Origin of the sequence: Brevundimonas sp. NIBR11, assembly GCF_027912535.1 — a bacterium.
GTDB lineage: Bacteria > Pseudomonadota > Alphaproteobacteria > Caulobacterales > Caulobacteraceae > Brevundimonas.
Window position 1 is genome coordinate 2,044,055 of the sequence record NZ_CP115465.1, and the last position, 57,671, is coordinate 2,101,725.

A 57,671-nucleotide genomic window follows, 5' to 3' on the forward strand; every position below is an offset into this window, starting at 1 on the left:
TACTGGGCGCCGCGCCTGTCCAAGATCACCATGATCGGGGCGCATATCTTCTATCGCTGGAACGGGGCCTGGGGCCTGCCGGCCGCCTTCCGCGGCGTCTACGCGGGGGCCGAACCCGTCGTGCCCAAGATGGCGGGCCTGTCGACCATCGCGTTCCAGACGCCGGTCGAGGTGTTCGACGCTTTCGACGCGCCTGCTCTCGAGACTGAGAGTGGCCCCCTGCCCCAGGCCGCCAGACTGGCGCCGACGGTGTCGCTGGTTGATGGGGAACCGGCCGCCGCCGCTCCGGAGACGCTGCAGGGCGCCGAAACCACGGCTCAGACGCCGACCGCCCCGCTGACGCGTCCTGTGGTGTTGCAACGCGACGCGCCGATCATGGCCGATCCGCTGGCCAGTCCCACCGCCCCGCCTGTCCGGCAGCGGCAACGCATCGCGGCGCCCTCGGGATGGTAGCCTTCGTGCTTCGGATCGCGCGAGAGCGCAGCGACGGGAGGGCGACGTGACCCTCATCAGCGGCGGCCTGATGCCGGACTACGGCGATCATTCCGTGACTGACGGCTCAGTGGGCCGTCCGCGCCCTCAGGCTCTGGCGGGACAGCGAAAACGCATCCTGGTCATCGGCAAATACTATCCCCCTTTCCAAGGCGGGATCGAACACGTCACCCAACTCTATGTCGACCGACTGTCGCAGACCCACGACGTCCGCACGATGGTCAACGCCCATGACCGAACGAGCGGCGAGGAGCGGTTGGGTCGCGCCAGGCTGACACGACTGCGGACCTGGTTTTCGGCCTTCTCCCAGCCGATCGCGCCCTCGCTGATGTGGAAGCTCCGTCTGTCGGACTACGACATGGTTCAATTCCACGCGCCCAACCCGTTCGCAGGGCTGGTGCTGTGGCTGCATCTGGCCTGCAGCCGGTTCCGCGGCGTGCTCGTGATCGTGCACCACATGGAGATTCACGGGCGCGGACTGATCCGCGCCTGTGTGCAGCCCATATACCTGGCTTTGGTCAGGCGCGCGGCGTGGGTCGCGGTATCGTCCCGCAAGAATTTCGCGCTGTCCCGAGACCTGCCGGCCGACGCTCCGATCGTGACTTTGCCGTTCTGCGTCCGCGCGGACGAATACTCGATCAGCGCTTCCACCAGGGCCGAGACCCTGGCCTGGCGACGTGCGCGGTATGGCAAGGCGCCGCTGGTCGGATTCGTGGGCCGGCATGCACGGTACAAGGGGCTGGACGTGCTGGTGCGGGCGCTGGCCGAAATGCCGAACGTTCGCGCGGTCATCGCAGGCGACGGGCCGACGCGGGCCGAGACCATGACGCTGGCGAACGCGCTCGGCGTCGCGGACCGGATCGACTTCCCTGGCGCGCTGAACCACGCCGACAAGCTGCGATTGCTGTCGGCCATCGACGTTTTCGCCTTCCCTTCGACCGAGAACACAGAAGCCTTCGGCGTCAGCCAGCTGGAGGCCATGCAGGTCGGCGCCGTGGTCGTGGCCAGCGACCTGCCTACCGGGGTCACGGACATCTCCATCGACGAGGAGACCGCCCTAGTCGCCCGCCCCGGAGACCCCGAGGACCTGGCCCGCCAGCTCACGCGCGTCCTGACGGACCGTGACCTGGCGAACCGGCTGAGGACGAATGCTGCCGCCCATGTCGAGCGCACCTTCTCCGAGCCGGCGGTCCTGACGGAACTGGATCGGCTGACGCGCGTGGCGCTGCAGTCGCCGACCGGCCAGCCGCAGGCACGCGTGCGATGAAGGTCGTCGGCCTGAAATCCGCCTGGAAAAGGCTTCGTGACTTCGCGGCGTCCCGGTCGGGCAAGGGTCTGTCCGCCGCCACCCTGTATCAGGCGGCGACCTATCTGCTGCCGCTGATCACCTTCCCCTACCTGGCCCGTGTGCTGGGCGTGGAAGGGTTCGGTCTCGTCGGTCTGGCCACCGCCGTCGTCGGCTACGCCCTGCTCGTCACCGAGTGGGCGTTCGGCCTGACCGCGACCCAGGCCGTCGCCCAGAGCCAGGGGGACGCGGCGGCGGTCAACCGCATCATCTGGTCGACCCTGCTGGCGAAGACCTGTCTCGGCCTGGTCTGCGGCGCCGCGATCGGCATCGGCGCCCTGTTCGCCCCTGCCGACCTGAGGCCTGTCTTGTGGGCCTCAATCGTGACTCTTGTCGGGATGATCATCAGCGTCGACTGGGCGCTCCGTGGAGTGCACGCCACAACCAGTTTCGCCGCGACGTCCATCATCGGCCGGGCCGCTGCAGTGCCCTTGATCTTCATCCTGGTCCGCGATCGGGGGGACGCCGCCATGGCCGTATTCAGCCTGGGCGTGGGCGGTCTGATCACCGGAGCCCTCGGCATCTGGCGGGGCGTTCGAATGGGTCTGATCGGCAGGCCCGAGACGGGCGTGGGCGACGCCTGGCGGGCCATCAGAGGGGGCGCCCACGTCTTCGGCTCGATGGCCATGACCAGCCTCTACACCAACACCGTCACCGCCGGGTTGGGTCTCTTCGCGGGCACGGCCCAGGTTGGGCTATTCGCTGCGGCGGACCGGGTGAGGAAGCCGTTCGCCACCCTGCTGTCGCCGATCAATCTGGTCTTTTTCCCCCGAATGGGAGAGCTGGCGGCATCGGATCCGCCGGCGGCGGAGCGGATGGCGCGACGGCTTCTGATGATTCAGGGCGGGGCAGCATTGCTGCTCACCCTGGCGCTGATCGCGTCCGCGCCCCTGGTGGTGCGCATTCTGCTGGGCGACGCCTTCGACCCGGTGGTTCCCGTGCTGCAGATCCAGGCCGGGCTGATCTTCCTGACCGGGCTCAGCAATGTTCTGGGGCTGATGATCATGCTGCCGTTCGGGATGAAGCGGGCGTTCACCCTGTGCATCCTTTCCGGGGCCATCGTCGGCCTGACGGCTCTGTTCCCCCTGGCCCATTCGCATGGGGCGCTCGGCGCCTCGATCGCAGCCTGTCTGGCGGAGTTCAGCGTCACGGCGACCATGGTGTTCGCCCTGCGACGGCGATTCTCCTGGGTAAGACTGGGGCGCGTCCGGTATGCGTGAAATCCTGATCGTCGGCGCCGGTTTCGCGGGCGCGGTCTGCGCCGAACGCCTCGCGGCGCGTGGCGAACGGGCGCGGGTTATCGACCGGCGGCCGCACATCGCCGGCAATGCCTATGACGAACATGACGCGCACGGCGTGTTGGTCCATCGCTACGGGCCGCACATCTTCCACACCAACGCCAAACGCATCTTCGAATATCTGAGCCGTTTCACGGACTGGCGCTTCTATGAGCATCGGGTCCTGGCCGAAGCGCGCGGACAGCAGCTTCCGATCCCGATCAATCGCACGACGCTGAACAGCCTTTACGGTCTCGAACTCGACGAAGCAGGGGCCGCGGCCTTCATCGAACAGGCGCGCACCCCGCGCGAAAAGATCGCGACCAGCGAGGACGTCGTCCTCAACAGCGTCGGGCCCGAGCTCTGCGACCTGTTCTTCCGCGGCTACACGAAGAAGCAGTGGGGCCTGGACCTGTCGGAGCTTTCGGCGGGCGTGGCCGCGCGCATCCCGACCCGCACCAACGACGACGATCGCTATTTCACCGATGCGTTCCAGTTCATGCCGTCCCATGGGTACACGGCGATGTTCGCGCGAATGCTGGACCACCCCAATATCACGGTGGAGCTGGGCGTGGACTTCCACGACATCGACCGTTCGAGCTTCGACCACATCGTCTATACCGGACCGATCGACGCCTATTTCGACCACCGCTTCGGCCCCCTGCCCTATCGCAGCCTGCGGTTCGAGCACGAGCATCTGCCGGACGTGGATCAGGCCCAGCCGGTCGGGACCGTCAACTATCCGAACGACCACGCCTACACCCGCATCACTGAGTTCAAGCATCTGAGCGGGCAGACGATGTCTGGGACCTCGATCGTTCGCGAGTATCCGACGGCGGAGGGCGATCCCTACTATCCGATCCCCCGGCCCGAGAACGAGGCCCTGTTCAAGCGATACCGCGAACTGGCCGACGGAGAGCCGAACGTGACGTTCGTCGGCCGTCTGGCCCAGTACCGCTACTACAACATGGACCAGGTCGTGGGGGCCGCGCTGTCCGCTGTGGAGGGCATGCCGTGAAAGTCGCGATCTACGAACGATACAGGCTGCGACAAGGCGCCAGCGGTCCGCCCGGCTATCTCTGGTACCTACGCTGCGGCCTCGAGACCCTCGGCGACGACTCGATCGTGTTTCTGGAAGGCGACACGGCGACGGCGCCGAACCGCCCCCCGCCCTCGCGGTTAATGCAGCGGCTTCGCGACGTCAGCCCAGGCCTGTGGAGGCTGGCCAAGTCCTATGGCCCCTCGGAACTGAGACGCCAGGTCATCGACGCCACCAGGAACGTCGCCGAGCTCCGTCTGCCCGATTGGGCCGAAGTCGAACTGCGGGACGGCGATTTCGACCTCATTCACTGCCACTGCGTGGAGGACGCCGTCCGGGCGCACAACTCGCTCGAATGCCTGGGATTGCGAGACCGGACACGCATCATCACCACGGTCCATTCGCCCGAGCCGCCCTATCTGGAAAGCCTGGCGGGCTTCCACGGGCATGGCCTTCACCGATCGCTGGAACGGACCGCCGAGCGAGGGCTAAAGACCATCGACGACACGGCCGTGCGGGTGTCCGACGGCTTCATCTTCCCGGCGGCGGAGGCGATCGAGCATTTCGCCTCGTGGTCCGCCCTGACCAAAGCGCTCTCCGAGAAACCGCTTCGGTACGTGCTGACGGGCATCACCGAGTCGGCCCAAACGCCGTCCACATATCCGTTGCCCGCCGGCAGGCTCAAGCTGATGTTCGCCGGACGGCACAACGAGGTGAAGGGCTACGACCTTCTCAGCTCGGCGGCGCCGCTGCTGGAACGGCATGATGCGGTGATGGTCGTCGCCGGGGCCGCCGGCCCGCTGCCGACACCCGAGCATCCGCGATGGTGCGAGTTGGGGTGGATCTCCAATGCCCGCAGCGTGATGAGCCGGTGCGACGCCTTCGTGCTGCCGAACAAGGCCACCTATTTCGACCTCGTCGCCCTGGAGGTCCTCGCCGCCGGAAGGATGTTGATCGCGAGCCGGACGGGCGGCAACAAGGTTCTGGAGCGGCTGTCCGACGGCGTCCTGTTGTTCGATCCCACCGAGGCCGGTCTGAGGGGCGCGCTGGAGGAGGTCGCCGCCCTGGACGCGAACGAACTCGCCCGACGCGGGGCATCGAACCGCGCGGCCTTCGACCGGCATTTCACCGCGACCAGGTTCGCCGAGAAATACCTCGTGGCCATCCGGTCGCTCGCTGCGGGCGCCAGCGGCGCCGTGGACGAGCCTTCGGATCGGAACGTCTCCCTTTGCGCATAGTCCTGACATCCGGTCACAAGGCCGACTGGGATGCGGGGGCGTCGAGCGTCTATCTGAACCTGCATCAGCAGCTCGGTTCACTGAACCACGACACGTCGATCCATCACTACGACCGCTACGGAGCGTCGGGAGCGGTGGGTCGGCTCGCCGGTCTGGTCGATCCCTTGCTGCTCGATCGGGTGCTGTACGACGAAGTCAAACAGGCTGACGTTGTCGATGTGACGGGCGGCCTGGGCTGGAAACTGTTCGACCGGCTCGGTCGGGAGGCCGGCGGCCGCGCCCCGCTTCGCGTCTGTCATCTCCACGGGCTGGAGTTCAAGGACGACCAGGCGCGAATGATGGAAGAAGCCTCCCAGCTCCTGAAAACGCCGCTCCTTTACAGGCTCTTCGGCCGACATCTGCGGAACTGGCATGAGTTTCGGGCGATCAGGAACGCCGATCTGGTCATCTGCCACAGTTCGAGGGAAGCCGACGCCATTCAGGTGGCGGGGCTGAAGGGCGAAAACCAGATCGCCGTCGTTCCCCTGGGCGTCGATTCCGGCCCCGTGAAACCGCGAGACTTCACCGTGGCCGCGATCCGCATCCTGTGGTGGGGCTCTTGGACCGAGCGAAAGGGTCGGGCCTATCTGCCGCGCACGCTCGAACTGATCGCCCGGGAGGTTCCCGAGGTGACCCTGACGATCGGCGGCTGCAGCTCGGAGAAAGCCAGCATCCTCCGTGCGTTCGGTCCGGCGATGGCCAGTCGCGTTGAAGTCCTGCCGTTCGTGTCGCGGGCGCAGCAAAGCGACATCATGGACGAGCACGACGTCTTCCTGTTCCCGTCGATTTCAGAGGGGTTCGGCCTAGCGCTGCTGGAGGCGATGTCGCGTGGGATGCCTTGCGTCACGACCTACACCGGAATGTACGACTGGCTGGAACACGGCCGGAACTGCTGCGTGGTCCCGATGCAGGCGCCCTCCGCGACGGCTCGCCAGATCGTGACCCTTCTCCGGAGCCCGGCGTTGAGGTCGGCCCTGTCCGCCGAGGCGATCGAGACGGCCCACGCATTGACCTGGCGAAACTTCGCCGAAGGGGTGGCGCAGGCCTACGCGCTTCATCTGGAACGACGGACCGGGCGATGCTGATCTCGGTCCTGGTCCCCACCTACCGGCGTCCGGACGATCTGGCGCGCTGTCTCGCCGGTCTGGAAAGGCAGACCCGGCGCGCGGACGAAGTGGTCGTCGTCCATCGCGAGGACGATCTCGAAACCCGCACCGTCCTCAGCCGGTTCGCAAAGACCCTGCCCGTCGTCGCGGCGGCGGTGAGTGGTCCGGGCGCTGTCAGGGCCTACAACCTCGGCCTGGACACGGCGGCGGGGGACCTCGTCGCGATCACCGACGATGATGCGATCCCGCACACGGACTGGCTGGCGCGGATCGAGACGCATTTCGCGGCCAATGAAACACTCGGCGCCGTGGGCGGCCGGGATGTCGTGCACGAGGACGGCGTCGCCATCGCCGCGAGCCGATCCGTCGTCGGGCGCATACAGTGGTTCGGTCGGGTGATCGGCAACCACCATCTGGGGCGCGACGGACCGCGACCTGTGCATGTGCTCAAGGGCGTGAACATGAGTTTCCGGCGCGCCGCCATAACGGGCCGCCGGTTCGATGCCCGACTGAGAGGCGCCGGCGCGCAGGTCCATCTCGAGATCGGCCTCTGCACCGCTGTTCTCAAAGCCGGATGGGGCGTCGTCTACGATCCGGAGGTGCGGGTGGATCATTTTCCCGCTCGGCGGCACGACGACGATCAGAGAACGGGCTTCTCCGCCGGAGCGCAGGTCGACGCCGTCCACAACGAGACTTTGGCCCTGCTCGACTATCTGCCGTGGGCGCGCAGAGGTCTGTTCGTCCTGTGGGCGACGATCGTCGGCACGCGGCAGTCGCCCGGGGCGGCGCTAGCGCTGCTGACGGCGAACCGGCGAGAGGGGCGAGACCGCTTCGCCGCCACGATGAAGGGACGAGCGCAAGGGATCGGGACATGGTTGCGCACACGCTGAGGCGCGCAGACAGACCCGTGGGGCCCGGCCTCTTGTCGCGGCCGGAGACGCTGGTCCAGTGGGCGTTCGTCATCGTCACGGCGGGCCTGCTCGCGATCGGCGGCGGCGGGTTTCTGACGCTGGCCTTCACTCCGCTGGCGCTGGCGGCAGGCGGCTATCTGTATGTGAAGGCGCCGACGCGGGACTATCTGTCTTTCAGTCTGTGGCTTTGGATGCTGACGCCGATGGTGCGCCGCATCGCCGACTGGCAAAGCTCGTACCACGTCATAAGCCTGGCCATGCTGGCTCCCCTCGTGGTGACCGGCCTCTCCCTGATAACCGTCGCGCGGATGGGACGATCGCTGGTCCGGGGACCGATGTCCGGGTTCACGCTGATGATCGCCGTCTGCCTGTATGGGGCGATCCTGGGATTGCTGCAGGGACACGGTCTGGCGGTGGTCTACGCCCTGCTCAACTGGCTGGCCCCCTTGGCCGCCGGGCTGCACATCCTGGCCCATCGACGTGACGTAGGCGGCATGACCCGCGCGGTCTTCACCACCATGGCCTGGGGCGCGCTGATCATGGGCGTCTACGGCGTGCTGCAGTATCTGGCGCCACGTCCCTGGGACATCCTGTGGATGATCAACTCCGCGATGACCAGTATCGGCAGGCCTGTGGCCGGGCAGATGCGCGTCTTCAGCACCATGAACTCGCCCGGGCCGTTCTCCGTTCTGCTATCGGCGGGGCTTCTGATCCTTTTGTCGCCGATGGTCGCGCGCCTCCGCTGGTTTGCGGCGGCGCCCGCGCTCGCGGCCTTCGCCATGACCCTGGTTCGCTCGGCTTGGGGCGGCCTGGCCGTCGGACTGGGCGTGCTCTTCATCCTCGGACAGGGGCTGGATCGGTTTCGCTACATGATTGTAGCGATGGCGGTGACGCTGCTGACCCTGCCTCTGCTGACCATTGGCCCCATCGCCGAAAGCGTGCAGACGCGACTGGAGACGGTGACGCGCATCGAGCAGGACGCCAGCTTCCGGGCGCGCTCGGAGTTCTACGGGTCGATGGGCGCCGACGTCCTGACCCTGACCGTCGGGAACGGACTGGGATCGACGGGGCTGGCGACCCGCCTGACCACCCGGCAGGGAGAGATCGGCACCAACGGGACGTTCGACAGCGGTCTGCTGGACATGCTGTTCACCTTCGGTTGGGCAGCCGTTCCGGGCTTCATCGCCATCGGGATGATCCTGGTCGCAGTCATTCGGGTGGGCGGCCGCAACAACGCATCCCAGATCTGTTCGGCCATCATGATCTCGACCGTGGCCCAGATGGTGTTTTCAAACACCCTGACCGGCCCGACGGGCCTTGTCGCCCTGTCCCTTGCGGCTCTGGCGGTCGCTCAGTCGGCCGCCGGAGCTCAGGCGAACGGATTGCCGGCGCGACGGCGCACGCCATGAGGATCGTGATCGTCACCCACTGTTTCAAGGCTAGCGATGGTCAGGGACGCGTCAACGCCGAGGTGGCGCGCGCCGCCGCCCTCGCCGGCCACCAGGTCCATCTGATCGCTGATGAAGTCGCGCCGGACCTGGTCGAGGCGCCGGGAATCACCTGGACGCGTGCGACGCACGGTCCGTTGCCGACCGCCCTGCTGAAGTACGCCTGGTTCTGGGCCTCGTCCGGACTCGCCTTGCGCAAGGTGAGGAAGGGGGCGGACGTCGTGGTCGTCAACGGCTCGGTCACCGCGGGACGCAGCGACCTCAATGCCGTTCACTTCGTGCACGGGGGATGGCGGGCGTCGCGGCATTACCGGACCGCCGGCGGCCTCAAGGGTCTCTACCAGACGCTTCTCGGCCGGTTGAACATCATCAGCGAGCGGAGGGCGTTCGACCGATCCCGTCTGCTGACCGCGGTTTCACCGGCCGTGGCCGAGGAAATCCGGCGGGTCCGTCCGTCTGCTTCGATCGAGATCATCCCCAACGGGGTGGATTGCCAGGAATTCCATCCGCGCGACGCCGGCGAGGTTCGGCCGAAGGAGGCTGTGATCCTGTTCGCGGGCGACATCCGAACCTCACGCAAGAACCTGGACACCGTCCTGCAGGCGCTCACCCGCCTTCCCGGCGCTCGACTTCACGTCGCCGGCGACACCACCGGCAGCCCCTATCCTGAAATGGCTCGGTCGCTGGGCCTGCAGGACAGGGTTCGATTCCTGGGTCAACGCGGCGACATGGCAGACGTCATGCGCGACGCTGACCTGTTCGTCTTTCCCTCGCGTTACGAACCGTTCGGCCTGGTCATTCTAGAAGCCTTGGCGACGGGCCTGCCAGTGGTGACCACCGTGGCGGCCGGCGCGGCAGAACTGGTCCGCGATGCGGACGGCGTCGTTCTGCAAGATCCGGACGACGTCGAAGCACTCGCCCGCGAAACGGGGGTGCTGCTGGCCGATGCCGCACGGATGGCGCGGGCAGGCCTAGCGGGACGACGGATCGCCGTCGAGCACAGCTGGGACCGGATGGCCCGTCGCTACATCGACGCTTTCGAACGCCTCGCCCCGACGACGAGCACGGCATCATGAAGACCCTCCACCTCGGCCTCGAGTGGTTTCCGGAGCGGGCGGGCGGACTGCCGCGCTATTTCCACGATGTGATGCGCGCCGCCCCGCCCCATTTCGGGTTCGAAGGATTGGTGCTCGGCTCGGAGCGGATCGCCGAAGAGACCGGCGGGCGGGTCGAAGCGTTCGCCCGCTCCGAGGACGGCTTCCCGACCAAGATGTCAGGCCTGCGCCGCACGATGCGACGGCGGCTGGCGGCGACCGATCCCGATGTCGTGGTGTCGCACTTCGCCCTGTTCGCCCTGCCCGTGCTGGACATGATCAACCGGCCCCACGTCGTTCATTTTCAAGGACCCTGGGCGGCCGAAAGCGCGGTGGAAGGTCAGGACAGCCTGCGGGTGAGGATCAAGCGGATGGTGGAGACGGCCGTCTACCGCCGCGCCGGGAGCGCCATCGTCCTGTCGGAGGCCTTCGCTACGATCCTGACGCGCGACTACGGCGTCGCCCCGGAGCGCATTCAGGTGATCCCGGGCGGTGTGGACGTTGTCCGGTTCGACGTCCCACAGACACGATCGCAGGCGCGCGACCATCTGCGCTGGCCAAATGACAGGCCGATCCTGCTGGCTGTGCGGCGGCTGGTGCGCCGCATGGGCCTGGATGTGCTGATCGAAGCCATGGCCGCCGTGGTGCGGATGCATCCGGATGCGCTGCTGCTGATCGCGGGACGCGGCCCCATGGCCAAGGACCTGCAGACGCTGATCGATGAGAGGGGGCTGGGCGACCATGTCCGGCTTCTGGGCTTCGTGCCGGACGATGATCTGCCCATCGCCTACCGGGCGGCGGATCTCAGCGTCGTTCCGACCCAGGCGCTGGAGGGGTTCGGACTGATCGCCGTGGAGTCCCTCGCCGCCGGAACGCCGGCCGCCGTCACGCCCGTCGGCGGATTGCCCGAGATCGTGGGGCCGCTCTCGCCCGATCTGGTATTCGAAAACGCGTCAGCCGCAGGCATCGCCGACGGTATTCTGCGACTGCTTCAACCCGGCGGCGCGCCAACGGCGTCGGCCTGTCGCGCGCACGCCGCAGGCTTCGACTGGGGCGTGATCATACAGCGCCTGGCCGTCGCCTACGGAGCCTCGAGATGAGCAAGCAGCATCGGGTGATGTTCCTGCTCAGGCGGCTCGACCTCAACGACGGGGTGAGTTCGCATCTGGATACCTTATGCGGGGAACTGGCCAGCCGGGGGCACGCCGCGATGATCCTGTCGGGGCCAGTTTCGGGTCAGGAGACGATGGCCGAGCGTTTGGAGCGCCTGCGGTCGGCGACCGAGCGGATCGACGCCGTTAACTCTCATGGTCTGTTTCGCTCGCTGCTGCCCGCTGGGCTGAAAGCCGCGCGAGCGTTCAAGCCGACCGTGATCCACGCCCACGGACTGTCGGCTTCGGCGCTTGGGCGCGTCCTGTCCTGGATCAGCGGCGCGCCGCTGGTCACGACCAGCCATGTCCTGATCGACCAACCGAGGCGAAGCCAGCGGGTCAAGGCCGGGTTGCTGGCGAGGATGATGCCAAGCGACCGGATGATCGCGATATCGTCAGCCCTGCAATCCTATTTCGCCGACACCCTCGGGGTCCGCTCCTCGAGAATCGACCTGATCCCGAACGGCATCCGCAGCGACGACTACACGATTCCGACGCCATCCCAGCGCAGCGCTGCACGCGAAGCTTTCGGCCTGACGGCCGAGGCTCTGGTCTGCGTGCTGCCCGGCCGTCTCGACAGGACCAAGGGCCATCACATCGCCGTCGAGGCCATCCGCCGTCTGGGCAAGGAACGACCCGTCGTCTGCCTTTTCCCCGGCTCCGGCGACGGGGCGGACGAGATCATCCGCCATGCTCTTGTCACTGACAGGGACCGCGAGCGCTTTCGCTTCCTTGGCCAACTCCCCAACCTGCGCGCGGTTTTCCAGGCGGCGGACGTCTTGCTTCTGCCTAGCCACAACGAGGGCTTTGCGCTGGTCGTCGTCGAAGCGATGCTGTCCGGCTGCGTGCCGGTTCGCACCCCTTCCGCAGGGGCGTCCGATCAGATCGAGGATGGGGTCGGGGGCTTCATCGTGCCTTTCGCCGACCCGACGGCATTGGCGGATCGCATCGAGCGACTGTTCGATCCGGACCTTCGACATCGTTTGGCGGACGCGGCCCACGCCAGGGCGCGCAGAGAGTTCACCGCCGATGTCATGACCGTCCGCACGCTTCGGACCTACGACATGGCCATCGTGGCGGGAGCCGGGAGATGACCCGCGCGCTGCCCTCCATCCTGATCGTCGATCAGTCCGCAGAGATCGGCGGGGCCGAGCTGTCGATGCTGGACTTCGCGACCCGCTACGACGGCCCGCTGGAGATCTGCGTTCTGGCCGAGGGGCCGTTTGCGGCGCTCGCCAGGGAACGCGGCGTAGCGGTCAGCGTCATCCCGCTCGGCAAGGTGTCGGAGATCAGACGGGGCGACAGCGGCTTCAGCCTGATGCGCGTCGCGTCGGGGCTGTGGTCCACGGGGCGGCGACTGGGAGAACGAGCCCGAAGTTTCGATCTCGTCATCGGCAATACACTGAAGGCCTTCGTCATCGCCGCCCTGGCGCGACCGCTGCATCGCCGGCCGGTGGTGTTTCATCTGCACGATCTGCTGACGGCCGAACATTTCAGCCTGCCGCTGCGGATTGGCGTCGTCCTGCTGGCCCGCCTGGCGGCCTGGCGGGCCATCATGAACTCCGAAGCCACCGCCGCCTCATTCGTGAAGACCGGCGGGCGGCGCGAGCAAGTTCGCGTGGTCTACAATGGCATCGACCCGACGCCCTTCGAGGTCGTCGATAGGTCGGCGGCGAGAGCCGCGCTGATCGCCGAGACCAGCCTGTGCGCGGAACGGCCGATCGTCGGCGTCTTCAGTCGCCTGGCCGAATGGAAGGGCCAGCACGTTCTGCTGGAGGCCTTGGCGCGCCTGTCGGACGTTCAGGCCGTTATCGTCGGCGGCCCTCTGTTCGGCGAAGATGCCTACGAGGCGCGGTTGCGCAGGTTGATCTCCGATTTCGGCCTGGACGGTCGCGTGCGCATGACCGGGTTTCGCAAGGACGTGCCCTCGCTCATGTGCGCCGTCGACGTCGTGCTGCATACCTCGACTTCCGCGGAGCCATTCGGCCGGGTGATCGTCGAGGGGCAACTGGCGCGCAAACCCGTCATCGCGACGCGAGCGGGCGGAGCTGTCGAACTGATCCGTGACGGGGAAACGGGGATTCTGGTCACGCCGGGCGACTCGGCCGCCCTGGCCGAGGCGATCGGCGGCCTTGTCGATCGACCGGATCACGCACGTGCGATGGCCGAGGCGGGGTACGGCTATGCGACCGGTCACTTCCTGATCGACCGCCACGTGGCGAATATGCGGCTCGCCCTCGATATCGACGCAGTCGATCCGACGCAGGAACCCATGCAATGAGCGATTGCGTCCTGGTCACCGGCGGCGCCGGCTATGTCGGATCCCACGTCTGCTTGGCCCTGGCCAAGGCGGGGTTCACGCCCGTCGTCTATGACGACCTGAGCAATGGCCACGCCGAGTTCGTACAGTGGGGACCGCTCGAACAGGGCGACATTCGTGACGGCGCCAGGCTGGACGCCGTGATCGCCGAACACAGGCCCGTGGCCGTCCTGCATTTCGCCGCCCTCATCGAGGTCGGTGAATCCCTCAGAGAGCCTGGCCGGTTCTTCGACAACAATGTGGGGGGGGCCATCACACTCATCGAGGCGGCTCGGCGCGGCGGGATCGGCGTGATGGTCTTTTCGTCGACCTGCGCGATCTTCGGCAATCCCGTGAGCCTGCCCATGGCGGAAGGGCACCCTCGCGCACCCCTCAGTCCGTACGCCAGGTCCAAGCTCCAAATCGAGGAGGCTCTCGCGGACTACGACCGCTACGTCGGCTTCCGCTCGGTGTGCCTGCGCTATTTCAACGCGGCAGGCGCCGACGAGCAGGGGCGGATCGGCGAGCGACACGAGCCGGAGTCTCACGCCATTCCGCTGGCGATCCAGACGGCGCTGGGCCTGCGGCAAGGCTTCAAGGTGTTCGGCGCCGACTACGAGACGCGCGACGGCACGGCGGTGCGCGACTACGTCCACGTCGCCGACCTGGCTGACGCCCACCTGCGGGCGCTGAAGTATCTGCTGGCCGGCGGGGAAACGAATGCCTTCAACCTGGGCACAGGAACCGGCACGACGGTAAGCGAACTGATCGAGGCCATTCAGCGCGGGGCCGATCAGCCGTTCCCGGTCGAGATCGTCGGCCGACGGCAAGGCGACCCCACCTGTCTGGTCGCCGACAGCAGCCGGGCGCGCGAGACCCTCGGATGGCGGCCCACGCGCACTCTGGACGACATCGTTCGGACGGCCTGGCGATGGCACAGGGCAGAGATGGACCGCGGCCGGCGGGGTTCGGCCCAAGGATAGGGGCGCGGCGGGCCCGGACCCGCCGCGCCTTCAGACTAGCTGAACAGGCCGAGCAGGATCGAGGTCGACTGGTTGGCGATCGACAGAGCCTGCGCACGCCCAGCTGTTGCTTCGTCTGCAACGACTGGAGGCGGGCGCTTTCCTTCGCCAGATCCGCGTCAACCAGGTTGCCCACACCGTTTTGCAGGGCGTCGGAGAGCTTGCCGACGAAGGCGCGGTGCGTGTCCAGCGACTTGGCGCCGGTGCCCGGGCGAGCCAGGGCCGACGACACGTTGTCGATAGAGGCGTTGACGGCGGCCAGAGCGGTCGTCGCCAGGGTCGAGGTGCCGATGGTCATCGCAGCCGTGACGGTCACGTTCGCGCCGCCGAGAGCCAGGTTTTGAGCCTTGACGTCGATGGTGGTGCCCGAAGTGTTCGACAGCGCCTTGTCGGTCGCGGCCAGGGCCTTTTCCTTCAGTTGAACGAGCAGGTCCGAAACGGACTCACCAGCGGCCAGACCGACGTCGATGGCGGAAGATCCACGATCCAGGCTGTCCTTGGCGGCGTTCATGGCCGGGATTTCCGAACGCTGACCCTGGGCGATAGCCCAGATGGCGCCGTTGTCCTTGGACGAGTGCACCTTCTTGCCGGTGTTGATGCGCGCTGGACGGTGGCCAGCTCGGCGTTGGTGTTTTGCAGGTTCTGCAGGGCGACCAGAGCGCCCGAAGATCACGAAGTCGAGCTAACATTCGCCGAACAAAAGTAGGTCCGGCCGCGAAGCCTGGTCGATGAGGAAAGGGGAGCCTGTGGCGGACAGAGAGGGATTCGAACCCTCGGTAGGCTTTCACCTACACACGCTTTCCAAGCGTGCGCGATCGACCACTCCGCCACCTGTCCGTTGAACCACGAGGGCCTAACGCCCGGGAGGTCGCCCGGGGAGGCGAGGCTGATAGAACAGCGCGGCGCTTCCGGCAAGCGCCGCGCTGGTCAAATCGATCCGTGCTTCCCATATGGTCGCCATGTTCATTCTTTCACGGATCGCTGCGATGCTGAGCCAGAAGACCACCCTGCCGACCGCCGAAACCGCCCTGCCCGGCCGGTCCACGCCTCTGCCGACCGACGAGGTCCATTTCGTCAACGGGCGGCCGCTGAAAGGGCCGCATCCGGAAGGGTTCGAGACGGCCCTCTTCGGCATGGGCTGCTTCTGGGGCGTGGAGCGCAAATTCTGGCGACTGCCGGGCGTCTGGGTCACGGCGGTGGGCTACTCGGGCGGGATCACGCCCAACCCGACCTATGAGGAGACCTGCACCGGACTGACCGGTCAGACCGAGGTGGTCCAGGTCGTCTTCAACCCGGCCGAGATTTCCTATGCCGAACTGCTGAAGACCTTCTGGGAGGGGCATGATCCGACCCAGGGCATGCGCCAGGGAAACGACGTCGGTTCGACCTATCGTTCGGCCATCTACTATCTGAACGACGAACAGCGGGCCGAGGCGGAGGCGTCGCGCGACGCCTATCAGGGCGCCCTGACCAAGGCGGGGCGCGGACAGATCACGACCGAGATCACACCGGCCGGCCCCTTCTACTTCGCCGAGGGCTATCATCAGGGCTATCTGGCCAAGAACCCGGACGGCTACTGCGGCATCGGCGGCACGGGGGTGGTCTGTCCGATCGGAGTCGGCGTCGAGGCGTGACGATATGGACCGGGCAGGAATAGGCAGGGCCTGTCTGGCCTTGCCCGGAGCCACGCTGGATCATCCCTTCGGCGACCATCACGACGCCTATCGCGTCGGCGGAAAGATGTTCGTGATGGTCGGCCAGGAAGGCGGGGTGTCGTTCAAGGTTTCCGACATCGCCTATGCGATCCTGACCGAGACCGGCAAGGCGCGACCGGCGCCCTATCTGGCGCGGGCCAAATGGGTGAACCTGCCGGACCCTGACGCCTGGGATGATGACGAGTTGGCCGAGCATTTTGCGATCGGCCATCGCATTGTCGCGGCGAAACTGACGAAGAAGGTCCGGGCTGAACTCGGCCTCTGACGCGCGGTCTCAGGCAGCGGGCGGGCGGCGCACGAAGGCGTCGTAGACGTGTGTCGTCTCGGCGAAGGTGACGCGGGCAGGCTGGCCCGCGAACGGTTGATGCGAGAACCAGGGTTCGGTCAGAGACGCCGCGATGGGATCGCCGATTTTGTCGACGTTCCAGCCGAGCAACAGCTTTCCGCCGGGCCTGAGGATGCGCGACAGGGCCTGCAGGGCCTTGCGTTGCTGATCCGGCGCATCGACGCCGAAACCCAGCACGCCGTTGCAGACGATGGCGTCGAATATCTGGTCTGCGAACAGGGTGTCGGCCTCGCAGATGTCGCCGGTGCGGTGGCGTCCCTCCACCCCCCAGCGCGCGGCGGCGGGATCGATGTCGGTGGTCCAGACCTCGCCGCCTTGCGCTTCCAGGACCGGATAGTCGTCGGCGGTGTAGGCCCGGCACCCGACCCACAGGATTTTGCCGCCTTCGGTCGCGAAGGCGGGGATGTAGGCTTCGGCGAGCAGCTTGCGGTCCGGCAGGTCACGGATTTTTTGCGACCGGCGGCTCTTGAGCGCCTGCACGCCCGCGTCGCCCGCGAACAGTCTGGTCAGAAACGTGCGTGCGCCCACTCGACTACCTCTCGCCTCGAATACAAATTCGGGCCGGTTGGGCGTAATGCCCAACCGGCCCGTCGAGGATCATCGCCGTGAGACGGCGCCGATCCATTCGGCAAGGGTTCAGGAGGCCCCGCCGAAATGTGAACGCCTCAGGCCCCCGTGAGGGTCTCCTGAGACCGTGAAGCCGGCCATGCCCAACGCAATCGCGGCGCAGGCAGTGCCGCGATCCTCTGGATGAGCGAGCTGGAGCGCGCAGTCGGCGCGACCCGCTGCGCCACCAGCCTTTCGCGCAGAGCGTCCAGTTGGGCAGCGCGTACGGCCGGGCTGTGGTTGGCCATGACGAATGCCTGGCCCGCGCGGGCCATGTCGACGCGACGGACGGGATCCAGGATCAGTCCGGTGATCGCCTCGATCAGCGCCGGAGCCTGTGGGTTCTCGACGTAGACGGCGTGGGGGCCGCTGGCTTCGCGCAAGCCGCCCCGGCCTGACGAAATCAGGGCCGCGCCCGCTGCGTGAGCTTCCAGAGCCGACAGGCCGAGGGCCTCGGCGACGAACGACGGCGTGACCGCGATGGCGGCGCGACGGGTCTTGGCCTTGACCTGGGCCAATGACGCGGACTTGTGGATCGCGACCCGGTCGCCGAACCGCTCGAGCGGCTTCAGACGGGGTTCGGCCCAGTCGGCATGACGGTCGAAGTCGCCCAGCATCAGGGCGGCCTGCCAGTCCGGGAACCGATCCAGAACGACTTCCAGCGCCTGGCACAGGGGCTCCAGCCCCTTCTCGGCCATGGCGCGGCCTGAGAAGACGATCAGGTTGTCGCGGTCGGTCGGGTCGGCGGTCCAGCCCTCGACGTCGATCGGGTTGCAGATGGCCGAGGCGCGATCGGCGAAGCGGGGGTAATCGGCGGCGAATTCCGCACGGGCCGCCTCGCTGACGAAGACCAGGCGGTCGAACGCGGCCAGACGGGCGCCGTATCGCATGCGGTCGACGAGGCCGCGGGCGGGCTTGATGCGGGTATGGCGATAGAGGACGTGGACCCGGCCCGGCAGACGACGCGCCAGGGCGGCCGAGGATTCCAGTTGCTGGTGATATTCGACGTAGTCGGGATTGAGCGATTCGATCGTGCGGGCGACGGCGTCGGCGCGGCGCGACTTTCCCAGGCCTTCGGGCACGGCGACGAGGTCCGGCAGGGCGGGGTCGGACGCTCCGGCGTCGCAGATGACGTGGGTATGCGGCTTCAGGCGGCTGGGGGCCAGGAGGGCGCCGGCGACGGTTTCCATCGAGTTGGGCTTGGCGCGGCTCATCTGGGAGCCTCTGGGCATGACGACGGCGACGCGCATTCTCAGGCTCTCCGTCCGGCGAGTTGTGCTGGGGTGGCGGACATCGACCGGCGGCGGGCGCGGGGTCCGTTCAGGCCCAGAAGGCGGCGGACCTTGTACTGGGTGCGGACCCAGCCTTCGGCGGCTGAGCGGCGGATGCTCTTCACGTCGATGAAGGTCGCGTCCCCGTAGCCCGACAGGGTGTGAAGGCCGTCCCCATAGCCCTCGAGAAGGCCAGAGGCGTCGAACCGGCGGACCACGGACGCCTGGAAGGCATCGGGGGTCAGGGTCTCGATGCGAAGGAGGTTGATGGCCGCCCCGTAGGTCTCGGCGCAGTCCTGAAGCGGCAGATGCAGGACGCCGTCGACCTCGAACGCCGTCCCGCCCGGGCGCGAGGCGTGGAAACCCGAACGCACCGGATTGTCGCCATGCGGTGTCCACGGACCGGTGAGGACGTCGGCCGAGGCCACATGCAGTTCGCGCATGGCGCGGTCGGACGGGCCCGGCAGGGCGTAGAACATCCACCACTTACCGCCGTGACGGGCGACCGTCGCATCAATGGCCGGAACGTCGAGGATGCGGTGCGCGGGCTCCCAATGATCGGGGAAGCGGACGCACCGATACAGGGTCAGGCCGCCGGACTTGTAGCCTTCCGGCAGCATGTAGAGCTCGCCGCCGTCCTCGACCAGCGCCGGGTAGGACAGGTGGTACGGCTCGGCCAGGGCGACGCCTTGGCCCACCAGGACATTGGCCGGATCATACTGAAAATAGCGGATTTCGCCTCGCCGGCTGCGGTAGTCGAAATGCTCCGCGAAGATGGTGAGCAGGCCGTTGCGCTCGATGCCGAAAGGGTCGGCGACATAGGCGAAAGCGCCTTGATCCGGCAGCCAGGTCACGTCGTCGGGAGCGATGGCCGACGCGTGGACGCGGGTCAGCGAACGCCTGACAAACCCGGAACGCCACAGATCGTACATCGAGGTCCCCCACCGGCCGCCGTCGCGGCCTCACAAGGAAGACGGCGCCGGGGGCGGGGCGCCTCAAGAAAAAATGCGCTCAATCTTCGAGTTGCGACGCGTTTGCGAAGCGACGCGCCGCTTGCCTCATCAAATTCAGCACTGCATTACATTCCAGCGGCCCTCGGGAGGCCGGATACGGAGGGTTTCGGACCTTTGACCGCACCGCCGTCGCCCGCACTGCTGACGACCTATTTCGAGCAGAGAGACGCCTTGCGCCGCTTCTTCCAGGCGCGTCTGGGGGGCTCCGCCGATGTCGAGGACCTGTTGCAGGATCTGTATCTCAAGGTCGCGAGCCTTGAAGCCACCGCCGAGGTGCGCGAGCCGCGAGCCTATCTGTACCGTCTCGCGTCGAACCTGATGATGGATCGCTGGCGTTCGGTACGCCGCTCGGCGGCGCGGGACGCGGCCTGGCGAGATGTCGCCCATGTGCTCGGCTCAGCCGAAGACATCGATGACGCCCCGTCGGCCGAGGCCGTCATGGCAAGCAAGCAGAGGCTGGGACGGCTGCTGACGGCTCTGGACAATTTGCCGGACCGGACCCGCTCCATCTTCCGGTTGCACAAATTCTACGAACGCAGCTACGCCGAGATCGCGGAAAGCCTCAGCGTCTCCAAGAGCACCGTCGAGAAGCACATGATGAGCGCGTTGAAGGTCCTCGCGGCCAAGGTGGGCGTATGAAAGCGTGGCTTTACGAAATTCCTGCGACCTTTGGTGGAGGCGCGGGCACGGCGGCGCCGTCTAAGGATCAGACGCCCGTGTCGGCGACTAGAACTCGGCTGACCTACGCATGACGACCACCATCCACCACGATCAGGCGCTGAACTGGTTCGTCCGGCTCAGCGACGCCGACGCCCCCGAGGCCGCCTGGCTGGATTTCCAGGCCTGGCTGGAGGCCGATCCGGACCACAGCAAGGCCTATGACCTGATCGAACAGGTGTGGGTCGCCCTGGACGACGACGCACCGGCTAATGTGGTGGCGCCGATCGCCGCGAACGACGCCGGGCCCGCGCCGCGCGGCCAGTGGATCAACCGTGCGTGGCTCGCGCCGATGATGGCGACGGCGGCCGCCGCAGTCATGGTGGTCGGTCTGTGGCCGGAAATCAGCGGCGAAGGACGTTTCACGACCTACAGCACCGACGACGCGCCGCGCGAGATCGTGCTCTCGGACGGGTCGCGACTGTCGATCAACCGCCATTCCGACCTGCGCGTCCGCATCGGGGCGCGCGACCGCGAGGTCACGATGGCCGGTGGCGAGGTCGCCTTCGATGTGACCCATGACGCGAGCCGACCCTTCGTGGTCAAGGCCGACGACCACGAAGTCCGGGTCCTCGGAACGGCCTTCAATCTGCTGGATCACGGCGATCGCTTTTCCGTTGGCGTCACGCGGGGACTGGTCGCGGTGTCCGGCCGGGCCATGCCCCAGACAGTGCGCTTGAGCGTCGGTGATCAGATCGTTCATGACGGCGCTGCCGCGCCCGTCGTCTCGCATGTCGATCCGGAACAGGCCTCTGCCTGGCGGGACGGTGTCCTTGTCTATCGGGACACCGACATCGGAACGATCGCAGACGACCTGTCGCGTTATCTCAACAAGCCGGTTAGTGTGTCGGAGTCAGCCCGGGCGCTCCGGTTCACCGGCGCGCTTCGTATCGGCGACGAGGCCACGATGTTGAGACAGTTGCAGGATTTCGTTCCGATCAGGGCAACCCGAGAGAACGACGGGATTCGCCTGACGGCGCGTGGCGCCGGCTAGGCTTTTCCGTCGCCGACCGGCGACCCCATGGCTGATACTGACGCTGCTGCTCGCGGTCGGGCTCGCGCATACGCCCGTGTGGGCGCAAACCCGCGCGTCCGAAACCTATAGCCTGAACCTGCCGCCCCAGCGGGCCGACGAGGCCCTGCTGACGCTGGCGCTGCAGACCCGCCGATCGCTCGGTGGAGATGTTCGCGCCTGCCGGGGAACCACGCCCGCCCTGAGAGGATCTATGTCGCTCGGTGTCGCGCTGAACCGACTGTTGGCCGGGAGCGGCTGCGCCGGCGTCGTCCGGGGCGACGGAGCGATCCTGATCCGAACCGCGCGGCCAGCATCGTCAGCGCCCCCTCCCCTGCGGCCGAGATCCGCGCCCTTGCCGGCGGAGACGGCGGTGGACGTGCTGGTCTCCACCGAACTCAGCGACATCGTCGTCACGGCCGAGCGGCGCCCCGAAACGCCCGAAGAGGTCGCCGCCGCCCTGACGGCCATCGCGGGACTGCAGATCGAACGGGGCGGCGTCTCCGACATGATCGGCGTGGCCTCGCTGACGGCCGGCATGACGGTCACCAACCTGGGATCCGGTCGGAACAAGATCCTGCTGCGCGGCATGTCGGACGGCGCCTTCACGGGCCTGACCCAGTCGACGGTGGCCTTGTATCTGAATCAGATCCCCATCACCTACAGCGCGCCCGACCCGGACCTGAAGCTGGTCGACATCGATCGCGTCGAAGTGCTGCGTGGCCCCCAGGGGACGCTATACGGCACGGGCCCGATTGGCGGCGTGATCCGGACCATGACGCGTCGGCCTGACCCGGACGCCTTTTACGGCGAACTGTCCCTGACGCAGTCGGACACCCATTCCGGCGGGCGGAACAGCGATTACTCCGCCATGCTGAACGCGCCCTTGCTCGACGGCCAGGCTGCGATTCGCGCCGTGGCCTACGAGGAAGAATTTTCGGGTTACATCAACGACGTCGCGCTGAACCTTCCGCAGGTGAACGAGGGCGGCCGGAGCGGTGGCCGGGTGGCCTTCGCCGCCCGCCTGGGTCCCAACTGGAACTTCGGCGCAGGGGCTGTACACCAGACGATCAATACCGAAGACACCCACTATGTGATCCGGGGGCTCGGCCGGTTCCGACGCGCCAATCTGGTTCGCGAGCCTCATCGAAACCAATTCGACGCCGCCTATGTAACGGTCGACGGCCAGGAAGACTGGGGGCGGCTGGACGCTTCGATCGGTCTGGTCCAGCACGACTTCCAGAGCCGTTTCGACGCCTCGTCCGCCCTCTACCGCTTCGGCGCCCTGGCCCTGATCGGGGCCATGGACGAAGACAAGTCGATCGAACTTCTGACTGGCGAGGTGACGCTGGCCTCGCCCCGCGATGGACGGTTCCGCTGGCTGGCGGGCGGCTTCATCTCGACCAGCGACACGCGGACCAATACCACGGTATCCGCCCTGCGCCCGATTCCCGGGGTCGCCTACGCCGAGATGCGATCGGACCGCCTGCATGAAGTGGCCGTCTTCGGCGAGATCAGCCAAGACCTGACGTCCCGGCTCAGCCTGACCGTGGGGGCGCGCTACTACGACACCCGTTACAGCGTCGGATCGCAGGTGGACCAGGCCGCATTCCAGCGACGCTTCAGCGGCGAAGGCCGGACGAACGGCTTCTCACCCAAGATCGCCGTGGCCTATCGTCTCAACGACGACTGGAACCTTTACGCCCAGGCCGCGCAGGGCCAGCGCGCCGGCGGGTTCAACACGGCGGGGCCGGCAGGTCAGGCCTTCTCCAACGCCATCGGCGTGCCGGGCCGTGAATACGGCGCCGACACCCTGTGGAATTTCGAAGGGGGGGCGAAGGGTTTCCTTTGGGACGGAAGGCTGCGGGCCCGCATCGCGGTTTTCATGGCCCGCTGGAACAATATTCAGAGCGACCAGTACCTGCCCAGCGGGCTGGCCTATGCGGTCAATGTGGGCGATGGAGCCAATGCGGGTCTGGAGGTCGAAACGACCTGGCGACCGCTGTCAGGACTGGAAATCCGCACCAACGCCCTGCTGGCCGACCCGCAGATCACGAGACCGAGCGCAGTGTTCAATTCGCGCGGCGACGCCGGGCTTCCGGGCGTTCCGGCGATATCGGCCAATATCGTGGCCGCCTACAGCCGGCCCCTGTGGCGCGATCTCGAGTTCCAGGCGGACGGCCACCTGGCCTATGTCGGCGCTTCGCGGCTGACGTTCGATGCGGAGCGTCGATCGCGCATGGGCGACTATCTTACCGGACGTGTTTCCGTCGGGGTCGACGGCGGATGGTGGTCCGCGACCGCCTTTGTGGACAACCCGCTCGATACCGAAGCCAACACCTTTGCGTTCGGCGATCCCTTCCGTCTGCCGGAAGGGCTGGCCATGACGCCGCTGCGCCCCCGCACCATCGGCCTGACCCTGGCCTGGCGTCCTTAGGCGCCAGAGCATTGGACGCCCCCATGAAGTCGATGCAGCCCTAGATTGACGAGGCCCTTGGACCGGGCTCGGGCGCTCCCAGCGCCTGGGCGAGGTCGCTCGACGAAAACGGCTTCACGAGGGTCGTGTTCGCTCCCAGCCCTCCGGCCATGCTGAGCAGACTGCCCGCACCAAGACGCCCGCCACCGGAGATTGCGACGATCCTCAGGTCCGGTCGCGAGCGCCGCACCTCCATGATGAAGGTCAGCCCGTCGCGATCCGGCATCAGGATGTCCACGACGGCGACATCGGAACCTTGCGACTCGACCAGTCTTAGTCCCGTATCCACATCGGACGCGGTGACGACCTGACAACCGAGCCCCGTGACCATCTCGGCCAAATGCTCCAGCATCAACGGATCGTCGTCTATGACGCAGACCTTCATCCGCCCCGCCTCCAATGGTTGTCCTGACGTGATTGAGGATTGCCGCCTGTGACGGGGGAGCGTCAAGCGTTGCTGTCGCGATCGCGGGCGCCGGCGGTTGTGGCCGCGGTGCTCGTCCCTCTCCTTCTGGTGTTCGTCGCCTGGCAATTGGTGAGCGAATTCCGAAGCAACCGGGCCGTGCGCGCGGAAGTCGACCGGTCGTACGAAACGCGCTCTCAGATACAACGGGTCTTCTCCCTGCTGCAGGACGCCGAGACCGGGCAGCGCGGCTACGTCATCACGGGCGACGAGCGGTTCCTCGAACCCTACGACCACGCGACAAAGGAACTGGACGAGCAGATGCGAGTCCTGGCGGAGCTATTCGCCGGCGAAACCACGCATGCCGCCGACTTCGCGCAGCTCGAAACCCTCGCCGACCGCAAGCTGGCCTCGATGGAACAGACCATCGACGCGCGACAAACCGGCGGCTCCGAAGCCGGGATGTCCGTCGTCGCGGCCGGACAGGGAAAGGCGATCATGGACGACGTCCGCGATGTCGTCGCCCGCATGACCGAGGTGGAGGCCGCGTCCCTGGATGATTATGCCCGCGCCGCACAGAACCGGACCGCCCGGACCGAAATCATGGTCGGGGCCTTGTTCGTGGCGCTGCTGGGGGCGATCGGCGCGGCTGCCGTGTTGACTTGGCGATACACCGTGTCGCGCCAGGCCATGCTCAACGACCTGGTCACGACGTCGACGCGACAGTCGGCGATCTTCGACGGCGCCATCGACGCAATCATCACCCTGAATCCCAGCGGCAGCATCGAGACGGCCAATGCGGCGGCGGAACGCATGTTCGGATACTCCGCGACAGAACTGGACCGGCGCGACGTCTCGCTGCTGGTGGACATCGCCACCGACGGCGACGGCGAGTTCCTGAAGCGACTGGGCGCATCGCAGGGGGCGCTAGAAGGCGGCCTGCTTCGGCAAATGGAGGCCAGACGCAAGGATGGCGAGACCTTCCCCGTCGACGTGGCCCTGGGCGCCATGCATCTGCCGACCGGCACCCATGTCGTGGCCGTCGTGCGCGACATCTCGGAGCGTCGCCGGATCGAGCAGCTGAAGGACGAGTTCGTCTCGACCGTCAGCCACGAACTGCGCACGCCCCTGACATCCATCGCCGGTTCCCTGGGCCTGCTGGCGGGCGGTGCCGCGGGACCGTTGCCGGAGAAGGCCGCCCGACTGATCCAGATCGCCCAGGCCAACAGTCAGCGCCTGGTTCGTCTGATCAACGACATCCTGGACATCGAAAAGATCGAGTCCGGCAAGCTGAGACTCGAAATGGCGCCGCTGGACCTGCGGGAGATCGCCAGGCGGGCGGTCGAGGGGGTGCGAGGCTATGCCGACGAACTGGGCGTGGTCCTGACCCTGGCCGAGGGCGAGGCCGCTCCCGTGCGCGGCGATGCCGATCGCCTGATCCAGGTGGTGACAAATCTCCTGTCCAACGCCTCGAAATTCTCACCGCGTGGCGGAGAGGTGCGGGTGACGGTCGATCCCGAGACCCGGCTGGCCCGGCTGAGCGTGGTCGATCAGGGTCCGGGCATTCCCGACAGCTTCCGATCGCGAATCTTCTCCAAGTTCGCCCAGGCCGACGGATCGGATACGCGGGCCAAGGGCGGGACCGGCCTGGGCCTGGCCATCGCCCGCGAAATCGCGGAGCGCCACGGCGGGCGTCTGTGGTTCGAATCCGCCGAAGGCGAAGGCGCGACCTTCTATCTCGACCTGCCGCTGGCCAGCGAGACGGACAACAGCGCCGCGGGCGACGGTCCACGTCTGCTGATCGTGGAGGACGACGCCGATGCCGCCGAAATCCTGCGCACCATGCTGGAGAGCGACGGCTTCGCCGCCGACGTGGCCTCCACGGGCCGCGAGGGTCTGTCGGCCGCGCGGACCGGCGTCTATTCGGCGCTTCTGGTGGATCTTCAACTGCCCGACGCGGACGGCATCGGCCTGATTCGGGCCCTGAGAGCGGGCGTCGACACGCGCGACCTGCCGGTCGTGGTCGTCTCGGCCGATACGGCGCGGGGGATGGCGCGGGGTCGAGCGCTCGAAGTGGTCGACTGGATGGAGAAGCCGTTCGATCAGGTGCGACTGCGCGAGGCTGTGGCCGCCATCTACGAGAAGATGTCTGATCGGAAGCCCTCCATCCTCCACGTGGACGACGACCGGGACATCCTGGAGGTCACTGCGTCGGCGCTGGCGGGGACGGCGGAGATAACGGTGGCGGAGAGCCTGGCTGCAGCTCGAACCGCCATAGCGCGCAGCCGACCCGATCTGGTGATCCTGGACCTCGGCCTGCCGGACGGGTCGGGGCTGGAGCTGTTGGCGGACCTGGGTGACGAGCATGGGCGAACCGTGCCGGTGATCGTCTATTCGGCCCAGGAAATGGACAGCGCCCTCGCCAACCGGGTCGAGGCGGTCCTGACCAAGTCACGCACGTCGCTGGCGGGTCTGACCCGCACAGTCCGTCGCCTGACGGCCAGAAAAGACAACAAGTAAAGGAGTAGGGGAGACGCCGATGCTGAAAATTCTCCATGTCGACGACGAGCCCGACATCCGCGAAGTGGCCGCCATGTCGCTTGGCATCGATCCAAACTGCGAAGTGCGATCCGCAGCCTCCGGCGCGGAGGCCCTCGGCCTGCTGGAAGGCGGATGGCAGCCCGACGTGGTGTTGCTGGACGTCATGATGCCAGAGCTCGACGGACCCGGCACGCTGGAGCGGATGCGTCGGCTGCCATCGCACTCCGACACGCCGGTCATCTTCATGACGGCTCGGGCCCAGGCCCAGGAACAGAGCCGCTTTCTGGGCCTGGGAGCCATCGCGGTGATCGTCAAGCCATTCGATCCCATGACGCTGGCAAGCCAGGTGCGCGATCACCTGTCCGGCGCCCGGTGAGCGATCCGCTCGCGCCGCTTCGCGCACGATTTCGCGCCAGGGCCCGCGACGATCTTGCACGGCTGAGGGCGCTGAAGACCGGCGACCTCGCGTCGAGCGACCTCAGGATGCTGGCCCACAACATGGCCGGAGCGGCCGGCACGTTCGGCTATGCGGCGCTGGGGGCGGCGGCGATGGCCGTGGACGACCGCTATGTCGTCGGCGATCTGCCGGATGCGGATCAGTTGATCTTGCTGGAACACCTGCTGGCCCAGGCGGCCGCGGAGGCGGACTGACCTCAGGCCTCGTCCATGTCGTTCAGGAACGGCCGAATGGCCAGGATCGCCTGACTTCGGTTGTTCACGCACAGCTTCTTGAAGATGGTGGAGAGGTGCTGCTTCACCGTCCCTTCGGTGATGTTCATGTCGCCGGCGATCTGCTTGTTCAGCCGTCCGTCCGCCAGGGCGGTCAGGACCTTCAGCTGGGTCGCCGACAGGCTGGTCACCTGCTTGCGGAAGTTTTCAGCCGCAGGCGTGGGCGGCTTGGCATCCACCGGGAACAGGGTCTCGCCCCTCAGGATGGCGCCGACGGCGTTGACCAGTTCGGAAACCGGTGCGGACTTGCTCAGATAGGAGGCGACGCCGAAGGTCCGGGCCATCGCCACGGCATGAGAGTCCGCCCGCGCCGACACGATGGCGATCGGACGATCGGGAAGGAGCTGCTGCAGACGGATCAGTGCGCTGAAGCCGGTCGCGTCGGGAAGCATGAGGTCCAGCAGCACAAGCTGGATGCGCGCGGCATAAGCGCGCACATAGGCCTCGGCCTCAGCGGCCGTCGTCACGCGCCCGACGTCGATGTGCGGATAGGCGGCACGGATCGACAGTTCGAAGGCTTCGCCGACCAACGGATGGTCATCGACGATCAACACTATCCACCGCATGGCGGTTACTCACTTCAGCCGGGCGAGCTGCCCCCAACGCACCAACCCTTGGTGGCATTCTTCCGCGAGGTCGGTTAATAAAAGGTATATGATATTTAACCATTTTTAACACTGTTGTCTGTCTCAAAATAATACACTGAACAATCAACTCGAATACTTATTCCGTGCAATCTATAACTTTGGTCCGATTTGGCGCTTGTAGATGGGCGTCGAGATGGACCAACCCGCCGACTGAGGTCACCAAGCGATCACATTCATCGCAACGCCCCTTGGAGACCCGCTCATGAAGAAGATCATCTGCGTCGCCGCCGCTCTGGCCGCCGTCGCCTTCGCCGCTCCCGCCATGGCCCAGTCGACCGCATCGACCACCGGCACGGGTTCGATCACAATCATTCGCCCGCTGACCATCACGAAGAACGCGGATCTGAAGTTCGGCTCGGTCGTGCGCCCTTCGACAGGGTCGGGCACGGCCGTCGTCAGCGCGGCCGGCGTTCGCAGCGTCACGGGCGGCGTAGTCGGCCTGGCATCGGGCGACACGCCCCAGGCTTCGCAGTTTACCGTCGCCGGTGAAGGCGGTCAGTCGATCTCGGTCACCATCCCGGCCACCTTCACCATGGCCAATGGATCGGACAGCCTGACGGTCACGACCAGCAACAACCTGACCGGTTCGGCCGGCGCCCAGACGCTGAGCAATGCCCTCGGCGGCGCGGGCACCCTGGTCTTCACGGTCGGCGGCAGCGTGCCGGTCGCCTCGACGACCCCGACCGGCGCCTACACGGGCGCCTTCACCGTCTCGGCCGCCTACAACTGAGCCGGCGCTCCCGGCAGGTCCTACGCGGTTAACGAGTAGGGAAGCCGAGGCCGATATCGTCGTCCGGCGCAAAGACAGGCCTCGCTCATGTTCAAATCCATTCTCGCCGCATCGCTCGCCCTGGCCCTGACGGCCGGGGCCGGCGCCGCTTCGGCTCAGGTCGGCGCGGACCTGAACATCTCGCCGCGCCGCGTGACCTTCGACGAGGCCGATCGTTCGGCCTCGGTCTATGTGTTCAACCAAGGCGACGCCGCAGCTACCTACACCGTGGAGCTGGTCGACCGGGCCATGCAGCCGGATGGCCAGATCGTCCTGGCTTCGGACGTTCCCGCGGCCATGCGAAGTCTCTCGGCGTCGGAGTTCATCCAGTACACGCCCCGGCGCGTCACCCTGCAGCCGCGCGAGAGCCAGGTCATCCGCATCCGTGTCCGGCCGCCGGCGAGCGGCGAGGCGCACGAGTATCGCACCCATCTGACCGTCACCGCCCTGCCGCCCGAGAGCACCGGCTTCACCGTCGACCAGGCCGCGACGCCAGGCGCCGACGAGGTGTCGTTGCAGGTCGTGGCCCTGTTCAGCGTCAGCATCCCCTTGATCCTGAGAGAAGGTTTGATCGACGCCCGGGCGGGTATCGACGCCGTCAGCCGCCTGCCGGCGATGGAGGGCGCACCCAACGGCGCCGTCCAGCTGGATCTGGTCCGTCTCGGCGCCAACTCCGTCTACGGCAACGTCGAGGTCTATGCCGGCGAAGGCCCGGCCGAACGTCTGGTGGCCGTGGTCCGGGGCGTCGCCGTCTATCCGGAGATCGAGCGACGGACCGTGATCGCGCCTTTGGCCGAGGCCCTGCCGGAAGGGACCGCCCTGCGTATCGTCTACAAGGATGATGATGCGACCCCCGGAGCTGCGCTCGCGACGATGGCGGTTCCGGGGTCATGAGCCCGGGCCGCCCGTTCGCGGCCGTCGCGGTCGCCGGACTGGCCCTGTTCGGCGCCGCCTCCCCCGCCCTGTCCCAGGACCTGATCGACGAACTGAGCCAGGCCGCCAGCCCGCAGCCCTTCAGCGCCGACGACCTCCTGTTCATGGAGGTGACGGCCGACGGCTATCAACTGGCGGAAACGATGAACGTCTACGGCTCGCGCGGCGGTGTCTATGTGCCCTTGGGCGAGTTCTCGCGCGTCCTCGACTTCGCCGTCGGCGTCTTCCCGGCCGAGGGCCGCGCGGAAGGCTGGTTCGGATCGCGGGAGACGGAGGTGAGCATCGACCTTCGCCGCCATCAGGCGGTCGTGGGGTCGGTCGTCACCGAGTTCGAGCCCGGCCAGGCGGCGATCTACGACGGCGACATCTATCTGCGCACCGATCTGCTGGAAGAAATCCTGCCCCTGCGGCTGCGGGCCGACGTCAACGCCCAGACGCTGACCGTCATGCCGACCCAGCCCCTGCCTTTTCAGGAGCGGCTGGCGCGTGAGCAGCGGGCGGCGGGCCTCGGGCTGGAGCCGGCCGAGGTCCAGGCCACCCGGATCGAGATACCGTACCAGATGTTCAGCCCGCCGGCCTTCGACGTCAATCTGGGCGGCCAAATCGCTCGGGACGGCATCAACCAAAGCCGCAGCTTCGATATCCGTGCGGCCGGCGATCTGGCTTACGCCGGGTTTCAGGGCTTTCTGGGCTCGGATCAGGACGGCGAGTTGAACACGGCCCGGGTCCTGTTCGAGCGCAAGGATCCGGGCGGTCGCGCCCTGGGGCCGCTGGGCGCCACCCGGGCCGGGATCGGCGATGTCTTCACGCCCTCCATGGCGATCGGCGCGGGCAGCGTGAGCGGCCGCGGCGCCTATTACACCTCGGCCCCGCTGGAGGCGCTGGACCTGTCGACGCCGCTCGATCTGCGCGGCGAACTGCCTCTGGGCGAAGACGTCGAGCTGTACGTCAACGAGGTGCTGCAGGCGACGCAGGCCTCCGCGACCCAAGGGTGGTATGAGTTCCTCGACGTGCCTCTGACCTTCGGACTGAATACGATCCGACTGGTCTTCTACGGGCCGCAGGGCCAGACGCGGGAGCAGGTGCGGCGGGTCAATTTCGGCACGGGGCAGGTGGCGGCCGGAACCTTCGTGATGCGTCTGGGAGCGGTCGAGCAGTACCGGCCGGTGTTCGACATCGGCGGCCCCCTGCCCGACACCGAGGCGGGGCCAGTCCGACTGTCGGCCCTGTTCGAATACGGCCTGTCGCCGACCCTGACCCTGAGCGGCGGCGCAGCCCGTTATACGCCGCGCGGCCGAGAAGCCCGCAGCGTCGGTCTGGCAGGGCTCAGGTCGTCGATCGGGTCGGTGGCGGCCCAGATCGATGTCGCCCTCGACGATCAGGGCGGGCAGGCCGCGAACCTCGGTCTGGCCGGACGGCCTTTCGGCCTGTCCTTCGTCGGCCGGCATTCGGAGTATCGTGGCGACTTCGTCGACGAGACCCGCCAATTCGGCCTGACCGAGGGCGTCTCTCTGCGCCGTGCGACAGACCTGAGGCTGGACGCCCAGATGCGGTTCGGGCTCGCCGACCTGCCCCTGTCGCTGGACGTGAGACGGGTCGAGCGCACCGACCAGACCGATCGGTTCACGGCGGAAGCCCGGACCTCGGCGCCGATCGACCGTTACTATGTCTCGACCAGCCTGAGCTACGAGAGCGAGGGCATGGTCGGATGGCGTCGCGACCGTCTGGTCGGGGCGCTGGACATCGCGACCCTGATCGCGGCGCGGGCCCAGTTGAGAGGCGGAGTGTCGTACGAGTTGGGACCGGAGGCACAGCTTGAAGCCGCCTATGCGAACCTCGACTTCCCTGTTTTCGAGACCGGTGCGGTCCGGTTGGGGGTGATCCGTGCGCTCGGAGAGACCGATGCGACGACGCTTCAGGCCTCGGCGCTTTACCGGGCGCCGCGTTTCGACGTGTCCCTGACCACCGCCTACGAGACCGCCAACGGCGAGTGGACCGTGGGGCTTCAGTTCGGTTTCGGCTTCGGCTTCGATCCGTTCAGCCGCCGCTATCGCGTCACCCGGCCCGGCGTCTCGTCCGGCGGTTCGGCGGCGCTGGAGGCCTTCGTCGATGCGGATGGAGACGGGCTGAAGGGTGACGACGAGGCGGCGGTGTCCAAGGTGATGCTGGAAGCGCCATCGGGCGCCGTGGTCACCGGGATCGACGGGCAGGTGATCGCCGCCGGGCTGGGCGACGGGGCCGGGGTGCGGATGCGGGTCAATCTGGAGGGGCTGGACGATCCCTTCCTGGTCGGTCCCATGGCCGCCGTCGAGGTGGTGCCGCGGCCGGGAAGGACGGCGGTCATCGCCTATCCGATGCAGATCACGAGCGAGGCCGAGGTCACGGTACGGCTGCGTCGCGGCGACGAGGCTCGCACCCTGGCGGCCGTCGACCTGAGACTGGTTCCGGTCGCGGGGGGCGAACCGATCGCGGCGCGGACCGATCATAGCGGCACGGCCTTTATCGAGGGTTTGCGGCCGGCTCGGTATCGGGTGGAACTGGACCCCGAACAGGCGCAGACCCTGGGCCTGTCGCTGGAAGGAGCGCCCGAGGTGGTCGCTCCCGCAGACGGCGGGTTCATCCGCGCCGGAGACGTCTTCATTCGCATCGCCGGCACGGAGCCCCAGGCATGATCCGCCTTCCGCCCCTCATCGTCCTCGGCCTCTGCGCCCTGGCCGGACCAAGCCTGGCCCAGACCCAGACGCGGCCGGCGACCGGGAGCATCGTCATCGAGCGGGCCCTGACCGTCAGCGGCGTCCGGCCGATGACCTTCAAGGAGTCGGGGCGGGAGATCGACGCGGTCTCCGGCAGCGAGATCAGTGAGGCGATCATCGAGGTCACGGGCGATCCGGGCCGGGTGTACCGCGTCCGATTGCCCGCCGCGATCGAGGCCGACGGCCTGGGCTCGACCATCGACAGCTTCACCCTGCGCAGCGACAACTCGGGCGACATCTCCGAGACGCTGACCGCGCGGATGGACGCCCATGGGTTCGACCGGCTGCATGTCGGGGGTCAGCTGCGGCGCACCCCCGGGCTGGTGATCACCGAAGTCAGCGCCGCCATCCCCCTGAGCATCGACTACGAATAGGCCTGTCGGGCGCGGCCGAGACGTTCGATCGCCTGGTCGAGGACGGCGTCGGCCTTGGCGAAGCAGAGGCGGGCGACCGAGCCGCCGGTCGAGCCCGCGACGAAGGCGGACAAGGGGATCGAGGCGACGCCGAACTCGGCGACGGCCTTCAGGCTGAAGTCGCGATCCGACAGGCGGACGCCGGAGGCGGCGAGGTCGAGATTGAGGAAATAGGTCCCCTCCCCCGGCGTCAGAGAGAAGCCCTGGTCGGTCAGACCGGCGGCGAGGCGGTCGCGGGAGCGCTGGAGGCCGGCGCGCATCTCGACGAAGGCGGTCTCGGGCCAGGCGAGGCCGGCGGCGACCGCGACCTGGAGGTTCGGCGGGGTGGCGAAGGTGAGGAACTGATGCGCCTTGGCGACCGGATCGACCAGGGCCGGGTCGCCGCAGACGAAGCCGATCTTCCAGCCCGTCATGCCGAACATCTTGCCCGCCGAGCCGATCTTGAGGGTGCGGGCCGCCATGCCGGGCTCGGCGATCAGGGAGAGGTGGCGTCGGCCGTCGAAGATGACGTGCTCCCAGACCTCGTCGCTGACGGCGATCAGATCGTGGCGGACGCAGACCTGGGCGAGGGCCGCGACCTCCTCCGCATCGAAGGCGCGGGCGGTCGGGTTGTGGGGGTTGTTGAAGACGACCATCCGGGTTCGCGGCGTGACGGCGGGTTCGATCGCGGCCTCGGTCAGGCGCCAGTCGGGCGCGGTCAGAGGGATGGCGACGACCACACCGCCGGCGCGCTCTATCAGGGGGCGGTAGGCGTCGTAGGCGGGCTCGAAGATCAGGACCTCGTCGCCGGGATGGACGAAGGCGGAGATAGAGGCGGCGATGGCCTCGGTGGCGCCGGAGGTGATCAGGACGCCGTCGAAGGTGAGATCGACGTTCTGGAGACGGCCGTAGTGTTCGACGACGGCGTGGCGCAGCTCCGGCACGCCGCGCGAGGGCGCGTACTGGTTGGAACCGGTCATCAGGGCCTCGGCGGCGAGACGGCGGAGCGCCTCGGGGCCCTGGTCGTCGGGGAAGCCCTGGCCGAGATTGATGGCGTCGTGCCGGCGGGCGAGGCCGGACATGGTCTCGAAGATGGTGACCGGCATGTCGTCGAAGACGGGATGGGCGCGCATGGGATGAAGGGAGCGGATGGAGGGCGTGGTGGCAAGGTGGAAAGCTGGGATGAGATCTTCTCCCCCCCGGGGGGGGGGGGGGGGGGGGGGGGGGGGGGGGGGGGGGGAGGGTGGTCGAAGCCGAAGGCGGAGACCGGGCGGGGGCGGCCAGGCGAGGCCCCACAGACGCGTTGTCGCTTGGTCGCCTTGCCGCCCCCACCCCGTCGCTGCGCGACGACCCTCCCCCGAGGGGGAGGGAGAAGCTCTGAGCCAGACGTGGCTCATCGCTCCTCCGCTGCGAACGGGTTGGGGAAGTCGACGGAGCCTGGGCGGTCGCCCGGAACCGAGGTGGCCCCCTGCTTTCGCGTTACGGGGACCGATGAATGTTTTTCGGCTCGCGCCGAGGCTCCGTCCCCGACCGGGTCCGCGAGCGTCGCCCAGCGGGTGTACGGACACCCCGGGAGGGGTCTGCATCATCGTCGCAACGATGATTGACCACAGGTCCCGGGTCCTTTGGACCCTCAGGCGATAGGCCCGCGACGGGCGGCGGGCTCAGGCCCGCCGGGCTCCGAGGTTTCACGCCCCTCGAACATTCGCTTCGGGAGCCAAATCGTTGGCTCCCTCCACGACTACCCGCTACGATCGGCCCCGCCGCACGTCCGGGTCCTGGGCCCAGGACGCCTTCCCCAACGACGGGATGGGGAAGAGTGTACGCCCGGTTTGGGAGGCGCCTGCGATAAAGGGCTTAATCGGAGCCGGGCGTTGAATTCGTTGGGCGAATTCGGGCGTCCGTTGATGGGTATCGACGCCTTGACCCTCTCCCGGCGGGAGAGGGAACTACCCTAGCCGTCCGTTCCAGCAGCGGAGGGTGACGTCGGCCTCGGTCACCGGGGTGGCGCCGGTGATGCGGAGGGAGCGGGTCTCCCCTGCCCCCAGGTCGAAATGGTTGTCGCTGAAGACGAGATCCGCGCGGTCGGACGTCAGGTGGACGAAGGCGAGGTAGGCCCGGACCGAAATCTCGACGTCCAGGGCGCCGTCGGCGGCGGGGCGGGCGGTCATCGTCGGGCGGGCGGACGGGTCGAGGGCAAGGACCTTGATCGGGACGGTCAGAAGGCGGTTGGCCTCGAAGGCGCCGGTCGTGGAGCGGACGGTCAGGACGTGGTCGGCGGAGGCGGCGACCTGGCCGCTCCAGACCGGACGGCTGGTGTTCGAGGGGGCGTCGATGGGGACCTCCTCGGACCAGAGCGTTTCGCCCGCGAGGGTGGTCAGGGCGATGACGGCGCGGTCGGCGATGACGCCACGCGCGTCGTTGGTGATCCAGAGTTCGACGCCGCCGTGACCCAGTTCCTTGAACGAGGCCAGCACCGGAGCGAAGGCGCGGCGGACGGTGTGGAAGGCGGCCTTCTCGACGCCGTCGTAGTCTACAAGGCTCCAGCTGACGCAGGGCCAGCAATCGTTGAACTGCCAGATCAGGGCGCCCGAACAGTGGGGGGTGCGGCGACGGAAATGCTCGATGCCGAACTTCAGGCCCTGGCTTTGCGTCCACTGGGTGAAGTCGATGTAGTCCTGGATCGTCGTCGCCGGACCGGTGACCGGCTCGATCATGGCCAGGGCCTTTTTCGCCTCGTCCTTGATGCGGAGCTGGAAGCCTTCGCTTTCGGGATCGAGGTCGGCAGGGTCCATCCAGCGCTGGAGGGTGGCGAGCGCCGGGGCGGCCTGGATGCCGAACTCACTGACGAAACGGGCGGTGTCCTCGGCGTAGCGTTGGTAGACGATCTTCTCCGGCGCATAACCGAAGGGTTCGCTCATGACGTCGTCGGGGATGGGCGGCACGCCGTGCCAGACGGTCCAGTCGTGGACGTCGCCGGCCTTCATGCCGTTGGGATTCCTGCCGCCCCAGGGGCTGCCCGGCCAGTAGGGGACGGTCGCATCGAGGTCGGCGAGAAGGCCGGGAATGATGTCGTCATAGAGGATCGCGCCCGGCAGGGGCGCGGCGACGCCGGAGACGTCCTCGTTGATGCGGTGGATGGCCTGGTTCTCGTTGTTGCCGCACCACAGGGCCATCGAGGGGTGATGGCGCAGGCGGCGGACCTGATGCTCGACCTCGGCGCGGACCGAGGCGACGAAGGCCGCGTCGTCGGGATAGGGGGCGCAGGCGAACATGAAGTCCTGCCAGACCAGAAGGCCGTGGCGGTCGCAGAGGTCGTAGAAGACGTCGGGCTCGTAGATGCCGCCGCCCCAGACGCGGATCATGTTCATGTTGGACCGGACCATCTGGCCGATCAGACGGTCGTAGGGATCGGACTCGACATCGGCGACGAAGGAGGTCGAGGGCACCCAGCAGGCGCCCTTGGCGAAGATCGGCAGGCCGTTCAGGACGAAGGTGAAGAAGGTCGCGTCGGGCTCGACCGGGTCGGGCGACTGGTCCAGCGCGATGGTGCGGACGCCCACGGCGCGGATCGTCTCGTCGAGCACGCGGTCGCCGTCGAGGAGGCGGACGGTCAGGGCGTAGAGGGGCTGGTCGCCGAGGTCGTGGGTCCACCACAGGCGGGGAGCGTCGAGGTCGAACTGGACCGGAGCGGCATTGGTGGCATCGCGGTGGAGGTGGAAGACGATGTGCCCGTCCGGGTCCGTCAGGATGATCTCGGCGCGAAGGCCTGTGGCGGCGCCGGCGATGTCGAGCTCGATCCGGGCCTGGGCCCGGTCGGACGTTGCGGTCAGGGTGGTGAAGGCGAGGTCGGCGATGCGGGCGCGGGGGCGGACCTCGATGCGGGCCTCCCGCCAGACGCCGACGGTGGGCAGGTCGGGGCCCCAGTCCCAGCCCCAGCCGAACTGGGCCTTGCGCATCAGGTTGCGCTTGGAGCGGCTGATGCGGTCGGTGAAGGCAGGCCAGGCCGGAGGCGGCGTGCGGCCTTCCAGCGCGAGCGCGGTCGGGTCGAAACGGACGGACAGGGTGTGTGTCCGCCCGGGGAGGACGCGGTCGCCGATCGGGAAGGTCCAGGCGTGAAACATGTTGTCGGCGCGGCCGATCTCGGCGCCGTCGAGATGGACGGCGGCGAAGGTGTCGAGCCCGTCGAAGGTGAGTTCGAGCGTCTCGTCGGCGGCGATTTCCGGGGCGACGAAGGTGGTGCGCCACCACCATTCACGGTCGCGGACCCAGGCGGCTGTGGCTTCGTTGCGATCGACGAACGGGTGATCGAGGCGGCCGGCGGCGATCAGGGCCTGATAGACGTCGCCGGGCGCGGAAATGGGCATCCAGCCCTCGCCGGCGTCGGCCGAGCCGGCGCCGGGATCGAAGTCGAGGGTCTGCCAGCGGTCGAGGCGCACGACGCTCACCGGGCCGCCTCCACCTCCTGAATGAATGTCTCGACCGCGGCCTGCGCCTCGTCGCCCGCGCCGATGAAATAGTTGTGGCCGATGTCCTGGAAGGTGACGAGGCGGGCGTTCGGCAGCATCTGCGACAGCTTCACCCCGGCCTCGTAAGGGACGGCGAGGTCCTGTGTGCCGTGCAGGACGAGGGCCGGCAGGGTCACCGCCGCCACCTCTTCCGGCGTGACCGAATAGTCGATGATGGCGTGGCTCTGGGCGATGACGCCGCGCATGGAGAAGGGGTCCTTGGCGAGCACGGCCTGGTCGCGCGCGATCCGGTCATCGGGGGCGGCGTCGCCGTAGCCGCTCTTGAACTTCTTGGACGCCAGACCCTTGAGAAGCGGCATGAGGCGATAAAGGACGCTGATCAGCCATTTTCGACGCGGCGGAATGTCGGGCGTTTTGGCCATGGTGCAGCCGAGGATGAGCGAGCGGGCGCGTTCCGGATAGCGGATGCCGAACTCCAGGCAGATGCCGCCGCCCATCGAGACGCCGTACACGTGGGCGCTGTCGACCTCGGCCGCGTCGAGCACGGCCAGGGCGTCCGCCGTCATCTCCTCGACGGACGTCCTCGCACGCGACTCGCTCTGTCCCGTGCCCTGATTGTCGAACCAGATCAGGCGGTAGCGATCGGCCATCGCCTCCTTCAGCGGATACCACATCTCGGCGGAGAACCGGTGGCCCATGATGAGCAGGATGGGGACGCCGGAGCCGCTCTGGTCCCAATGGATGCGCGTGCCGTTGCTGATGATGGAGGGCATTCGGTTGTCCTTCCCGAGGCGCCGGAGCGCGTGTTTCCTCCGGCGCTCTGCGACGCCGTGATGCCTCTGCATCCCATCGAAGGACCTTCGATGTCAACATTCACTCGCAAGTGAATGAGTGTTGACGAGCTTCGAAATCGGTGATCATTCTCCCGCTCATGGCGACGCGAGATCGTCAGGGAAACGCAATCACCGAGGGAGGCTACCCATGGCTGGAAAGCTCTGGCTCACGACATCCGCCGCCGTCCTGCTGTGGGCCGGGGCCGCGCACGCACAGACCGCTCCGTCCACGAACGATCAAGCCAGCACGCTGGATGAAGTCGTCGTCACAGCCGAGCGCCGCACGTCCAACCTGCAGACGACCGCTGTCGCCGCGACCGTGCTGAGCGGCGAGGAGCTGCAGAACAAGGGCGTGACGAACATCGAGAGCCTGCAGTTCTCGGCGCCGTCGCTGACGGTTCAGAACTCGGGTCAGGGCAACAGCTTCAACATCCGCGGCATCGGCAAGACCGAGAACTCCTCCTCGGTCGGCGTGGGCGTGATCACCTATCGCGACGGCGTCGCGGTCTTCCCCGCCTATTTCCAGAACGAGCCCTTCTACGACATCCAGTCGGCGGAAATCCTGCGCGGACCGCAGGGCACCTTCGCCGGTCAGAACGCCACCGGCGGCGCCCTGTTCATCACCGAGCGAAACCCGGACTTCAACGGCATCGGCGGCTTCATCACCGGCCAGTACGGCAACTACAACGACCTGCGCCTGACGGGCGCCGTCAACCTGCCGGTTTCCGATACGCTGGCCGTGCGCCTGGCCTTCGACAAGGAAAACCGCGACAGCTTCTACACCGTCATCCAGGGCACGCCGTCGCGCGGCGAACCGGGCGTGAAGGACACCAGCAGCGCCCGTTTGAGCGTGCTGTGGCAGCCGAACGACCAGGCCCGCGTCCTGTTCAAGACCGACTACAACCTGATCGACCTGGGCGGCTATCCGAACACGCCGCTGACGGCGACGGACGGCCTGTTCAACATCCGCACCAACGGTCCCTTCGAGGCCGTCGACGAGACGCAACGCCACGTGCTGAACGCCAGCTATACGTTCGGCAACGGTATCACGGCCCGGTCCATCACCGGCTATCAGACAGGCACGACGATGGTCCGGTCGGATCTGGACGGAACCGCCCTGGCCACCCCGGCCGGCAACGCCACCTTCTATGACGAGGTCGATCAGGAGCTGTTCTCGCAGGAGATCAACCTGGTGTCGCCGGACGAAGGCCGCATGACCTGGATCCTGGGCGCCTATTACCAGAACGATCTGATCACCTTCCCGCCCGGCCAGTTCGTGACCCGTCAACAGGTCTCGCCGGCCTTGCCGATCCTGTACGACACCTTCCTGCAAGGGCGGAATCCGAAGACGACGACCGCCGCCTTCGGCCAGATCACCTACGACCTGACCGACGCGCTCGAGCTGCAGGTCGGAGCCCGCTACACCCGTTCGACGGTGGAGAACGACGCGGTCGCCTCGGCGCCGCTGCTGGGCCTCAGCCTGACGCAGAAGGACAAGTTCGAAGAGAACGCCACGACGGGCAAGGTCGCCCTGAACTGGACGATGGACGACAACAACTTCCTCTATGCCTTCGTAGCGCGCGGCTTCAAGGCGGGCGGCCTCAACGGTCCGAACCTGGCCTTCGTCCCGCCCCGCGAGTTCGAGGGCGAGATCGTCATGGACTACGAGGCCGGCTGGAAATCGACGCTGTTCGACGGCCGACTGCGCACCCAGATCGGCGCCTACTACAATAATTACGAGAATTTCCAGATCATCCTGGGCGACCCGACGACGCCGGCGATCACCTCGATCCTGAACGTCACGGGCGACACCAAGATCTACGGTCTGGAAGCCTCGGCGCAGGGCCGGTTCGGCGATCTGGGCTTCGACTTCGGCGCCTCGATCTCGCACTCGGAACTGGGCGACTTCTTCGCCGCCGATCCGCGCCGGGCGCGCACCGGCAACTGCGTCGGCGGGACCGGCCCGGCTTCGGGCAACTGCGTCAACATCGGCGGCAACAAGCAGACCTATGCGCCGGAAATCACGCTGAGCGCGGGGGTCCAGTACGACATCGCCCTGGGCGCCGGCGTCCTGACGCCGCGCATCGACTTCAGCCACATCGGCGAGAGCTGGGTGACCATCTTCAACAACGCCGCCCTGGGCGACCGCCTGGAAGAGCGGAACATCGTCAACGCCCAACTGACCTACGAGCAGGCCGACTGGCGCGTGCAGGCCTATTCGACCAATCTGACCGACGAAGAATACGTGGGTTCGGTCAAGGCCGGGCTGCGCTACGCCGGACCGCCGCGCCAGTACGGCATCCGCCTGACGCGCAGTTTCTAAGCGTCGAGCGTAACAGTGACAGCGTCCTCGTCAGGATCGATGCAGGCCTATGGCCTGACCGTCGACCGGTTCCTGGAGCATGCCGCGAAATGGCTTGGTCAGGCCTCGGTCGTCACCGCAGGCATCGACGGCGAGGACGCCGTTATCGGCTATGCCGCCCTGCGAGAGCGGGCCAACCGTCTCTCGGGCGCTTTCCTAGAGGTAGGCTTGGCGCCGGGTGACCGGCTGGCGACCCTGGCCTGGAACACCCAGCACCATGTCGAGGTCTGGTACGGGGCCATGGGGGTCGGCATGGTCTGCCACACCCTGAACCCACGGCTGACCATCGCCCATCTGGCGGCGATGATTACGGAGGCGGACGACCGCGTCCTGATCGTCGGACAGGGTCTGGGCGCCATGGGGCGAGACCTGATGGCGGCCTGTCCGTGCCTTGAACGGCTGATCCTGATGGACGGCGACGCGGTCGGCGATCCGGCCCGCGAGATCGGGATCGAGGCGCTGCTGGCGCAGTCCGGCCGCCCGGCGGCCTGGGGCGGTTTTTCCGAAGAGGCCCCGGCGGGGCTGTGCTTCACCTCCGGCACGACCGGCGCGCCCAAGGGCGTTCTCTACTCCCACCGCGCCAACTACCTGAGCACCCTGCGCTGCCTGCAGGCCGACGCTCTCGCCCTGAGGGGGACGGACGCGGTCCTGGTCGCAGTGCCGATGTTCCACGCCAACGCCTGGGGCCTGCCGTTTGCGGCGGCGGCCGTCGGGGCGACCATGGTCCTGCCGGGCCGGGTCACCGACGGAAAGTCGCTGGCCCGACTGATCAACACCCACGATGTCACCGTGGCCATGGGGGTGCCGACCGTGTGGCTCGGCCTCATCGACCATCTGGACGCCAGCGGCGAGGAGACCCCGACGCTGGAGCGGGTCGTCGTGGGCGGCTCCGGCATCGCCGACGCCCTTCTGAAACGGATCGAAGACCGGCTCGGCGCCACGGTGCAGACCAGTTGGGGGATGACCGAACTGTCGCCCATGGGCACCCTGTCGCCCCCGGCGCGGGAGCCGGGCGCGGCAAGGGCCTCGGGCCGGGCGCCGGTCGGGCTGGACATGCAATTGTTCGACGCGGCGGGGGTCGCCCTGCCCCAGCAGCGCAACGTGGTCGGCCATCTGAAGGTCAAGGGCCACAGCGTGGTCGAACGCTACTACGGCCATGCCGAGACCTCGGTGGACGCCGACGGCTGGTTCGACACCGGCGATCTGGCCATCATCGACGACGAGGGCAACCTGACCCTGTCGGGCCGCTCCAAGGACCTGATCAAGTCGGGCGGCGAGTGGATCAATCCGGCCGAGATGGAAGACATCGTCGGCGCCCTGCCCTCCGTCGGACTGGTGGCCGTGATCGGACGCGTGGACGCCAAATGGGGCGAGCGGCCGGTGATGGTGATCGAGCCGCGCCAGGGCCATGCGGTGAACGACAACGACGTGATCGCGGCGCTCAAGGGCCGGGTCGCCGACTGGTGGCTGCCCGACCGGATCGTCTCGGTGCCCTCCATGCCTCTGGCCGCGACGGGCAAGATCAACAAGATGCAGCTTCGCGCCACCTATGGGGCGGCCTAGGGTGACGAATCCCCTCGCCGCATCGGCGCGACCGGCTCCGGATCGCACGCGGGTGCGCATCAAGGCCGCGACCATGACGACTAAAACCCCCGACACGCCCGCACCCAAGCCCGCTCGCCGGTCCAAGGCCGACCAGCGCGCCGAAAGCCTGGAGCAGATTCTGGATGCGGCCGAGGAGCTGTTCTCCCAGCACGGCATGTACGGCGTGACCCTGAAGGACGTGGCGCAGAAGGTCGGGGTGCACACCTCGCTGATGCACTACTACTTCAAGGACAAGACCGATCTCTTTCAGCAGGTCGTCAAACGCCGGGCGCCGATCACCATCGGCCGCCGCGTCGAGGCGATGAAGCGCTATGCCGAAGAGACGGGCGATCATCCCACCGTCGAAGGGGCCCTGCGCGCCTTTCTCGACACCGACCTGGACCTCTACATCGAGGGCGGCGAGGGCTGGCGGAACTACGGCGCCCTGGGCGGTCAGCTGAACAACACCCCGGTGTGGGGCGCGGCGGTGATGTGGGAGAATTTCGACCCCGTCGTGCTGCAGCTGATCGACCTGTTGAAGAAGGCGATGCCCGAGGCGGAGATGGAGGACATCTTCTGGGGCTATCACTTCGTAACCGGCGCCCTGACCCTGTCGCTGGCCCGCACGGGGCGGATCGACCACCTGTCGGGGGGTCTGTGCCACTCCGAGGACTTCGAGGCGATCAAGGCGCGCATGGCCAGCTTCATGGCCGGCGGTTTCAAGGCGATCTGCAAGCAACGGGCGGACGAACGGAAGAGTGTGAGCCATGGCTGACGTCGCAGGTTTTCCCGTCGCGGCCCGTCCGGAGGACCTGGGCTTCGACAGCGCCCGACTGGGACGCCTCGACGACTATATGGCCGGGATGGTCGCCGCCGGCCGCGTGGCCGGGGTGTCGACCCTGATCCTGCGCCACGGCAAGGTGGTCGCGCACAGAACCCACGGGTCGGCCGTGCTGGGCGGGATCGCACCCCTGACGACCGACGCGGTCTTCCGCATCTATTCGATGACCAAGCCGATCGCGGCCGTGGCCATGATGATGCTGTTCGAGGAAGGCCGTTGGACCCTCGACGATCCGGTGTCGAAATTCATCCCCGAGTTCGCCGAGCTGAAAGTCTTCACGGGCGTGGGTCCGGATGGGGCGATGCTGGTCGAGGACGCCAGACGTCCGCCGACGATGCGAGAGGTGATGAGCCACACCGCCGGCTTCGCCTACGGTCTGTTCCCCGACTTCCATCCGCTGGAGAAGGCCTATCTGGCTGAGCGGATCGCACGGCCCGAAGGCGTGCAGGCCTTCGTCGACCGCGTCGCGGCTCAGCCCCTGATGTTCCAGCCCGGGTCGGAGTGGTTCTATTCCGTGGCGTCTGGGATCCTGGGCGTCATCGTCAGCCGCATCTCGGGCCAGTCGTTCGGCGAGTTCCTGAAACAGCGCATCTTCGATCCGCTGGGCATGGTGGATACCGGGTTCGCCACCCAGGATCACAATGTCGACCGGCTGGTGACCTTCTATCAGGACGACGGCGCGGGCGGGCTGAGAGAAGTGACCGAGGTGCTCGGCGCCCCGATCAATTCCTTCACCAGACCGCCCGAGTTCGAGGACGGCGGCGGCGGGCTGGTCTCGACGATCAGCGACTATGCCCGCTTCACCCAGATGATCCTGAACCGGGGCGAGCTGGACGGGGTGCGCATCCTGGCGCCCGTCACGGTCGAGCTGATGGGGACCAACGTCATTCCCGACGCCGTCCTGGCGACCAGCCACCCGCTGCGGCTCCTGCCCTTCAATCCGGCCTTCGGCTTCGGGTTGGGTTTCTCGGTCATGAAGGACCCGCGCCGGCTAGGATCGGTCGAGGGGCGCGGCACCCTGGCCTGGGGCGGCATGGGCGGGACCTGGTTCTGGATCGATCCCGAGAACGACCTGGTCTTCGTGGGCCTGATCCAGCGTCTGGCCGATCCGATCTCCGGCGAGTTCCGGGCCAAGGCGCGGACCTTCACCTACGCCGCCCTGACCCGGCCGGAACTCTAAACGTCATCCAACAACAGACGGGTCCAAAGGCCTGCAGTCGAGGAAACGAAAATGACCACGGTTGATGTCGCCGACGACGTCGTCCCGCCCGAGCCCGGCGCATTCCGCAAGACGAAATGGAGCGTGGTCTGGCTTCTGACCATGACCCTGTTCTCGGCCCTCACGGTCGGCGGCCTGTTGGCGCCGATCCAGGAGGCGGTGAAGCTGGATCTCGGCCTGGACGACTTCCAGCTGGCGATGATCATCGGCACCGCGACGGCCATTCCCGCCGCCATCCTGTCCCTGCCCATCGCCTGGATGGTCGACCATTCGACGCGGACCCGGCTCCTGATCATCCTGTCGGCCTGCTGGGCTCTCGGGACGATCGGCACGGCCTTCGTTCAGGACTTCTACGGCCTGTTCGCCGCGCGTCTGATTGCGGGGATCGGAGCGGCGACGGCCTTCCCTGTGCTGATCTCGCTGCTGGCCGACGTGTGCATGCCGCAGAGGCGCGGTCGGGCGATGCTGCTGGTGTCGATCGGCGCCTGGGCCGGGGCGGCCGCCGCCTTCGCCATCGGCGGGACGCTGTTCGGCTGGCTGGAGGCCAATCCGACGGCCTTTGTCCAGAACATGCCGCCGTGGCGGGAGGCGCACCTGATCGTCGGCATCGGCGCGGCCATCCTGGTCCTGCCGCTGTTCCTGATCCGTGAGCCCGTGCGCCACGAGGTCCAACAGGCGAATCCGTCCCTGAAGGTGTCGCTGATCGCCTTCTGGAGGCGGCGGTATTTCCTCGGCTCGCTCTATGTCGGCAACTTCGCCGGCGCCCTGGCGGAGGGCGCCGCGGCGCTCTGGATCGGCTCGGTGCTGGTGCGTCAGTACGGTCAATCGCCCGGCGAGTTCGGGGGCTGGGTCGGACTGGTGATCTTGGCGTCGGGCGTCATCGGCTCGATCATCGGAGGGATCAGCGCCGACATGGCTCAGAAGCTGAAGATGCGCGGCGGCATCCTGTTGCCGGCCGTCATCGCCACGGCCCTGAGCATTCCGGCCAGCGCCTATCCGATCATGCCGAACGTCACCCTGTTCGCCTGGGTGCTGCTGGCGCTCCTGACGGGCGGGGCCGTGGTCAACCTGGTCAACTCGGCGGCCATCGCCGTGCTCCTGCCCAACGAGGAGCGAGCGACCAGCCTGGCGGCCCTCGCCATCATCGGCAAATTCGTCGGCGGGCCGGTGACGGCGGGCATCATCGCCTGGATGACCGTCCTGTTCAAAGGACCGACGGGTCTGGGCGTGACCTTGACCTGGCTGGGCGTGGTGACGGGCATCATCTCGCTGCTGGGCTACTGGGCGGCGATGCGGTTCGCGCCGCCGCCGGCCGCCGAGATCCTGCCCGACGCCCCGACCGCCGAGGTCTGAGGTGAGCGATAGTCCCTTCACCCCGGCGGTCGGCATGGTCGACCGGCTGGACTCGAAAGGGTTCGGGCCGAGCGAGGAGGACTACGCTTTCGTCGAGGCCTATCTGGCGCCGGGGGATTTCGATCCGGACTGGGCGGCGAAGCTGGCCGATCCGGAGCGGCGGGCGACGCGCGAGGCCCTGTCGGCGGAGAGGAAGGCGCGCGACTGGCCGGCGCTCAGCCAGTACCGCGAGGCGAACGAAGCGTTAGCGGGACAGGCGGTGGACGTCGTCTTCATCGGCGACTCGATCACCGAGTTCTGGTGCGTGGCCCAGCCGGACCTGTTCACCGGCGGAATCGTCAATCGCGGCATCAGCGGCCAGACCAGCCCGCAGATCCTGCTGCGTTTCATGGCCGATGTCGTCGCGTTGAAGCCAAAGGCCGTGCACATCCTGTGCGGCGGCAACGACATGGCCGGCAACACCGGGCCATCGACGGTCCGGGACTATCAGAACAACATCCTGGCCATGCTGGCGCTGGCCGAGGCGCACGGGATCAAGGTCATCCTGGGGGCGCTGACGCCGTTCAACATCGTGAGCTGGAATCCGGCGGTCGGCGATCTGCGCGCGCGGACGACGGAGCTGAACGCCTGGCAGACGGCGCTGGCCGCCGAGCGGGGGCTGGCAAGGGCGGACTATTTCGCCGTGCTGGCGAACGCCGATCAGCATCTGAAACCCGAGTTCCATCGCGACGGGGTGCATCCGACGCGGGCGGGTTACGAAGTCATGGGGCCGGTGGCGGAGGCGGCGATCCGGCGGGCGCTCGGCTAGGGCCAGTACTGCCGCTACGAGTTTGTTTACTTACCTATGGTTGTGTTTGGGCGTGCTCGACATCGTTCCCCACCCCGCCCCGACCTCGACCCAGCCACGCCCCGTCCGGGTGATGGTGGTCGACGACTCCGCCATCGTGCGCGGCCTGATCGTCCAGATGCTGGAGAAGTCGCCCGAGGTCGCGATCGCGGCGCGAGCCTCCAATGGCGAAGCGGCCCTGGCAGAGCTGGGCCGGCACGAGGTCGACGTCATCGTGCTGGATCTGGAGATGCCCGTCATGGACGGGATGACCGCCCTGCCCCTGTTGCTGGCGAAACAGCCGGGAGTGCGGGTGGTGGTGGCCTCGACGCTCAGCCAGCGGAATGCCCGCATCAGTCTGGACGCCTTGCAGAAGGGCGCCGCCGACTATGTGCCCAAGCCCGAGACCGGCAGTCTGGTCAACGCCGCAGAGTTCGAGCGCGAACTCGTCGGCAAGGTGCTGGCCCTGGGGCGGCGGCGGTCGGCGGCGGGCGTGGGGAGCGTCCCGGCGACGGCGCCCCGCCCGAGGAGCGCCGTGCGGCCCGGCGTCATCGCCATCGGCGGATCGACGGGGGCGCCGCCGGTGCTGCTGGAGGTGATGGCGGGGCTGAAGGACAACGTCAGCCAGCCGATCCTGATCACCCAGCACATGCCCGCGACCTTCACCGCCCTTCTGGCCGAGCAGATCGAGCGGGCCGGAGGACGGCCGTGCGCCGAGGCAAGGGACGGGGAGCCGATCCTGCCGGGCCGGGCCTATGTGGCGCCGGGGGGATGGCACATGACGGTGGGACGCAGCGGCGCGACGCCGGTGATCCGGCTGAATCAGGAGCCGCCCGAGCATTTCTGTCGACCCGCCGTGGACCCGATGCTGAGGTCGGCGGCTGAAGTTTTCGGCAACCGGCTGCTGGCCGTGGTCCTGACCGGCATGGGGCATGACGGGGCCGATGGCTGCGCGCTGGCGGCGAAGGCCGGAGGCCGGTTCGTCGTCCAAGACGAGGCGACCAGCGCGGTCTGGGGCATGCCGGGCGCGGCCGCGAAGACCGGGTTGGCGGAGGCGGTCCTGCCGGCTTCGAAGATCGCGCCGTGGATCGTGGAGGCCTGTCGATGAGCCTGGGACATCCCGACGATGTCGAGGCCTTTCGCCGGCTGGTGCTGGAGCGGTCGGGCCTGATCCTGAGCGCGGAGAAAGACTATCTGCTGAAGAGCCGGCTGGAACCGATCGCGCGGTCCGAAGGGATCGCCGATGTGGCGGCGATGTTGCGTCAGGTGCGGCTCGCGCCGACCGCACGGCTGGCCCAGCGCTGCATCGACGGAATGGCGACGCACGAGAGCTTCTTCTTTCGAGACAACACGCCTTTCGACCAGCTGCGTGAGACCATCCTGCCCGCGCTGTGGCGAGCGCGCGGGGCGTCGAAATCGCTGCGGATCTGGAGCGCGGCCTGTTCGAGCGGACAGGAGCCCTATTCGCTGGCGATGATGCTTCAGGAGGAGCGGGCGAGGTTCGGCGACTGGAGGATCGACATCCTGGCCACCGACTTTTCGCAGCCGATCCTGGAGCGGGCGCGGACCGGTCTCTACAGCGAGTTCGAGGTGCGGCGGGGGTTGTCGGAGCAGCGTCAGGCGCGCTTCTTGGTGCGCGAGGGCGAGGCGTTCCGCATCGCGCCGGAGGTTCGGGCCATGGTCCAGTTCCGGCACCACAACCTGCTGGACGGGATGGCGACGCTGGGGCGGTTCGACCTGATCTTCTGCCGCAACGTGCTGATCTATTTCGACCCGGCGACCAAGGCGAAGACGCTGGAGGCGATCGCCGGCTGTCTGAACCCCGACGCCAGCCTGATCCTGGGGAGCGCCGAGACGGTCGTGGGTCTGGCCGGGGCGTTCGAGCCGACGCCGGGCCTGCGCGGGGTGTTCCGGGTCAGGGCTCCGGCCGCACACGCGGGGCTGCGGATCGCGTCGTGACGACGACCCGCAGCCCCGCCCGGCGGGTCTAGCGGAACAGACCCAGCAGGATCGAGGTCGAGGCGTTGGCGATCGACAGGGCCTGCACGCCCAGCTGTTGCTTCGTCTGCAACGACTGGAGGCGGGCGCTTTCCTTAGCCAGATCGGCATCAACCAGGTTGCCGACGCCGTTCTCCAGCGCGTCCGACAGCTTGCCGACGAAGGCGCGATGGGTGTCGAGCGACTTGGCGCCCGTGCCCAGACGCGCCAGGGCCGACGACACGTTGTCGATCGAGGTGTTGATCGCGGTCAGGGCCGTATTGGCCAGGGTCGAGGTGCCGATCGTGGCGGTCGAGGCCAGGGTCACGTTGGCGCCGCCCAGGGCCAGGTTCTGGGCCTTGACGTCGATGGTGGTTCCCGTGGTGTTCGACAGCGCCTTGAAGGCGGCGCTGGTCGTCGCGTCCTTGATCATGTTCACGCCGTTGAACGAGGCGTTGTTGACCACCGTGGTGATCTGATCACGGATGGCCTTGAAGTCTTCGTTCAGGGCCTTGCGCGAAGCCGTCGACAGCGACTTGTCGGTCGCGGCCAGGGCCTTTTCCTTGAGCTGGATCAGCAGGTCGGAAACCGACTCGCCGGCGGCCAGACCGACGTCGATGGCGGAAGCGCCACGATCCAGGCTGTCCTTGACGGCGTTCAGGGCCGAGATTTCCGAACGCTGACCCTGGGCGATCGCCCAGATGGCGCCGTTGTCCTTGGCCGTGTTGACCTTCTTGCCGGTGTTGATGCGGCTCTGGACGGTGTCGAGCTGTGATCGGGTTGTCTGCAGATTCTGCAGGGCGACTAAAGCCCCGGAGTTCGTATTCACGCTGTTCAGCGCCATGACGACGATTCCTATTCCCAGGTTTCGGAGCCGTTTTGGCGTCCGAGAGCATTTTGCTCAGCCGGGAGAATAGGTAGTTCTACCTAATATTTACCGAACGCAGTTTTGTACGCCAATCGACTAAATCGGAACGTGAATACTCACAGCCGATTCATCCGCTGACCACTACACAGGGTGACGGACCCGCACGTAAGCGCCCGGCGCGGCGTCGCCGGCCTTCAGCTTGCCGGAGCCGACCTTGCGGGCCTTGACCTTGTCGTCGCCGGCGGCGGCGTCGAGCCAGCCCTGCCATTCGGGCCACCAGGAGCCGGGCTTCTTCTCGGCGCCGGCCAGCCAGGCGTCGGCCGCGGCCGGGGCGTCATCATTGGTCCAGTAGCCGTGCTTGTTGGCGGCCGGCGGATTGATCATCCCGGCGTTGTGGCCCGAGCCGCCGAGAATGAAGCCGACGTCGCCGCCGAAATGACCGCGCTGGGCGTAGGTGGCGCGCCAGGCCGAGACGTGGTCGTCGTGGAAGCCGACGATCATGACGGGCGTCTTGATGGCCTTCAGGTCCAGGGCGACGCCGTCGATGGTCACGCCGCCGGCGTCCTTGAGCCTGTTCTCGCGGAGGATCCAGCCGCCGTATTCCTTGAGCGTGCGGGCCGGCATCCGGGCGCCGTCGTCGAACCACCAGAGCAGGTCCGAGGCGCGGGCGTCGTCGCCCATCAGATAGTGCTGGACCACCGAGGACCAGATCAGGTCGTTGGCGCGGACGGTCGAGAACAGGCGGGCGAGGTCGTGGGCCTCGACATAGCCGCGCTCGTCCAGATAGCGGTGGAAGGCCTTCAGGTCGTTCTCGCCGGTGAAGACCGACCATTCACCCATGTCGGAGAAGTCGACCAGACTGGCGATCAGGGTGGCGGAGGCGACGCGGTCGGCGCGGCCGGTCTGGGCCAGCCAGGCCAGGGTCATGGCCGCCAGCGTGCCGCCGAGGCAGTAGGAGACGAGGTCCAGGTCCGGCTCGCCCGTCGCCTGTTCGACCGCATCCATGGCTGCGACGACGCCCTCGGTGACGTAGTCGTCGAGACCGACCTCGGCGTGGCTGGCGTCCGGGTTGACCCAGGAGATGACGAAGACGGTGTGACCCTGATCCACCAGCCACTTCAGGTAGCTGGCCCTGGGCGTCAGGTCGAAGAGGTAGAATTTGTTCACCAGCGGCGGGACGAACAGCAGCGGACGGCGATAGACCGTCTGGGTCGTCGGGGCGTACTGGATGACCTCCATCAGCCGGTTCTTGAACACCACGGCGCCGGGGGTGGCGGCGATGTTGACCCCCAGTTCGAAGTCATTCGGGGCGCGGCGGCCGACCAGACCGTCGCCGCGCGCGACGTCTTCCAAAAGATGGGTCAGGCCGGTGACCAGGCTCATGCCGCCGGTCGCCATCGCGCGTCGGGCGACCTCCGGATTGGTCTGGGCGAAGTTCGAGGGCGACAGGGCGTTGGTCAGCTGGCGGGCCAGGAAGTCGACCTGGTTGCGGACGGTCTCGTCGACCGGGGCCGTGGCGATGAACTCCTGAAGCTGGCGACCGGCCAGCAGATAGGCCTGTTTCAGCGCGTCATAGCCGGGGTTCGACCAGTCGGCGCCCGAGAAGCGGCGGTCGCCCTTCGCCGGGGCCGCGACGGGCTCGGCGTCCAGACCCCAGGCGCGTTGGGCGGTGGAGGTCCACAGATTGGTCCAGTCGGTCCAGTTCTTCGCCTGCGCCTCGAACAATGCGGTCGGGCGGGTCATGACGGCCATGTTGAAGTCGACGACGGCGCGCACCAGGGTGGTCGGATCGTAGGGCAAGGCTTCCGGCTGCATCGCCTTGACGGCGGTCGTGCGCGCGGCGGCGGCGGCAGCGTCGGCCAGACGCATCAGGGCCTCGGCCGCGACCTCGGGGTCCGGCAGGACGGGGAACGGCAGGTCGAGGGCGGGGGCGTCAGCCTTGATCGTCGTCATGGTCGCCTTGGATCAGTTCGCGGTCAGAACGTCTACGGCCAGACAATCGTTCGGGGCGACGAACAGCCAGGCCAGGGCGCGGTCCGGGTTGGCGGCGGCCCACACCGGGCACGGCGCACCGGCGATGTCGATGGCCTCTGCGGCGGTCAGATCGACGTTTAAAGCGGCGGCGGAGATGACTTCGGCGTCGAAGGCCATGACAGGATTTCCTCGGGGTGAGCGAGGCGGCTTCTCGCATAGGGATTTTTGCAAAACCATGTCATATATCGCCAATCCGTCGTGCGTTTTTGCACGGAGCGAAGCGTGGCCGAGTTCGACTGGAACGATCTTAGGGCCTTTCTGGCCGTAGCGCGGACCGGGCGGCTGGCGGCGGCGGCGTCCCGGCTGGCGGTCGATCACACCACGATCGGGCGGCGGATCGCGGCGCTGGAGGCGCGGCTGGGAGCCCAGTTGTTCGACCGGACCCCGGGCGGGCATGTCCTGACCGTTCACGGCGAGCGGCTGTTGCCGACGGCGGAGGCGATGGAGACCCTGGCCATCCGGGCGGCGGGCGAACTGGGTCAGGCGGATCAGGCCCTGACCGGAACGGTGAGGATCGGGGCGCCCGAGGGGTTCGGCAGCTATGTGATCGCGCCGTTGATGGCCGAGTTGGCGGACCGGCATCCGGATCTGGAGATCCAGCTGGTCGCGATGGCCGGGTCGCTCAACCTGTCGAAGCGCGAGGCCGACATCTCCGTCGCCTTGAGTCCGCCGCGCGAGGGGCGGCTGGTGTCGCGGAAACTGACCGACTACCGCCTCGGGCTCTATGCGGCGCCGGCCTATCTCGACGCCCGGCCGCCGATCCTGAAGCGGACCGACATGAGCGGGCACCGGTTCATCGGCTATATCGACGAGCTGCTGTATGCGCCCGAGCTCGACTACATGCAGGCGCCGGATGTGGAGGTGCGGGTCCGGCTGCAGAGCTCCAACCTGATCGCCCAACTGCAGGCCGCGTTGGCAGGGGCGGGCCTGTGCGTCCTGCCCAACTTCATCGCCGCGCGGGAGCCGGGGCTGGTTAGGGTCCTGCCCGAGGCGGTCGGGCTGGAGCGCAGCCTGTGGTTGGTGACCCACGCCGACCTGAAGCGGCTGGCGCGCATCCGGGCAGTGACCAGTCTGATCGTCGAGGCGGTCAGGAAGGACCGGTCGCGGTTCCTCGGCGACGGTTGACGGGAAGAGAGGCGCGGCCATGGACGAGCCGCGCCTCTCCCGCTCACGACGGAGCCATGGGGGAAGCGTCGTGAGCTGTTCGTGCCCCTACGCGTTCGCCAGCTTGTCCATCTCCAGGGTCAGGCTTTCCGCCTGCTGGGCCAGTTCGCCCGAGGCGTTGAGGAGGTCATTGGAGGCCTGGCTGGTCTGGACGGCGGCGGCGGAGACGTTGGCGATGCTGGAGGAGACCAGCTGGGTGCCTTCGGAGACCTGACTGACGTTGGCGGCGATCTCGCGGGTGGCGGCGGTCTGTTCCTCGACGGCGCCGGCGATGGCCGAGGCGATCTCGGCGACCTTGCGGATGGTGTCGGTGATGCCGGCGATGGCGCCGACCGAGGTCTGGGTCGCGGCCTGCATGGCGGTGACCTGGGACGAGATCTCGTGGGTGGCGCGGGCGGTCTGGTCCGACAGGCTCTTCACCTCCGAGGCCACGACGGCGAAACCCTTGCCCGCCTCTCCCGCGCGGGCGGCCTCGATGGTGGCGTTCAGGGCCAGAAGCTTGGTCTGGCCCGCGATGTCGTTGATCAGGGTGACGACGTTGCCGATCTTCTGCGCCGCCTCGGCCAGGGACTGGATGGCGTCAGACGTCTTGTCCGCCTCGACCACCGCGTGCTGGGAGATGTTCGAGCTCTCGGCCACCTGACGCGCGATCTCGGAGATGGAGGCGGTCAGTTCCTCGCCCGCCGACGAGACGGTCTGGACGTTGACGGAGGTGACCTCGGCGGCGGAGGCGACGGAGGCGGCCTGCCGCGTGGTCTCCTCGGCCGTGCGGGCCATGCCTTCGGCGGTGGCGCGCATCTCGGACGCGGCGGAGGCGACGATGGAGGAAATCTCGGTGACCCGTTCGGCGATCCGCTTCTGGGTGGTGATGTCGGTGGCGTATTTGACGACCTTGAAGGGACGGCCGGAGAGGTCGAGGATCGGATTGTAGCTGGCCTGGATCCAGATCTCGCGACCACCGGCGCCGAAACGCTTGTATTGGGCGGCGTCGTATTCGCCGCGACCCAGCTTCTCCCAGAACATGCGGTACTCGAGACCCTGGGCCGTCTGGGGATCGACGAACATGGAGTGGTGGCGGCCGACGATCTGGTCGGCGCGGTAGCCGACGGCGGCGAGGAAGTTCTCGTTGGCCGAAAGGATGTTGCCGGCCATGTCGAACTCGATCACGGCCTGGGCCTTGTTGATCGCGGCGATCTGGCCCTCGAAATTGGCGGTGGCCAGTTTCTGGGCGGTGATGTCGGTGGCATATTTCACGACCTTGAAGGGGCGGCCGGTAGCGTCGAGGATCGGGTTGTAGGAGGCCTGGATCCAGATTTCGCGGCCGCCTGAGCCGACGCGCTTGTATTGGCCGGCGTCGAATTCGCCGCGCCGCAGCTTGTCCCAGAAGGCGCGGTATTGGGGGCTTGCCGCGTCGGCCGGGTCCATGAACATGGAATGGTGGCGGCCCTCGATCTGTTCGAGCGAATAGCCGACGGCCGAGAGGAAGTTGCCGTTGGCGCGGCGGATCGTGCCGTCGAGGTCGAACTCGATCACGGCCTGGACCTTGTTGATGGCGTCCAGCATGCCGTCGCGCAGGAGCGCGTCGGCGTCGGTCGCGGTGTCGTCTTCGGCGCGGAGGGCGGAGGTGAGCATGGCGGAGTCCTTGGTCAGGCCGCTTGGGCGTGGAGGGGGGCGTGAGGGGGTGTGAGGGTCAGGAACCGTTCGACGTCGAGGACCAGCATCAGCTCTCCGTCGAGGCGGTAGAGGCCGTCGCAGACGCCGCGCCAGTCGGGGCTGAGGGTGATGGGGGCCGGCTCCTGATCGGCGACGGCGAGCCACAGGACGTCGCCGACGTCGTCGACCTGAAGCGCGTAGAGTTCGCCGGAACGCTCGACGATGACGCTCATGTGCGGAGCGTCGGCGGGGCGCGGCGCCATGCCGAGTCGTTTGCGGATGTCGATGGCGGTGACGATCCGGCCGCGCAAGTTCAGGGAGCCGGCGACCTCGGGCGGGGCCAGGGGGACGACATCGATGCGGACGGCGGCGATGACGTCCTGAACCGACAGCACGGGGACGCCGAAGGTCTGGTCCGCGACACGGATGGAGACGAGGCCCTGGATGTGCGCGTCGGACATCAGGCGGCGCCCTTCATCGGTTCGAGGGTTTCCGAGACGGCGGCGAGGAGGCCCTCCCCCTCCCCGCTTCGGGCGAAGTCGGCGAGGCCGGTCGGGCTGTCGAGGCGGTGGGCGCCGAGGCCGAGAAGCGGCGTGGCGTGCCAGGACGAGGCGCGACCGAAGGCCTGGGCCATCTGGCGGGCATGGGGGCTGGACGGCGAGGTGTCGGCCAGGATCAGGTCGTAGACGGCGCCGTCGTCGTGGAGGGCCAGGGCGCGCTGGGGGTCGGCGGCGACTTCCACCGCATAGCCGGCCTGGGCCAGCAGCGGGCCGAGGAGGAGCTGGGTGAAGGGGCTCTGGTCCACGACGAGGAGGCGTTTGGTCGCGGCGGCGGCGGGCGTCGCGACGGCCTCGGCGGGCGCGGCGAGACCGACCTTGCGCCACCAGATCTCGACGTCGATCAGTTCGGTGGCGCGGCCGGCGACGACGAGACTGGCGCCCTCGGTGCGCGAAGGGCCCTCGACGATGTCGACGATCTCGTCGACCAGCAGGCCGAGGCTGCGGTCGTCGCGGGTGAAGACCAGCAGCGGACGCTTGGCGCCACCGTCGAAGGCGGCCGGGCCGCCGTCGGCCGTGATGATCTCCATCAGGGCGCCGCGATACTGGACCACCGACCGACCCTCGACCCATTCGATGGTGGAGGCGTCGAGCTCCTCGATACGGGCGACCTGGCCGAGGGGAGCGGCCTTCAGGGCCTCGGTCGCGGCGCGGAAGATGAGGAAGGGCTGGGTCAGTTCGACGGCCGTGGCGGCCTCGGGCTCGACCGCGTCGCCGCCGACGATCTGGGGCGCGCCGGCCTCCAGCGACATGCCCTTGAAGTCCAGGATCATGATGACCGAGCCGTCGCCCAGGATGGTCGCGCCGGAATAGATCTTGAGGTGGCGGAGGATGGTCGCGACGGGTTTGACGACGATCTCCTCGGTGTCGAAGACCCGGTCGACGATCACGCCGAAGGTGAAGGCGCCGACGCGGGCGACGACGATGCAGGCGTCGCTGCGCGGGGTCTCCGGCCCTGAGAGACCCAGCATGGTCTCCAGCGAGACGAGCGGCAGGAGGCGGTCGCGGAGACGGAGCACCGACGCGCCGTTGATCTGTTCGATGCGGCGGCCCTCGGAGCCGTTGGCGCTGACCAGTTCGACGATGGAGCCTTGCGGCATGGCGAACCGCTCGCCGTTCGACTCCACGATCAGGGCCGAGACGATGGAGAGCGTCAGGGGGATGCGGATGGTGAACCGGGTGCCGTGCCCCTCGGTCGAGGTCAGGTCGATGACGCCGCCGATCTTCTCGATATTGGTGCGGACCACGTCCATGCCGACGCCCCGGCCGGAGACGGCGGTGACGGCCTGCGCGGTCGAGAAGCCGGGCAGGAAGATCATCTGGCGCGCTTCGGCGTCGGTCATGGCCTGGGCCTGCGTCGACGAGATGAGACCGTTCGCGACGGCCTTGGCGCGAATACGGTCAGCGCTGAGGCCGCGTCCGTCGTCGGCCATCTCCACCACGATAGCGCCGCCCTCGTGACGGGCCGAGAGGGTGATGCGGCCGGTGGCGGGCTTGCCGGCGGCGAGCCGTTCGGCGGGGGTCTCCAGACCGTGGTCCGCCGCGTTGCGGATCATGTGGGTCAGGGGGTCCTTGATCAGTTCCAGGATCTGACGATCCAATTCGGTGTCCTGCCCGCTCGTGACCAGTTCGATCTGTTTGCCGAGGTCGGAGGCGAGGTCGCGGACCAGTCGCGGCAGCTTGGCCCAGGCCCCCGAGATCGGCTGCATCCGGGTGGTCATCACGCCTTCCTGAAGCTCGGACGTGACCTGGTTCAGACGATGCAGCGGTCCGGCGAAAGGACTTTCGGGGGCGCCGCGCAGGGTCTGGATCAGCTGGTTCCGGATCAGGACCAGCTCGGAAACCATGGTCATCAGGTTCTCGAGCACGTCGACGCTGACGCGGATGGTCTGGGCGGCGACGTCGGGCTCCGACGCAGGGCGCGGGGCGGAGGGTTCGGGCGCGGCGTCGGAGGTACGGGTCAGGAGGGCGGCGGTCGCGTCGGGGTCGGCCTCGAGCGCGATCAGGGCCGTGGCGACGGCGTCGAAGACCTGGCCGGTCTGTTCCTGAGTCAGGCGCGGGAAGGCGGAAGCGACGGCGGTGGAGAAGCCATCGTCGGAGACGCCGCGCGCCTGGGCGACGAGGCCTTCGCGCAGAGAGGCTTGCAGGCCGTCGAGGTCGACGCCGGCGAAGTGCGGGCCGATGTCGGGGTCGGCGACCAGGGCGCCGATGGCCGTCTCGCAGGCGGCGTCGAGCGTCGCCTCTCCGCCGAGCCGGTCGAGCATGGGGCGGGTCGAGGTCGCGGCGAGCGGCGCGGTCTCTCCGGCGAAAATGGCGTCGAGCCGGGCGATCAGGGCGCGGTCGTCGCCCTGGGGCTCGGTCCCGCTGACGGCGATGCCGTCGATGACCAGACGCACGGCATCGACCGCATCGAGGATGGCCGAGACCGCTTGTGCCGTGACCGGCAGTGTGTTGTCGCGAAAGCCGCCCAGCACATTCTCAGCCGCATGGGCGACGGTCTGGAGACGGCCGAGGCCGAGGAAGCCGGACGTCCCCTTGATGGTGTGGATCAGGCGGAAGATGTCGCCCAGCAGCGCCGGATCGTCGGGGCCCTGTTCAAAGGTGACGAGCTTGGAGTCGAGGGCTTCGATGCCCTCGCGCGCCTCGGCCACGAAATCCTGAATGACGTCGTCCAACGGTGTTCGCCCCAAAACGATGCGGACGCCGAAGCGGCCGATCTCGAACACAACCTATCCGCGCTTTTGGTTAATCGCGTCTGAATGAGGCAGTCGTGGCGGCCAGGCGCCGTTAACCAAGTCTTATCGCCGTATATCCTAAGGTTGTTTCAGAGGCCGCGCTATCGGTCTGGGGAGGAACCATGGCGGTCGACAAATCCATGAATGTGCTGGTCGTGGACGACTACAAGTCGATGATCCGCATCGTCCGGGGCCTGCTGAACCAGCTGGGGTTCGTCAATGTGGACGAGGCGATGGACGGGCCGTCGGCGCTGGCCCTGATCCGGTCCAAGGACTACGGCCTGGTGCTGTCGGACTGGAACATGCAGCCGATGACCGGGCTGGAGCTTTTGAAGGAGGTCCGGGCCGAGGACCGGACGAAGGCCCTGCCCTTCGTCATGGTGACCGCAGAGGCCAAGGCCGAGAACGTCGT

The 57,671-nt window shown here is 67.6% G+C and carries 49 protein-coding genes, 1 tRNA gene and 1 pseudogene (2 of these 51 running past the window's edge); 35 read left to right on the forward strand and 16 right to left on the reverse strand.

The annotated features are described in order from the left end of the window. The 13 genes in view from O5O43_RS10420 to galE are tightly spaced (at most 46 nt apart) and all read left to right on the forward strand, a layout consistent with a single transcriptional unit that may run on beyond the window. Positions 1-453, forward strand: the 3' portion of a protein-coding gene (locus O5O43_RS10420; protein WP_271083817.1) for a cell wall hydrolase. Its footprint begins 726 nt before the window's first position; 453 of the gene's 1,179 nt are visible here — the last part of the coding sequence; the start codon falls outside the window, past its left edge; it ends in the stop codon at positions 451-453. 46 nt (positions 454-499) lie between these two features. Next, positions 500-1,759 carry a glycosyltransferase gene (locus O5O43_RS10425; RefSeq protein WP_271083818.1) on the forward strand — a complete coding sequence of 420 codons (1,260 nt, stop codon included), beginning with the start codon at positions 500-502 and terminating at the stop codon, positions 1,757-1,759. Then, the gene (locus O5O43_RS10430) at positions 1,756-3,057 is read left to right on the forward strand and encodes an oligosaccharide flippase family protein (protein ID WP_271083819.1); all 1,302 of its coding nucleotides are present in this window, start codon (positions 1,756-1,758) and stop codon (positions 3,055-3,057) included. Before O5O43_RS10425 ends, O5O43_RS10430 begins: the two co-directional genes overlap by 4 nt. Then, positions 3,050-4,132 (forward strand): UDP-galactopyranose mutase, encoded by a 1,083-nt coding sequence (glf, locus tag O5O43_RS10435; RefSeq protein WP_271083820.1) that lies wholly within the window; start codon positions 3,050-3,052, stop codon positions 4,130-4,132. Before O5O43_RS10430 ends, glf begins: the two co-directional genes overlap by 8 nt. Beyond that, complete coding sequence (locus O5O43_RS10440) at positions 4,129-5,391, forward strand: glycosyltransferase family 4 protein (protein ID WP_271083821.1); 1,263 nt, start codon at positions 4,129-4,131, stop codon at positions 5,389-5,391. The genes glf and O5O43_RS10440 overlap by 4 nt, the downstream gene beginning before the upstream one ends. Then, positions 5,382-6,515: a glycosyltransferase family 4 protein gene (locus O5O43_RS10445; protein WP_271083822.1), complete on the forward strand. Its 1,134-nt coding sequence runs from the start codon at positions 5,382-5,384 to the stop codon at positions 6,513-6,515. Before O5O43_RS10440 ends, O5O43_RS10445 begins: the two co-directional genes overlap by 10 nt. Then, positions 6,509-7,426 carry a glycosyltransferase family A protein gene (locus tag O5O43_RS10450; RefSeq protein ID WP_271083823.1) on the forward strand — a complete coding sequence of 306 codons (918 nt, stop codon included), beginning with the start codon at positions 6,509-6,511 and terminating at the stop codon, positions 7,424-7,426. Before O5O43_RS10445 ends, O5O43_RS10450 begins: the two co-directional genes overlap by 7 nt. Continuing rightward, a complete protein-coding gene (locus O5O43_RS10455; RefSeq protein WP_271083824.1) occupies positions 7,408-8,856 on the forward strand; it encodes a hypothetical protein in 1,449 nt (482 codons plus the stop codon). The genes O5O43_RS10450 and O5O43_RS10455 overlap by 19 nt, the downstream gene beginning before the upstream one ends. Beyond that, positions 8,853-9,971 carry a glycosyltransferase family 4 protein gene (locus O5O43_RS10460; RefSeq protein WP_271083825.1) on the forward strand — a complete coding sequence of 373 codons (1,119 nt, stop codon included), beginning with the start codon at positions 8,853-8,855 and terminating at the stop codon, positions 9,969-9,971. The genes O5O43_RS10455 and O5O43_RS10460 overlap by 4 nt, the downstream gene beginning before the upstream one ends. After that, entirely contained in the window at positions 9,968-11,089 is a 1,122-nt protein-coding gene (locus O5O43_RS10465; protein WP_271083826.1) for a glycosyltransferase family 4 protein, read from the forward strand. The genes O5O43_RS10460 and O5O43_RS10465 overlap by 4 nt, the downstream gene beginning before the upstream one ends. Further along, complete coding sequence (locus O5O43_RS10470; RefSeq protein ID WP_271083827.1) at positions 11,086-12,234, forward strand: glycosyltransferase family 4 protein; 1,149 nt, start codon at positions 11,086-11,088, stop codon at positions 12,232-12,234. Before O5O43_RS10465 ends, O5O43_RS10470 begins: the two co-directional genes overlap by 4 nt. Continuing rightward, on the forward strand, positions 12,231-13,421 hold the full coding sequence (locus O5O43_RS10475; RefSeq protein ID WP_271083828.1) for a glycosyltransferase: 1,191 nt from the start codon (positions 12,231-12,233) through the stop codon (positions 13,419-13,421). The genes O5O43_RS10470 and O5O43_RS10475 overlap by 4 nt, the downstream gene beginning before the upstream one ends. Continuing rightward, complete coding sequence (gene galE / locus O5O43_RS10480) at positions 13,418-14,422, forward strand: UDP-glucose 4-epimerase GalE (RefSeq protein ID WP_271083829.1); 1,005 nt, start codon at positions 13,418-13,420, stop codon at positions 14,420-14,422. The genes O5O43_RS10475 and galE overlap by 4 nt, the downstream gene beginning before the upstream one ends. A gap of 35 nt (positions 14,423-14,457) precedes the next feature. Here galE and O5O43_RS10485 read toward each other — a convergent pair. Next, a pseudogene (locus O5O43_RS10485) lies at positions 14,458-15,118 on the reverse strand (flagellin). A 90-nt stretch (positions 15,119-15,208) separates the two neighbouring features. Further along, a tRNA-Ser gene (locus tag O5O43_RS10490) sits at positions 15,209-15,298 on the reverse strand. 149 nt (positions 15,299-15,447) lie between these two features. On the opposite strand from O5O43_RS10490, the gene msrA reads away from it, so the two are divergent. Together msrA and O5O43_RS10500 are read left to right on the forward strand one after the other, a co-directional pair. Further along, positions 15,448-16,095, forward strand: coding sequence for a peptide-methionine (S)-S-oxide reductase MsrA (gene msrA, locus O5O43_RS10495; RefSeq protein ID WP_271083830.1), 648 nt, complete (start codon positions 15,448-15,450; stop codon positions 16,093-16,095). Between the two features lie 40 nt (positions 16,096-16,135). Beyond that, positions 16,136-16,441 (forward strand): MmcQ/YjbR family DNA-binding protein, encoded by a 306-nt coding sequence (locus O5O43_RS10500; protein ID WP_348637139.1) that lies wholly within the window; start codon positions 16,136-16,138, stop codon positions 16,439-16,441. A 9-nt stretch (positions 16,442-16,450) separates the two neighbouring features. Here the strand turns inward: O5O43_RS10500 and O5O43_RS10505 are convergent, their stop codons facing one another. From O5O43_RS10505 to O5O43_RS10515, 3 genes are all read right to left on the reverse strand, one after another. After that, positions 16,451-17,050 carry a class I SAM-dependent methyltransferase gene (locus O5O43_RS10505; protein ID WP_271083832.1) on the reverse strand — a complete coding sequence of 200 codons (600 nt, stop codon included), beginning with the start codon at positions 17,048-17,050 and terminating at the stop codon, positions 16,451-16,453. Positions 17,051-17,187: 137 nt separating this feature from the next. Further along, positions 17,188-18,378 carry a glycosyltransferase family 4 protein gene (locus O5O43_RS10510; protein ID WP_271083833.1) on the reverse strand — a complete coding sequence of 397 codons (1,191 nt, stop codon included), beginning with the start codon at positions 18,376-18,378 and terminating at the stop codon, positions 17,188-17,190. A 2-nt stretch (positions 18,379-18,380) separates the two neighbouring features. Next, on the reverse strand, positions 18,381-19,331 hold the full coding sequence (locus O5O43_RS10515) for a hypothetical protein (protein ID WP_271083834.1): 951 nt from the start codon (positions 19,329-19,331) through the stop codon (positions 18,381-18,383). 195 nt (positions 19,332-19,526) lie between these two features. On the opposite strand from O5O43_RS10515, the gene O5O43_RS10520 reads away from it, so the two are divergent. The 3 genes from O5O43_RS10520 to O5O43_RS10530 all read left to right on the forward strand — a co-directional run bounded on the left by O5O43_RS10520 (position 19,527) and on the right by O5O43_RS10530 (position 23,578). Beyond that, complete coding sequence (locus O5O43_RS10520) at positions 19,527-20,051, forward strand: RNA polymerase sigma factor (RefSeq protein ID WP_271083835.1); 525 nt, start codon at positions 19,527-19,529, stop codon at positions 20,049-20,051. A 109-nt stretch (positions 20,052-20,160) separates the two neighbouring features. Then, positions 20,161-21,123, forward strand: coding sequence for a FecR domain-containing protein (locus O5O43_RS10525; protein WP_271083836.1), 963 nt, complete (start codon positions 20,161-20,163; stop codon positions 21,121-21,123). 76 nt (positions 21,124-21,199) lie between these two features. After that, complete coding sequence (locus tag O5O43_RS10530; protein WP_271083837.1) at positions 21,200-23,578, forward strand: TonB-dependent receptor; 2,379 nt, start codon at positions 21,200-21,202, stop codon at positions 23,576-23,578. A 40-nt stretch (positions 23,579-23,618) separates the two neighbouring features. On the opposite strand, the gene O5O43_RS10535 is transcribed toward O5O43_RS10530, so the two are convergent. Then, complete coding sequence (locus tag O5O43_RS10535) at positions 23,619-24,002, reverse strand: response regulator (RefSeq protein WP_271083838.1); 384 nt, start codon at positions 24,000-24,002, stop codon at positions 23,619-23,621. A gap of 177 nt (positions 24,003-24,179) precedes the next feature. Between O5O43_RS10535 and O5O43_RS10540 the strand changes: the two genes are divergently transcribed. Genes O5O43_RS10540 through O5O43_RS10550 form a run of 3 tightly spaced genes read left to right on the forward strand, consistent with a single transcriptional unit; the run spans position 24,180 to position 27,212 of the window. Further along, positions 24,180-26,540, forward strand: a complete 2,361-nt coding sequence (locus tag O5O43_RS10540) for a CHASE3 domain-containing protein (RefSeq protein ID WP_271083839.1) — start codon at positions 24,180-24,182, stop codon at positions 26,538-26,540. A 19-nt stretch (positions 26,541-26,559) separates the two neighbouring features. Next, positions 26,560-26,937 carry a response regulator gene (locus O5O43_RS10545; RefSeq protein WP_271083840.1) on the forward strand — a complete coding sequence of 126 codons (378 nt, stop codon included), beginning with the start codon at positions 26,560-26,562 and terminating at the stop codon, positions 26,935-26,937. Continuing rightward, complete coding sequence (locus O5O43_RS10550) at positions 26,934-27,212, forward strand: Hpt domain-containing protein (RefSeq protein WP_271083841.1); 279 nt, start codon at positions 26,934-26,936, stop codon at positions 27,210-27,212. Before O5O43_RS10545 ends, O5O43_RS10550 begins: the two co-directional genes overlap by 4 nt. Positions 27,213-27,214: 2 nt before the next feature. Here O5O43_RS10550 and O5O43_RS10555 read toward each other — a convergent pair whose 3' ends face one another. Beyond that, a complete protein-coding gene (locus O5O43_RS10555) occupies positions 27,215-27,844 on the reverse strand; it encodes a response regulator transcription factor (protein WP_271083842.1) in 630 nt (209 codons plus the stop codon). Between the two features lie 295 nt (positions 27,845-28,139). Between O5O43_RS10555 and O5O43_RS10560 the strand changes: the two genes are divergently transcribed. The 4 genes from O5O43_RS10560 to O5O43_RS10575 all read left to right on the forward strand — a co-directional run bounded on the left by O5O43_RS10560 (position 28,140) and on the right by O5O43_RS10575 (position 32,766). Further along, positions 28,140-28,667 (forward strand): DUF4402 domain-containing protein, encoded by a 528-nt coding sequence (locus tag O5O43_RS10560; RefSeq protein WP_271083843.1) that lies wholly within the window; start codon positions 28,140-28,142, stop codon positions 28,665-28,667. Between the two features lie 87 nt (positions 28,668-28,754). Beyond that, positions 28,755-29,600 (forward strand): fimbria/pilus periplasmic chaperone, encoded by an 846-nt coding sequence (locus O5O43_RS10565; RefSeq protein ID WP_271083844.1) that lies wholly within the window; start codon positions 28,755-28,757, stop codon positions 29,598-29,600. Continuing rightward, a complete protein-coding gene (locus O5O43_RS10570; RefSeq protein ID WP_271083845.1) occupies positions 29,597-32,311 on the forward strand; it encodes a hypothetical protein in 2,715 nt (904 codons plus the stop codon). The genes O5O43_RS10565 and O5O43_RS10570 overlap by 4 nt, the downstream gene beginning before the upstream one ends. Continuing rightward, entirely contained in the window at positions 32,308-32,766 is a 459-nt protein-coding gene (locus O5O43_RS10575) for a DUF4402 domain-containing protein (RefSeq protein ID WP_271083846.1), read from the forward strand. Before O5O43_RS10570 ends, O5O43_RS10575 begins: the two co-directional genes overlap by 4 nt. Here the strand turns inward: O5O43_RS10575 and O5O43_RS10580 are convergent. The 3 genes from O5O43_RS10580 to O5O43_RS10590 all read right to left on the reverse strand — a co-directional run bounded on the left by O5O43_RS10580 (position 32,757) and on the right by O5O43_RS10590 (position 38,026). Then, positions 32,757-33,917 carry an aminotransferase gene (locus O5O43_RS10580; protein WP_271083847.1) on the reverse strand — a complete coding sequence of 387 codons (1,161 nt, stop codon included), beginning with the start codon at positions 33,915-33,917 and terminating at the stop codon, positions 32,757-32,759. The genes O5O43_RS10575 and O5O43_RS10580 overlap by 10 nt on opposite strands. A gap of 816 nt (positions 33,918-34,733) precedes the next feature. Next, positions 34,734-37,232, reverse strand: a complete 2,499-nt coding sequence (locus tag O5O43_RS10585) for a glycoside hydrolase family 2 protein (RefSeq protein WP_271083848.1) — start codon at positions 37,230-37,232, stop codon at positions 34,734-34,736. Then, positions 37,229-38,026: an alpha/beta hydrolase gene (locus O5O43_RS10590; RefSeq protein WP_271083849.1), complete on the reverse strand. Its 798-nt coding sequence runs from the start codon at positions 38,024-38,026 to the stop codon at positions 37,229-37,231. The genes O5O43_RS10585 and O5O43_RS10590 overlap by 4 nt, the downstream gene beginning before the upstream one ends. A 208-nt stretch (positions 38,027-38,234) precedes the next feature. Here O5O43_RS10590 and O5O43_RS10595 point away from each other — a divergent pair, with 208 nt between their 5' ends. The 8 genes from O5O43_RS10595 (at position 38,235) to O5O43_RS10630 (ending at position 48,230) form a co-directional block, all read left to right on the forward strand. Further along, positions 38,235-40,409, forward strand: coding sequence for a TonB-dependent receptor (locus tag O5O43_RS10595; RefSeq protein ID WP_271083850.1), 2,175 nt, complete (start codon positions 38,235-38,237; stop codon positions 40,407-40,409). Between the two features lie 39 nt (positions 40,410-40,448). Then, on the forward strand, positions 40,449-42,011 hold the full coding sequence (locus O5O43_RS10600) for an AMP-binding protein (protein WP_271083851.1): 1,563 nt from the start codon (positions 40,449-40,451) through the stop codon (positions 42,009-42,011). 73 nt (positions 42,012-42,084) lie between these two features. Then, entirely contained in the window at positions 42,085-42,807 is a 723-nt protein-coding gene (locus tag O5O43_RS10605; protein ID WP_271086425.1) for a TetR/AcrR family transcriptional regulator, read from the forward strand. Beyond that, positions 42,800-44,053, forward strand: a complete 1,254-nt coding sequence (locus O5O43_RS10610) for a serine hydrolase domain-containing protein (RefSeq protein ID WP_271083852.1) — start codon at positions 42,800-42,802, stop codon at positions 44,051-44,053. The genes O5O43_RS10605 and O5O43_RS10610 overlap by 8 nt, the downstream gene beginning before the upstream one ends. A 51-nt stretch (positions 44,054-44,104) precedes the next feature. After that, positions 44,105-45,445 carry an MFS transporter gene (locus O5O43_RS10615; protein ID WP_271083853.1) on the forward strand — a complete coding sequence of 447 codons (1,341 nt, stop codon included), beginning with the start codon at positions 44,105-44,107 and terminating at the stop codon, positions 45,443-45,445. A gap of 1 nt (position 45,446) precedes the next feature. After that, entirely contained in the window at positions 45,447-46,253 is an 807-nt protein-coding gene (locus O5O43_RS10620; protein ID WP_271083854.1) for a GDSL-type esterase/lipase family protein, read from the forward strand. 52 nt (positions 46,254-46,305) lie between these two features. Next, complete coding sequence (locus O5O43_RS10625) at positions 46,306-47,379, forward strand: chemotaxis response regulator protein-glutamate methylesterase (protein ID WP_271083855.1); 1,074 nt, start codon at positions 46,306-46,308, stop codon at positions 47,377-47,379. Then, positions 47,376-48,230, forward strand: coding sequence for a protein-glutamate O-methyltransferase CheR (locus O5O43_RS10630; protein ID WP_271083856.1), 855 nt, complete (start codon positions 47,376-47,378; stop codon positions 48,228-48,230). Before O5O43_RS10625 ends, O5O43_RS10630 begins: the two co-directional genes overlap by 4 nt. Positions 48,231-48,258: 28 nt before the next feature. Here the strand turns inward: O5O43_RS10630 and O5O43_RS10635 are convergent, their stop codons facing one another. The 3 genes from O5O43_RS10635 to O5O43_RS10645 form a co-directional block, all read right to left on the reverse strand. Continuing rightward, positions 48,259-49,092 carry a flagellin gene (locus O5O43_RS10635; protein WP_271083857.1) on the reverse strand — a complete coding sequence of 278 codons (834 nt, stop codon included), beginning with the start codon at positions 49,090-49,092 and terminating at the stop codon, positions 48,259-48,261. Positions 49,093-49,257: 165 nt separating this feature from the next. After that, entirely contained in the window at positions 49,258-51,069 is a 1,812-nt protein-coding gene (locus O5O43_RS10640) for an alpha/beta fold hydrolase (RefSeq protein WP_271083858.1), read from the reverse strand. Positions 51,070-51,081: 12 nt separating this feature from the next. Beyond that, the gene (locus O5O43_RS10645) at positions 51,082-51,267 is read right to left on the reverse strand and encodes a hypothetical protein (RefSeq protein WP_271083859.1); all 186 of its coding nucleotides are present in this window, start codon (positions 51,265-51,267) and stop codon (positions 51,082-51,084) included. Between the two features lie 105 nt (positions 51,268-51,372). Between O5O43_RS10645 and O5O43_RS10650 the strand changes: the two genes are divergently transcribed. Continuing rightward, the gene (locus O5O43_RS10650) at positions 51,373-52,275 is read left to right on the forward strand and encodes a LysR family transcriptional regulator (protein WP_271083860.1); all 903 of its coding nucleotides are present in this window, start codon (positions 51,373-51,375) and stop codon (positions 52,273-52,275) included. An 87-nt stretch (positions 52,276-52,362) separates the two neighbouring features. Here O5O43_RS10650 and O5O43_RS10655 read toward each other — a convergent pair whose 3' ends face one another. Genes O5O43_RS10655 through O5O43_RS10665 form a run of 3 tightly spaced genes read right to left on the reverse strand, consistent with a single transcriptional unit; the run spans position 52,363 to position 57,250 of the window. Continuing rightward, the gene (locus O5O43_RS10655) at positions 52,363-53,946 is read right to left on the reverse strand and encodes a PAS domain-containing methyl-accepting chemotaxis protein (RefSeq protein WP_271083861.1); all 1,584 of its coding nucleotides are present in this window, start codon (positions 53,944-53,946) and stop codon (positions 52,363-52,365) included. A 14-nt stretch (positions 53,947-53,960) separates the two neighbouring features. Then, positions 53,961-54,428: a chemotaxis protein CheW gene (locus O5O43_RS10660; protein ID WP_271083862.1), complete on the reverse strand. Its 468-nt coding sequence runs from the start codon at positions 54,426-54,428 to the stop codon at positions 53,961-53,963. Continuing rightward, positions 54,428-57,250, reverse strand: coding sequence for a hybrid sensor histidine kinase/response regulator (locus tag O5O43_RS10665; RefSeq protein ID WP_271083863.1), 2,823 nt, complete (start codon positions 57,248-57,250; stop codon positions 54,428-54,430). Before O5O43_RS10665 ends, O5O43_RS10660 begins: the two co-directional genes overlap by 1 nt. A gap of 131 nt (positions 57,251-57,381) precedes the next feature. Between O5O43_RS10665 and O5O43_RS10670 the strand changes: the two genes are divergently transcribed. Beyond that, positions 57,382-57,671: the 5' portion of a response regulator gene (locus O5O43_RS10670; protein ID WP_271083864.1), read on the forward strand. The gene runs 97 nt beyond the window's last position; 290 of the gene's 387 nt are visible here — the first part of the coding sequence; its start codon is at positions 57,382-57,384; its stop codon lies beyond the right edge, outside the window.

Excerpts from the sequence above, each read along its gene's own strand:
- O5O43_RS10430 (WP_271083819.1), top strand. The coding sequence starts at position 1,756 with ATGAAGGTCGTCGGCCTGAAATCCGCCTGGAAAAGGCTTCGTGACTTC.
- glf (WP_271083820.1), top strand. The coding sequence starts at position 3,050 with ATGCGTGAAATCCTGATCGTCGGCGCCGGTTTCGCGGGCGCGGTCTGC.
- O5O43_RS10450 (WP_271083823.1), top strand. The coding sequence starts at position 6,509 with ATGCTGATCTCGGTCCTGGTCCCCACCTACCGGCGTCCGGACGATCTG.
- O5O43_RS10455 (WP_271083824.1), top strand. The coding sequence starts at position 7,408 with ATGGTTGCGCACACGCTGAGGCGCGCAGACAGACCCGTGGGGCCCGGC.
- O5O43_RS10460 (WP_271083825.1), top strand. The coding sequence starts at position 8,853 with ATGAGGATCGTGATCGTCACCCACTGTTTCAAGGCTAGCGATGGTCAG.
- O5O43_RS10465 (WP_271083826.1), top strand. The coding sequence starts at position 9,968 with ATGAAGACCCTCCACCTCGGCCTCGAGTGGTTTCCGGAGCGGGCGGGC.
- O5O43_RS10470 (WP_271083827.1), top strand. The coding sequence starts at position 11,086 with ATGAGCAAGCAGCATCGGGTGATGTTCCTGCTCAGGCGGCTCGACCTC.
- O5O43_RS10475 (WP_271083828.1), top strand. The coding sequence starts at position 12,231 with ATGACCCGCGCGCTGCCCTCCATCCTGATCGTCGATCAGTCCGCAGAG.
- galE (WP_271083829.1), top strand. The coding sequence starts at position 13,418 with ATGAGCGATTGCGTCCTGGTCACCGGCGGCGCCGGCTATGTCGGATCC.
- msrA (WP_271083830.1), top strand. The coding sequence starts at position 15,448 with ATGCTGAGCCAGAAGACCACCCTGCCGACCGCCGAAACCGCCCTGCCC.
- O5O43_RS10510 (WP_271083833.1), bottom strand. The coding sequence starts at position 18,378 with ATGCGCGTCGCCGTCGTCATGCCCAGAGGCTCCCAGATGAGCCGCGCC.
- O5O43_RS10515 (WP_271083834.1), bottom strand. The coding sequence starts at position 19,331 with ATGTACGATCTGTGGCGTTCCGGGTTTGTCAGGCGTTCGCTGACCCGC.
- O5O43_RS10525 (WP_271083836.1), top strand. The coding sequence starts at position 20,161 with ATGACGACCACCATCCACCACGATCAGGCGCTGAACTGGTTCGTCCGG.
- O5O43_RS10535 (WP_271083838.1), bottom strand. The coding sequence starts at position 24,002 with ATGAAGGTCTGCGTCATAGACGACGATCCGTTGATGCTGGAGCATTTG.
- O5O43_RS10545 (WP_271083840.1), top strand. The coding sequence starts at position 26,560 with ATGCTGAAAATTCTCCATGTCGACGACGAGCCCGACATCCGCGAAGTG.
- O5O43_RS10560 (WP_271083843.1), top strand. The coding sequence starts at position 28,140 with ATGAAGAAGATCATCTGCGTCGCCGCCGCTCTGGCCGCCGTCGCCTTC.
- O5O43_RS10565 (WP_271083844.1), top strand. The coding sequence starts at position 28,755 with ATGTTCAAATCCATTCTCGCCGCATCGCTCGCCCTGGCCCTGACGGCC.
- O5O43_RS10570 (WP_271083845.1), top strand. The coding sequence starts at position 29,597 with ATGAGCCCGGGCCGCCCGTTCGCGGCCGTCGCGGTCGCCGGACTGGCC.
- O5O43_RS10575 (WP_271083846.1), top strand. The coding sequence starts at position 32,308 with ATGATCCGCCTTCCGCCCCTCATCGTCCTCGGCCTCTGCGCCCTGGCC.
- O5O43_RS10580 (WP_271083847.1), bottom strand. The coding sequence starts at position 33,917 with ATGCGCGCCCATCCCGTCTTCGACGACATGCCGGTCACCATCTTCGAG.
- O5O43_RS10590 (WP_271083849.1), bottom strand. The coding sequence starts at position 38,026 with ATGCCCTCCATCATCAGCAACGGCACGCGCATCCATTGGGACCAGAGC.
- O5O43_RS10595 (WP_271083850.1), top strand. The coding sequence starts at position 38,235 with ATGGCTGGAAAGCTCTGGCTCACGACATCCGCCGCCGTCCTGCTGTGG.
- O5O43_RS10600 (WP_271083851.1), top strand. The coding sequence starts at position 40,449 with ATGCAGGCCTATGGCCTGACCGTCGACCGGTTCCTGGAGCATGCCGCG.
- O5O43_RS10605 (WP_271086425.1), top strand. The coding sequence starts at position 42,085 with ATGACGACTAAAACCCCCGACACGCCCGCACCCAAGCCCGCTCGCCGG.
- O5O43_RS10610 (WP_271083852.1), top strand. The coding sequence starts at position 42,800 with ATGGCTGACGTCGCAGGTTTTCCCGTCGCGGCCCGTCCGGAGGACCTG.
- O5O43_RS10615 (WP_271083853.1), top strand. The coding sequence starts at position 44,105 with ATGACCACGGTTGATGTCGCCGACGACGTCGTCCCGCCCGAGCCCGGC.
- O5O43_RS10630 (WP_271083856.1), top strand. The coding sequence starts at position 47,376 with ATGAGCCTGGGACATCCCGACGATGTCGAGGCCTTTCGCCGGCTGGTG.
- O5O43_RS10635 (WP_271083857.1), bottom strand. The coding sequence starts at position 49,092 with ATGGCGCTGAACAGCGTGAATACGAACTCCGGGGCTTTAGTCGCCCTG.
- O5O43_RS10640 (WP_271083858.1), bottom strand. The coding sequence starts at position 51,069 with ATGACGACGATCAAGGCTGACGCCCCCGCCCTCGACCTGCCGTTCCCC.
- O5O43_RS10645 (WP_271083859.1), bottom strand. The coding sequence starts at position 51,267 with ATGGCCTTCGACGCCGAAGTCATCTCCGCCGCCGCTTTAAACGTCGAT.
- O5O43_RS10655 (WP_271083861.1), bottom strand. The coding sequence starts at position 53,946 with ATGCTCACCTCCGCCCTCCGCGCCGAAGACGACACCGCGACCGACGCC.
- O5O43_RS10660 (WP_271083862.1), bottom strand. The coding sequence starts at position 54,428 with ATGTCCGACGCGCACATCCAGGGCCTCGTCTCCATCCGTGTCGCGGAC.